At 48.8% G+C, this 57,671-nt stretch carries 55 protein-coding genes and 1 riboswitch (2 of these 56 cut by a window edge); of the genes, 41 read left to right on the forward strand and 14 right to left on the reverse strand.

Annotation, left to right across the window (positions count from 1 at the left end; all coding sequences use genetic code 11):
• Positions 1-3: the beginning of a hypothetical protein gene (locus CZ379_RS01325; protein WP_110929950.1), read on the reverse strand. 468 nt of this gene lie to the left of the window's left edge; 3 of the gene's 471 nt are visible here — the first part of the coding sequence; the start codon lies at positions 1-3; the stop codon falls past the left edge of the window.
• Between the two features lie 314 nt (positions 4-317).
• A riboswitch (cyclic di-AMP (ydaO/yuaA leader) is annotated at positions 318-503 on the forward strand.
• A gap of 204 nt (positions 504-707) precedes the next feature.
• Here CZ379_RS01325 and CZ379_RS01330 point away from each other — a divergent pair.
• The 9 genes from CZ379_RS01330 (at position 708) to CZ379_RS01370 (ending at position 9,544) form a co-directional block, all read left to right on the forward strand.
• Positions 708-2,528, forward strand: a complete 1,821-nt coding sequence (locus tag CZ379_RS01330; RefSeq protein ID WP_110929951.1) for an APC family permease — start codon at positions 708-710, stop codon at positions 2,526-2,528.
• A 184-nt stretch (positions 2,529-2,712) separates the two neighbouring features.
• A complete protein-coding gene (locus CZ379_RS01335; RefSeq protein WP_110929952.1) occupies positions 2,713-2,907 on the forward strand; it encodes a GntR family transcriptional regulator in 195 nt (64 codons plus the stop codon).
• A complete protein-coding gene (locus tag CZ379_RS01340; RefSeq protein ID WP_110929953.1) occupies positions 2,894-3,412 on the forward strand; it encodes a GntR family transcriptional regulator in 519 nt (172 codons plus the stop codon). Before CZ379_RS01335 ends, CZ379_RS01340 begins: the two co-directional genes overlap by 14 nt.
• 149 nt (positions 3,413-3,561) lie before the next feature.
• Entirely contained in the window at positions 3,562-4,413 is an 852-nt protein-coding gene (locus CZ379_RS01345) for an energy-coupling factor transporter transmembrane component T family protein (RefSeq protein WP_110929954.1), read from the forward strand.
• 19 nt (positions 4,414-4,432) lie between these two features.
• Positions 4,433-4,993, forward strand: coding sequence for an ECF transporter S component (locus CZ379_RS01350; protein ID WP_110929955.1), 561 nt, complete (start codon positions 4,433-4,435; stop codon positions 4,991-4,993).
• 260 nt (positions 4,994-5,253) lie between these two features.
• Entirely contained in the window at positions 5,254-7,026 is a 1,773-nt protein-coding gene (locus CZ379_RS01355; RefSeq protein WP_110929956.1) for an ABC transporter ATP-binding protein, read from the forward strand.
• 12 nt (positions 7,027-7,038) lie between these two features.
• Complete coding sequence (locus CZ379_RS01360) at positions 7,039-7,965, forward strand: carbohydrate kinase family protein (protein ID WP_110929957.1); 927 nt, start codon at positions 7,039-7,041, stop codon at positions 7,963-7,965.
• A 39-nt stretch (positions 7,966-8,004) separates the two neighbouring features.
• On the forward strand, positions 8,005-9,126 hold the full coding sequence (locus CZ379_RS01365) for an SIS domain-containing protein (protein ID WP_110929958.1): 1,122 nt from the start codon (positions 8,005-8,007) through the stop codon (positions 9,124-9,126).
• A gap of 16 nt (positions 9,127-9,142) precedes the next feature.
• The gene (locus CZ379_RS01370) at positions 9,143-9,544 is read left to right on the forward strand and encodes a secondary thiamine-phosphate synthase enzyme YjbQ (protein ID WP_110929959.1); all 402 of its coding nucleotides are present in this window, start codon (positions 9,143-9,145) and stop codon (positions 9,542-9,544) included.
• 168 nt (positions 9,545-9,712) lie between these two features.
• Here CZ379_RS01370 and CZ379_RS01375 read toward each other — a convergent pair whose 3' ends face one another.
• Positions 9,713-10,360, reverse strand: coding sequence for an SGNH/GDSL hydrolase family protein (locus tag CZ379_RS01375; protein WP_110929960.1), 648 nt, complete (start codon positions 10,358-10,360; stop codon positions 9,713-9,715).
• An 81-nt stretch (positions 10,361-10,441) separates the two neighbouring features.
• On the opposite strand from CZ379_RS01375, the gene CZ379_RS01380 reads away from it, so the two are divergent.
• The 7 genes from CZ379_RS01380 (at position 10,442) to CZ379_RS01410 (ending at position 15,599) form a co-directional block, all read left to right on the forward strand.
• Positions 10,442-10,669 carry a hypothetical protein gene (locus CZ379_RS01380; RefSeq protein WP_110929961.1) on the forward strand — a complete coding sequence of 76 codons (228 nt, stop codon included), beginning with the start codon at positions 10,442-10,444 and terminating at the stop codon, positions 10,667-10,669.
• A gap of 129 nt (positions 10,670-10,798) precedes the next feature.
• On the forward strand, positions 10,799-11,221 hold the full coding sequence (locus CZ379_RS01385) for a hypothetical protein (RefSeq protein WP_234404770.1): 423 nt from the start codon (positions 10,799-10,801) through the stop codon (positions 11,219-11,221).
• A complete protein-coding gene (locus CZ379_RS01390) occupies positions 11,214-11,435 on the forward strand; it encodes a type II toxin-antitoxin system HicA family toxin (protein WP_110929963.1) in 222 nt (73 codons plus the stop codon). Before CZ379_RS01385 ends, CZ379_RS01390 begins: the two co-directional genes overlap by 8 nt.
• Before the next feature lie 241 nt (positions 11,436-11,676).
• Positions 11,677-12,732 (forward strand): sulfonate ABC transporter substrate-binding protein, encoded by a 1,056-nt coding sequence (locus CZ379_RS01395; protein WP_234404771.1) that lies wholly within the window; start codon positions 11,677-11,679, stop codon positions 12,730-12,732.
• Positions 12,733-12,764: 32 nt separating this feature from the next.
• On the forward strand, positions 12,765-13,910 hold the full coding sequence (gene ssuD / locus CZ379_RS01400) for an FMNH2-dependent alkanesulfonate monooxygenase (RefSeq protein ID WP_110929964.1): 1,146 nt from the start codon (positions 12,765-12,767) through the stop codon (positions 13,908-13,910).
• Positions 13,911-13,926: 16 nt separating this feature from the next.
• A complete protein-coding gene (gene ssuC / locus CZ379_RS01405) occupies positions 13,927-14,721 on the forward strand; it encodes an aliphatic sulfonate ABC transporter permease SsuC (protein WP_110929965.1) in 795 nt (264 codons plus the stop codon).
• Positions 14,722-14,822: 101 nt separating this feature from the next.
• Complete coding sequence (locus tag CZ379_RS01410; RefSeq protein WP_110930454.1) at positions 14,823-15,599, forward strand: ATP-binding cassette domain-containing protein; 777 nt, start codon at positions 14,823-14,825, stop codon at positions 15,597-15,599.
• A gap of 167 nt (positions 15,600-15,766) precedes the next feature.
• Here the strand turns inward: CZ379_RS01410 and CZ379_RS01415 are convergent, their stop codons facing one another.
• Positions 15,767-17,257 (reverse strand): glycoside hydrolase family 43 protein, encoded by a 1,491-nt coding sequence (locus CZ379_RS01415; protein WP_110929966.1) that lies wholly within the window; start codon positions 17,255-17,257, stop codon positions 15,767-15,769.
• A gap of 173 nt (positions 17,258-17,430) precedes the next feature.
• On the opposite strand from CZ379_RS01415, the gene CZ379_RS01420 reads away from it, so the two are divergent.
• On the forward strand, positions 17,431-18,345 hold the full coding sequence (locus CZ379_RS01420; RefSeq protein ID WP_110930455.1) for an ArsR/SmtB family transcription factor: 915 nt from the start codon (positions 17,431-17,433) through the stop codon (positions 18,343-18,345).
• An 84-nt stretch (positions 18,346-18,429) separates the two neighbouring features.
• Here the strand turns inward: CZ379_RS01420 and CZ379_RS01425 are convergent, their stop codons facing one another.
• Together CZ379_RS01425 and CZ379_RS01430 are read right to left on the reverse strand one after the other, a co-directional pair.
• Positions 18,430-18,966, reverse strand: a complete 537-nt coding sequence (locus CZ379_RS01425; protein ID WP_110929967.1) for a chromate transporter — start codon at positions 18,964-18,966, stop codon at positions 18,430-18,432.
• Positions 18,967-19,028: 62 nt separating this feature from the next.
• A complete protein-coding gene (locus CZ379_RS01430) occupies positions 19,029-19,664 on the reverse strand; it encodes a chromate transporter (RefSeq protein WP_110929968.1) in 636 nt (211 codons plus the stop codon).
• Positions 19,665-19,984: 320 nt separating this feature from the next.
• On the opposite strand from CZ379_RS01430, the gene CZ379_RS01435 reads away from it, so the two are divergent.
• Positions 19,985-21,184, forward strand: coding sequence for an ROK family protein (locus tag CZ379_RS01435; protein ID WP_110929969.1), 1,200 nt, complete (start codon positions 19,985-19,987; stop codon positions 21,182-21,184).
• 137 nt (positions 21,185-21,321) lie between these two features.
• On the opposite strand, the gene CZ379_RS01440 is transcribed toward CZ379_RS01435, so the two are convergent.
• Positions 21,322-22,110, reverse strand: a complete 789-nt coding sequence (locus CZ379_RS01440; RefSeq protein WP_110929970.1) for a TdeIII family type II restriction endonuclease — start codon at positions 22,108-22,110, stop codon at positions 21,322-21,324.
• A gap of 59 nt (positions 22,111-22,169) precedes the next feature.
• Positions 22,170-23,321 (reverse strand): DNA cytosine methyltransferase, encoded by a 1,152-nt coding sequence (locus CZ379_RS01445; RefSeq protein WP_110929971.1) that lies wholly within the window; start codon positions 23,319-23,321, stop codon positions 22,170-22,172.
• A gap of 140 nt (positions 23,322-23,461) precedes the next feature.
• On the opposite strand from CZ379_RS01445, the gene CZ379_RS01450 reads away from it, so the two are divergent.
• Positions 23,462-24,445 (forward strand): aldo/keto reductase, encoded by a 984-nt coding sequence (locus CZ379_RS01450; RefSeq protein WP_110929972.1) that lies wholly within the window; start codon positions 23,462-23,464, stop codon positions 24,443-24,445.
• A 349-nt stretch (positions 24,446-24,794) separates the two neighbouring features.
• On the opposite strand, the gene CZ379_RS01455 is transcribed toward CZ379_RS01450, so the two are convergent.
• The 3 genes from CZ379_RS01455 to CZ379_RS01465 form a co-directional block, all read right to left on the reverse strand.
• The gene (locus CZ379_RS01455) at positions 24,795-26,474 is read right to left on the reverse strand and encodes a glucuronoarabinoxylan endo-1,4-beta-xylanase XynC (protein ID WP_110929973.1); all 1,680 of its coding nucleotides are present in this window, start codon (positions 26,472-26,474) and stop codon (positions 24,795-24,797) included.
• A gap of 383 nt (positions 26,475-26,857) precedes the next feature.
• Entirely contained in the window at positions 26,858-27,295 is a 438-nt protein-coding gene (locus CZ379_RS01460; RefSeq protein WP_110929974.1) for a MarR family winged helix-turn-helix transcriptional regulator, read from the reverse strand.
• Positions 27,296-27,362: 67 nt separating this feature from the next.
• Positions 27,363-27,839 carry a glutathione peroxidase gene (locus CZ379_RS01465; RefSeq protein WP_110929975.1) on the reverse strand — a complete coding sequence of 159 codons (477 nt, stop codon included), beginning with the start codon at positions 27,837-27,839 and terminating at the stop codon, positions 27,363-27,365.
• 345 nt (positions 27,840-28,184) lie between these two features.
• On the opposite strand from CZ379_RS01465, the gene CZ379_RS01470 reads away from it, so the two are divergent.
• From CZ379_RS01470 to CZ379_RS01535, 15 genes are all read left to right on the forward strand, one after another.
• The gene (locus tag CZ379_RS01470; protein WP_110929976.1) at positions 28,185-29,081 is read left to right on the forward strand and encodes a CPBP family intramembrane glutamic endopeptidase; all 897 of its coding nucleotides are present in this window, start codon (positions 28,185-28,187) and stop codon (positions 29,079-29,081) included.
• Between the two features lie 186 nt (positions 29,082-29,267).
• The gene (locus tag CZ379_RS26500; RefSeq protein WP_234404772.1) at positions 29,268-30,074 is read left to right on the forward strand and encodes a helix-turn-helix domain-containing protein; all 807 of its coding nucleotides are present in this window, start codon (positions 29,268-29,270) and stop codon (positions 30,072-30,074) included.
• Between the two features lie 18 nt (positions 30,075-30,092).
• Positions 30,093-30,893 carry an ABC transporter substrate-binding protein gene (locus CZ379_RS26505; RefSeq protein ID WP_234404773.1) on the forward strand — a complete coding sequence of 267 codons (801 nt, stop codon included), beginning with the start codon at positions 30,093-30,095 and terminating at the stop codon, positions 30,891-30,893.
• Positions 30,894-30,974: 81 nt separating this feature from the next.
• Positions 30,975-32,015 carry an ABC transporter substrate-binding protein gene (locus CZ379_RS01480; RefSeq protein WP_199925397.1) on the forward strand — a complete coding sequence of 347 codons (1,041 nt, stop codon included), beginning with the start codon at positions 30,975-30,977 and terminating at the stop codon, positions 32,013-32,015.
• A gap of 5 nt (positions 32,016-32,020) precedes the next feature.
• Positions 32,021-33,034, forward strand: coding sequence for a FecCD family ABC transporter permease (locus CZ379_RS01485; protein WP_110929977.1), 1,014 nt, complete (start codon positions 32,021-32,023; stop codon positions 33,032-33,034).
• Positions 33,031-34,068 (forward strand): FecCD family ABC transporter permease, encoded by a 1,038-nt coding sequence (locus CZ379_RS01490; RefSeq protein WP_110929978.1) that lies wholly within the window; start codon positions 33,031-33,033, stop codon positions 34,066-34,068. The genes CZ379_RS01485 and CZ379_RS01490 overlap by 4 nt, the downstream gene beginning before the upstream one ends.
• 36 nt (positions 34,069-34,104) lie before the next feature.
• The gene (locus CZ379_RS01495) at positions 34,105-34,887 is read left to right on the forward strand and encodes a (2Fe-2S)-binding protein (protein WP_234404774.1); all 783 of its coding nucleotides are present in this window, start codon (positions 34,105-34,107) and stop codon (positions 34,885-34,887) included.
• A 176-nt stretch (positions 34,888-35,063) separates the two neighbouring features.
• Positions 35,064-36,260: an MFS transporter gene (locus tag CZ379_RS01500; RefSeq protein ID WP_110929979.1), complete on the forward strand. Its 1,197-nt coding sequence runs from the start codon at positions 35,064-35,066 to the stop codon at positions 36,258-36,260.
• Between the two features lie 99 nt (positions 36,261-36,359).
• On the forward strand, positions 36,360-37,337 hold the full coding sequence (locus tag CZ379_RS01505; RefSeq protein ID WP_110930458.1) for a LacI family DNA-binding transcriptional regulator: 978 nt from the start codon (positions 36,360-36,362) through the stop codon (positions 37,335-37,337).
• A 226-nt stretch (positions 37,338-37,563) separates the two neighbouring features.
• Positions 37,564-38,910, forward strand: a complete 1,347-nt coding sequence (locus CZ379_RS01510; RefSeq protein ID WP_110929980.1) for an ABC transporter substrate-binding protein — start codon at positions 37,564-37,566, stop codon at positions 38,908-38,910.
• Positions 38,911-39,021: 111 nt separating this feature from the next.
• Positions 39,022-39,906 carry a carbohydrate ABC transporter permease gene (locus tag CZ379_RS01515; RefSeq protein WP_110929981.1) on the forward strand — a complete coding sequence of 295 codons (885 nt, stop codon included), beginning with the start codon at positions 39,022-39,024 and terminating at the stop codon, positions 39,904-39,906.
• Positions 39,906-40,739, forward strand: coding sequence for a carbohydrate ABC transporter permease (locus CZ379_RS01520; RefSeq protein WP_110929982.1), 834 nt, complete (start codon positions 39,906-39,908; stop codon positions 40,737-40,739). Before CZ379_RS01515 ends, CZ379_RS01520 begins: the two co-directional genes overlap by 1 nt.
• A gap of 20 nt (positions 40,740-40,759) precedes the next feature.
• Positions 40,760-42,241 (forward strand): glycoside hydrolase family 32 protein, encoded by a 1,482-nt coding sequence (locus CZ379_RS01525; protein ID WP_110929983.1) that lies wholly within the window; start codon positions 40,760-40,762, stop codon positions 42,239-42,241.
• A 105-nt stretch (positions 42,242-42,346) separates the two neighbouring features.
• Positions 42,347-43,327 (forward strand): carbohydrate kinase family protein, encoded by a 981-nt coding sequence (locus CZ379_RS01530; protein WP_110929984.1) that lies wholly within the window; start codon positions 42,347-42,349, stop codon positions 43,325-43,327.
• A gap of 271 nt (positions 43,328-43,598) precedes the next feature.
• On the forward strand, positions 43,599-44,828 hold the full coding sequence (locus CZ379_RS01535; protein ID WP_110929985.1) for a CynX/NimT family MFS transporter: 1,230 nt from the start codon (positions 43,599-43,601) through the stop codon (positions 44,826-44,828).
• Positions 44,829-44,924: 96 nt separating this feature from the next.
• Here the strand turns inward: CZ379_RS01535 and CZ379_RS01540 are convergent, their stop codons facing one another.
• The 3 genes from CZ379_RS01540 to CZ379_RS01550 are packed head-to-tail and all read right to left on the reverse strand — an operon-like array spanning position 44,925 to position 49,461.
• Complete coding sequence (locus tag CZ379_RS01540; protein WP_199925398.1) at positions 44,925-45,566, reverse strand: DUF1266 domain-containing protein; 642 nt, start codon at positions 45,564-45,566, stop codon at positions 44,925-44,927.
• Between the two features lie 20 nt (positions 45,567-45,586).
• A complete protein-coding gene (locus CZ379_RS01545) occupies positions 45,587-47,761 on the reverse strand; it encodes a J domain-containing protein (protein ID WP_110929987.1) in 2,175 nt (724 codons plus the stop codon).
• Complete coding sequence (locus CZ379_RS01550) at positions 47,758-49,461, reverse strand: molecular chaperone HscC (RefSeq protein WP_110929988.1); 1,704 nt, start codon at positions 49,459-49,461, stop codon at positions 47,758-47,760. The genes CZ379_RS01545 and CZ379_RS01550 overlap by 4 nt, the downstream gene beginning before the upstream one ends.
• Before the next feature lie 302 nt (positions 49,462-49,763).
• Between CZ379_RS01550 and CZ379_RS01555 the strand changes: the two genes are divergently transcribed.
• Positions 49,764-51,119, forward strand: coding sequence for a sodium-dependent transporter (locus CZ379_RS01555; protein WP_110929989.1), 1,356 nt, complete (start codon positions 49,764-49,766; stop codon positions 51,117-51,119).
• Positions 51,120-51,280: 161 nt separating this feature from the next.
• Here CZ379_RS01555 and CZ379_RS01560 read toward each other — a convergent pair whose 3' ends face one another.
• Positions 51,281-52,297 (reverse strand): DMT family transporter, encoded by a 1,017-nt coding sequence (locus tag CZ379_RS01560; protein ID WP_234404775.1) that lies wholly within the window; start codon positions 52,295-52,297, stop codon positions 51,281-51,283.
• Between the two features lie 160 nt (positions 52,298-52,457).
• On the opposite strand from CZ379_RS01560, the gene CZ379_RS01565 reads away from it, so the two are divergent.
• The 6 genes from CZ379_RS01565 to CZ379_RS01585 form a co-directional block, all read left to right on the forward strand.
• Positions 52,458-53,327 carry a LysR family transcriptional regulator gene (locus CZ379_RS01565; protein ID WP_110929990.1) on the forward strand — a complete coding sequence of 290 codons (870 nt, stop codon included), beginning with the start codon at positions 52,458-52,460 and terminating at the stop codon, positions 53,325-53,327.
• A gap of 168 nt (positions 53,328-53,495) precedes the next feature.
• Positions 53,496-54,614, forward strand: a complete 1,119-nt coding sequence (ald, locus tag CZ379_RS01570; protein WP_110929991.1) for an alanine dehydrogenase — start codon at positions 53,496-53,498, stop codon at positions 54,612-54,614.
• A 37-nt stretch (positions 54,615-54,651) separates the two neighbouring features.
• The gene (locus tag CZ379_RS01575) at positions 54,652-55,968 is read left to right on the forward strand and encodes an MFS transporter (protein WP_110929992.1); all 1,317 of its coding nucleotides are present in this window, start codon (positions 54,652-54,654) and stop codon (positions 55,966-55,968) included.
• Positions 55,969-55,993: 25 nt separating this feature from the next.
• The gene (locus CZ379_RS25845) at positions 55,994-56,170 is read left to right on the forward strand and encodes a hypothetical protein (RefSeq protein WP_199925399.1); all 177 of its coding nucleotides are present in this window, start codon (positions 55,994-55,996) and stop codon (positions 56,168-56,170) included.
• A gap of 136 nt (positions 56,171-56,306) precedes the next feature.
• Positions 56,307-56,540 (forward strand): DUF6953 family protein, encoded by a 234-nt coding sequence (locus CZ379_RS01580; RefSeq protein ID WP_110929993.1) that lies wholly within the window; start codon positions 56,307-56,309, stop codon positions 56,538-56,540.
• A 100-nt stretch (positions 56,541-56,640) separates the two neighbouring features.
• Positions 56,641-57,671, forward strand: partial view of an RDD family protein gene (locus CZ379_RS01585; protein WP_110929994.1) — the 5' portion only. It continues 13 nt past the right edge of the window; only the first 1,031 of its 1,044 coding nucleotides appear in the window; it begins with the start codon at positions 56,641-56,643; its stop codon lies beyond the right edge, outside the window.

Raw genomic sequence — 57,671 nt, forward strand, 5'->3', positions numbered from 1 at the left:
CATGATCCAGTCTCTCCTTCTCTACATTCCTCATATTTCCAAATATTATTTTATATTATTATGATTTTTAATTTTTTTCTACGGGTTGATAGGCCCATTTATGGCCGTTTCCATGGGGCGGAAAGTAGTCTTAGCTCTGATAAAGCTCACAACAAAGAACACAAAAAAACGAGTCCGTCAAAGAGAGAGGGTCATGTAAGCGCACTATTAAATCTGGAAGGGTTATTTTTGGCCTGATTTGGATTCCCTTATTTCTTTACACCACCTTTTTTTAGGAGTAATATTTCATCCATGACGAACTGGTTTATGAATTAAATAATCCTTGATCGCTGAATTCTACAGTTATTTTACAATCGGAAACGGGGGAACCAAAGGGATGAGCTTGCCTATCCCGGGGGGGTGAATCGCTTGATTTGAAGACGATGTATGGAGATTGTCAAGTGTAGGGCTACTTTCGGCCCGAATCCGTCAGCTAACCTCGTAAGCGTTACGAAAGAGGAATTTGTCGCGTGCCACATTTTTTGAGCAGCCGCGGGAAAGGCCAACTTTCCTGCGGCTTTTTTTTGACGCGGTTTGCCCAGACAAGTACGTTTCTTCTCTTATCCTGGAATGCAAGGCATAGAGATGCCGGCCAACACGGATAATGGTAAAACCGAGAGGGCACGATACAAAATGTCCCATATCTTAAATTGGTGGTGGAACAAGGGATGACCATAAAAAGGCTGTTAATTGGACGACCGTTAAAATCGACGGAATTAGGGGAACAGAAGCTGAATAAGAAAAAGGCACTGGCCATTCTTTCCTCCGATGCATTATCGTCTGTGGCTTACGGGCCGGAGCAAATTTTGCTCGTATTGGTGACCATCAGTACAGCGGCGTTCTGGTATTCGATACCGATCGGAATCGCCGTATTGGTATTATTGACCGCCCTTATTTTATCCTACCGTCAGATCATATTTGCTTACCCGCATGGCGGGGGAGCGTACGTGGTATCCAAGCAGAATCTGGGGATCTTCCCCGGGCTGGTTGCCGGCGGATCTTTGCTGGTCGATTATATTCTGACTGTTGCCGTCAGTGTGTCCGCGGGCACGGATGCGATAACATCGGCTTTTCCGGGCTTGCATACACATAAGGTGATCATCGCTGTGGTCTTCATCATTCTCCTTACCTTGTTGAATTTGCGGGGGGTTACCGAATCTGCAACGATTCTTGCTTATCCCGTTTATTTATTCGTGCTGGCCTTGTTTATCCTCATCGCCGTAGGGCTTTATAATATTGCCGCTGGTCATGTCTCGCCAAGTTTGCATGTACCGGTCGGCACCCCTGTAGCAGGGATGACGCTATTCTTGATCTTAAGAGCCTTTGCTTCGGGGAGCTCGGCTTTGACGGGAGTCGAAGCGATTTCCAATGCGATCCCGAATTTTAAAGATCCTGCGCCGAACAATGCGGCTAAGACACTGCTGGCGATGGGGGCCTTGCTTGCGATTCTTTTCTCAGGAATTGTGTTCCTGGCTTATTATTACGGGATTGTTCCTGCTGCAGAGAAGACGGTGGTTTCGCAAATCGCCGAGCATACCTTCGGAAGAAATGCGGTGTACTATTTCATCCAAGGAACAACTGCCTTGATCTTGATTTTGGCTGCCAACACAGGGTATTCCGCGTTTCCGCTGCTGGCCGTGAATTTGGCCAATGACAAGTTTATTCCGAGAATGTTCACGGCGCGGGGGGATCGGCTAGGCTACTCCAACGGCATCATCAGTCTGGGGCTGCTGTCCATCATCTTGATTATCGTGTTCCAGGGACAGACGGAGCAATTGATTCCGCTGTACGCGGTTGGTGTATTCATTCCGTTTACGCTGTCGCAAACGGGGATCCTGATGAAGTGGATTCGCAAGAAGCCGAAGGGCTGGGTCGTGAAGCTGACGATCAACTCTATCGGTGCTTTGATATCCTTAACCGTGTCGCTGGTGTTCTTTTTGACGAAATTTACGAGAGTATGGCCGGTTCTGATCTTCCTGCCGCTCATCGTCTGGTTATTCTATCGCATCAAGAAGCACTACGAAGCGGTTGGGGAGCAGCTGCGGCTGACGACCTGCGAGCCGGCGGTGCCGATTACGGGGAATGTCATTATTTTACCAGTCTCGGGAATTACGCATGTCGTTGACCATTCCTTGAACTACGGCAAGTCCTTGGCGGCTAATCAAATCATTGCTGTGTACATTCCATTCGAGAGAGAGGATATTGCCCGCTTTGAGGAGAAGTGGAACCGCTCCTGGCCGGATATTAGACTGGCAACCTTGTACTCACCTTATCGAAGCATCATTACTCCACTCGGCAAATTCATCGATTCGGTGCAACGGAAGGCAAGCGAGGCCGGTTACCAGGTGACGGTCATCATTCCCCAATTCATTCCGAAGAAGGGCTGGCATAACTTCCTGCATAACCAAACCAGCCTGATGCTCCGTACCTACCTGCTTTATCGCAAGGATGTCATTATTACGACCGTGCCATATCATTTGAAAAAATAATGCTGTTGCTTTAGCCTCCTTCTTGGGGGGGCTTTTCGTCATTCGCCCCGCTCCCTAAAAATTAGTTATTGACTTCAGGGGACTTTTGATTTACTCTCTAAACAAGACATAATGATGTCTCTAAAAAATAGAGATGTGATAATCTCAAAGTGAAATTAAAATCAGGTTGGAGAGTGTATTATGAATGGCGAAAAAGTCGCTGTATTTAAAGGTCAGGGACGATCTGGCTGAGAAGATCCAGAATAAAATGTACAAGAAAGGTGAATTCATTCCCAGCGAGAGCGAATTGGAAGAGGAATACAAGGTCAGCAGAACGACGATTCGCACAGGGCTATCTTACGATCGTCCGCGGAAAGGGAACCCGAGTGTCGTCCTCTAAGCTGGATTCGGCGGTACCTAACATTATGAGCTTTACGGACATTATCAAACGAAAAGGCATGAAGTCTTCGATCATCGAAATGACGGTAAAGAAAATGCATCCTACTTCTGAAATCGCCTCCAAGTTGGAGATTACAACAGATGAGGAGGTCATCGAGTTTTACCGGGTTCGCTCAGCCGATGATGAACCGATCACCATCCACTGCTCCTATGTTCCGGTTAGGTTCGTAGGCTCGTATGATCTTAGCGTATGGAAGAAGAAGCAGTCCTTCTATAAAGTTCTCAAAGAGGATCATGGCATCACGATTCAAACCGCGCTGGATAATATAACAGCGATCCCCGCCGGTGCGCAAATGGCGAAAATCCTGCACATCGAAGAGGGAGAGCCCATACTTCACGTCGAACGAATCGCCTATGACCAGAACAATGCGATCGTAGAATTTACGAAAGTATATTATCGCGGGGATCGGTACAAGCACACTGTGATTACTCGAGAGACTCCCTGACACATGCTATAACAACTTAGCCCGGCTGAAGGCAACGCCTCAGCTGTGGTTCCCGACTCTTTTGTAAGCGCTAACAACGGCCGGTGTTCAGCGTTTATATATCTAAGCAACCAGATTTGCCAGACTTGATAAGGAGTTGAGAAGCATCTATGGACAATCATCAAGGTTCTACCGCTATGGGGGCGACTCTACCGAAGGTGCCCTTCTTGAAAGGAATGAACCTCTACTCGAAATTTGCCATATTCATCGGTTTTGTAGCCGTAGCCATGGTCTTTAATAATCCGATTCACCTGCTGCCGGTGTTCTTTCTCGTATTGGTGATGTGCTTGAGCGCAGGGGTAAGCCTGAAATCGCTGGCCGGGACGGCCAAATCCGTGCTAGGGATATTTCTGATCCTCTTCGTGTTCTCGGCGTTTATCTATGATGTCTCCAGCGCGCATACCGAAATCGCCAGGAAGGTGTATTTCGTGCTATGGGAAACCAAGTATATGAACATTGGCCTAACGAGTGGGGGGATGCTGGCGGGTGCCAATTTCATTCTAAAAATGCTCATCATGATTCTTGCCTCGAACCTGTTCTCGCATACGACTCCGATTGAGGAAATGCTGTACGGCCTAAACCGGATGGGTCTCCCTTATCAGTTCGGTTTGATGCTCAGCATTGCCCTGCGGTTCATTCCAACACTGAAAAAAGAGGTCGAGCAAATTCAGCAGGCGCAGAAATCAAGGGGCGCTTCCAGCAAGAAGAACGCGAATGGAAAAAAGGGAGCCGCCGTTCAGGGAATCATTCCGTTGTTCGTGCCGATGATCGCATCATCCATGCGCAGATCCGACACGATGGCGATGTCCATGACCTCGCGGGGTTATGGGTTCAGCAACAAGCGAACTCAAATGCTCGATATTAAGTTTGGTTTTCTGCAAGCGGTATTCTGTCTGATCGTAATAGGAGTTATCGCGTTTTCTGTATATGCAAAATCCAAGTATGGCATAGGACTGTTATAACAAAAAGGGGGTTGTCAGCATGGCAACAGCACATGTGGTCGTTAGAAACAAGAAATCATTCTTTACTCCAAAACGGATGTCGCGCATGTCGATTCTGATTGCTTTATCCGCGGTTGGGGCATTCGTGAAGATTCCTACGCCAACGGGGGATATCGGAATCGATTCGGCCCCAGGTTATTTTGCCGGCATGGTAAAAAATTGGGATTGGAAGGAAGCGCAGATCATCGGCATATTCGCTAGGCTTCTAGGTGCGTGGGTCGTTGGATTTCCGCTTGGTATTCCAATTCAGATCTGCTGGGGTGTCTTCCTTGGAGGCTGCATGGGCGTCTATGCAAGACTGGCCCGGCTGAAGTTCGGTCATCTGGCCGCCATTATTGCCGCAACGTTGACGAACGGTGTCTTATTCTCGCTAGCTGTCGTCCCTGCATCCTTTATAATTGCCGGCGGCAGTACGGTTCCGGCTGCATTCGGTGCCGGAATTGCCGGACTCATCGGCGCCTGTGTCGCTTCGGCGATCGCCAGCTCCATCGGTGCCGCAGCTCATAAAATGCTTGCCAAAACAAGTATCGTGAACGGATAAGGAGGAATCGCCATGACATTCATCTGGGTGCTTATATTGCTTGTAGTATGCTTTGCGCCAACCATGATCTATCTGGCCGTGACGAAGAAGGTCGGAGGGGAGCCGCTGGTTCTGAAGGATCAGCATAAATAATGGGCATCATCTAAGACAAGTCATTTATAGCCAAAGTCATTATTCTATAGACGCAAAGATTGCTGTTCGGTTCGAAATGGTTGGAGATTAGGTCAATGAATTAGCGATCTTTGCGGAAAGGGGTTCTCATGCCGATAGTTGAAATGCACAAGATAAGCTGGAAATACGATCCTAAAGGCCCTAACGTGCTCGATGATATTTCATTAGAGATCGAACCCAAGGAGTTTATCGGGATCATGGGGCCAACAGGGGCAGGCAAAAGCTCGCTATCCTTGGTGCTTCGGGGAATCATCCCTGACTTTTTCGAGAATGGCGTGCTGGAAGGGAAAGCGATCGTCTCGGACGTGGAAGTCACGTCGAGCTCGCCCAATCTGTTCGTGGATATCGTAGGCAGCGTATTCCAGGATGCTTCAAGCCAAATTCTCGGTACCACGGTATTCGACGATATCGCCTTCGGGCCAATGAACCTAGGCCTGCCTAAGCAAGAGCTGATCGAGCGCGTGAACTCATATATTCAGAAGCTGAAATTAGCGCAAAAAATCAACCGCAAGCCGGATTCATTATCCGGCGGGGAGACACAGCGGCTCGTTTCTGCAGGCGTGCTGTGCATGGAGCCGAAGGTGTTGGTCATGGACGAGCCTGCCGCTGAACTGGATCCTAGAGGCCGGAAGGATTTATGCGATATTCTCGATGATTTGCGCCAGGATAAGGATATTACGGTGATCCTCATTGAACAGGATCCGGAGCTGATCGTGCAGTACTCCTCCCGGGTGGCTCTCATGAGCGAAGGGAAAGTGGTAGCCTACGCTCCGCCCCGCGAGGTGTTTAAGGATAGAGCCTTATGTGAACGCATCGGCGTATCTCCGCCGGAGATGGTTAGGCTGGCTTATGTGCTGCAAGAGAAAGCGGGAATCGAGTTCCCGAAGCTGCCGCTAACGACGGATGAAATGTATGAGAGCCTGGTGGAGACAATGGGCATTCCAGAGGCAAGCTCCACACCTTCCGAGGAGCCGGTATACCGGTACGCGCCTTTTGAGAAAGATGAGGTGCCGCTCTACCAGTTCGAGCAGGTCGTTCACACCTACAATACGCCGGGCGGGCCTTTCAATGCGCTGGATGGCGTGTCGCTGAACATTTACAAAGGAGATTACATCACCTTCATCGGCACGAACGGGGCCGGAAAGAGCACGTTTACGAAGCATATCAATAATATTCTGACCCCTACCCGGGGAACAGTCAGCTTGAAAGGGAAGGATATTCAGGGCAAGGACACCTCTGAATTCATCACAGAAGTGGGCTATTGCTTCCAAAATCCGGATCATCAGATTTTCTCGAATACCGTCAAGGAAGAGGTAGCCTACGGCTTAATCAACTTAGGTCTGGAGCAGGATGAAATCGACCGGAAGGTCGATGCCGTTCTGGAGCTGCTGGGTCTGAGCGAGCTGAAGGACGAGAATCCCTTTAATCTCGGTAAAGGGGAACGTCAAAAAATCGCCATTGCTTCGACAGTCGTACTGGAGCCGGAGTTTTTGGTCATCGACGAGCCGACCACGGGCTTGGACTGGGTTGAAAGTAAACAGATTCTGGAACTGATCGAGACGCTGCATCAGCGCGGAATGACCATCCTGGCCGTCACCCACGATATGCGCATCGTGCGCGAATATTCCTCGCGCGTGGTAGCCATGCATCAAGGGAAAATCGTTTACGATGGCGATGTGGGCGGCCTTCTGGAATACCAGAAGCTTTTTGAAACTGCGAATATAAGTCTTCCTCCTATTCTTGAGCTATATCACAAGCTAAAAGCGAGCGTTCCTTCGATTGAAGGGAAAGCTGCCCGAACGATTGAGGATATGGCCGAGATCATTATGGATATCAATAAGACAGCACAGTTGAATATATAGGAGGTGTTTACAGTGGAACAGAAATTCCAGGTTGTTGTTATAGGCGATATTTTTGCCGATATGGTGTCGCGCATCATCAGCTACCCGGCCAACGGCGACGGAACATACGGATCGCCGCTCGAAAGGAACGGCGGGGGAACGGGCGGCAACGTAGCTGCGGGTCTCGGCAGGCTGGGCGTGCCTTGTACGATGATCTCCCGCTTGGGGAATGATGAGACCGGAAATTTCCTTAAGGAGGATTTGAAATCCTACGGCGTGGATACCCGCGGTATCATTCTAGACCCGGTCATTCCTACGGGAACCGTCGTTATCACTGTTGATCCGCAAGGGGAGCGCACGATTTTCGTCTTTGCCCTAGACTCGGCCTACGGTAATCTCCAAATGGAGGACACGCGCATTCTAGAGGAAATCCAGCCTCAGGCGATTTTCCTGTCAGGCGTATTGCTGGGACTCCCGGTGACAGAGGCTACCATCTTTGAAGTGGCGAAGCGGTGGAAGGGCAAAGCGAAGCTGTATTTCGATCCGAACCTTCGCCATCCGACGGATGCGGTGCCGCCGCAGATCAAGGATGCCATGCAGCACATGGCCGAGCTTTGCGATGTGGTGCTGACGGGCAAATCGGAAATGGAGGCGCTCGGGCTTTCTCCGAGAGAGGGACAGACCTTTATCGTCAAGTGCGGCAAGGAAGGCTCGTATTTGCTGCAAACGGGCGGGGAAATCGCGTTTAGCGTAGCGCCGACTAATCATGTGGCGATCGACGCTACGGGGGCTGGGGATACATTCGCAGCGGCCTATATTTCAGCCGAACTTAAGGGTTTTGGCGTGAGGGAGGCTATGGAGTTTGCCGCTGTTGCCGCAGGGATTTCCGTGACACGAACGGGAGCTAGAAGCATGCCGCAGCCGGAGGAAATCGAACAGTATCAACTCATTAATTCATAAATCAAATATTCATAAACTCATGAGCGGAGGAAAAAAACTATGAGCAACTGGTATGAAACTTATCATTTTCCGAAGGAAGTACTGGAGCAGGCCGACTCGATTCAGAATTGCATTAACTCTTTGAAGGACGATATTGCGAAAATCCGCGATGCCGGCAAGGATGTCCAGGAAATTCACCTCCTCGGCTCCGGCGACTGCTATTTCATCAGCCTTGCGGCTGCCGAAGCTTTCAAGAAGCTGGCGGGTATTCAAGCCGTTGCGTTTGAAGCTTATGATTACTATCTGAACAAGCCTGCGGTTTCATCTAAAACGATGGTCATTTTGTTCAGCTCATCCGGCAAATCTCTTTACGTGTTGAAGTCGAAAGACTATGCTGCGGAAAAAGAGGCGATCACGATCGGCGTAACGAATCATGCCGACAGTCCTTTAGGCACTTCCTGCACGATTCCGCTGGTGACTACAGCGACCGGGGTATCAAAGACTTTTCCATCGAAAACGACGACCAGCGTGTTGGCGCTTTACTATCAATTAGCGGTGGAAATGGGCGTGCAAAGAGGCACGATTTCCGAGCATGAAGGACAGCGGCTGAGCGAAGAGCTGGCCGTGACCGTACCTGAAATGATTCATCGTATCTATAAGGAGGAGCATCAAAAATTGATGGAAGCGTCTCAGGCTTACCTTGAGGCGAGAAACTATGTGTTCGTCGGCAGCGGTCCTTCCAGATCGTCGGCGCTCGTCGGCGCGGCCAAAATCGTTGAAACCTCTCGCGGGCAAGTGACGTTCTGTAATGCAGAGGAGTATATGCACTTGTTCGGCTTTGCCGTGAAAAGCCCTGATGTCGTCGTCGTGATCGGAAATAATATTTCCAATCACCGCGAGAATCAGGTCGTGGAATACGCCCAAAACCAGCGTGCTCGCGTACTAGTGATCGGTGGCGTAGACACCTTGAATCCGAATATCGACACGATCCATGTCGCGCCTTATTTGCGCAGCCTGTCCCCATGGGGCGTAACTTTGGCCTCAATGGTCGTGCTGCATTTGTTCGCCTCCGAGCTCTCCCATAAATCCTACAAGAACCCGGATGCGCCGCATGACGTAGACCTGAAGCATGTCATCAACCTGCTTTACACCGGGCCCGTAGCAGGTTGGCAGGTCGACTAAAAGGAGACGGCAGCTTATGAACAGACATACCATCCGTACAGATCAGCATGGATTTTTGGATATTACCCAGAGCGTCAAAACGGATGTCAAAGCCGCGAATATTCAGAACGGCCTCTGCTGCGTATATCTCCCCCATACGACAGCGGCCATCACCGTGTATTCCGGGATAGATCCGCTAGGGCTGCTGGATTTGAATGAGGCGATCAAGACGCTAGTTCCTATCCGGGCGGACTTTCATCATCAATGCGACACACCGACAGATGCGGCTGGGCACATCAAATCGTCACTGGTCGGCCCTAGCATGACCTTCATCGTCGAGAACGGCGAGCTGGTGCTCGGCGGTTCCCAGAGCATTTATTTCTTTGAATTTGACGGCCCGCGGGATCGTGAATTTTATACGCAGATTGTGGGGCAGTAGGACAGGTAGATAGGTTTGTATTTAAGAGTAACCATGAACCCCAATTCATGAAGTACCGTCATTACTTAAAGGCTTGGCGGTACTTTTGCTTGTGCGCCATCTTTTTATGTTGGAAATATTGAAAATTTGCTGACAGATGCGGTGGGATAGAATTATATATTAGGCAAATCATTGGCCTGCCCCAAGATAAGAAACCAATCCCTTGGCGATCACGTGATGGCCCCGGTCATTGGGATGGATGGGCAGGAAGCCGTTCAGGGCATCCTCAATCTTCCCTTTGTGGTAGCCATAGATCAGCCTGTCTTGCTTGCCTTCGAACCATTTATGGACGGGAGCAACTTTCGCATTATAGCCTAAGGCGACCTCTTTCGTAGCTTGGTTCAAGGCCGCGATGGCTTCGGTGGAAAGAAGACTGTTCGGGAAAGGATTATACTGCGTGCAGCAGATGATTCGGGCAGGACTGCTATTTCGGATCTGCGTCAGAAGGGCATGGAAATTCTGTCGATAGCGGCTTAGGATTTGCTTGGAGTTCAATGGCTGCTTGCTGCTTAGCGAAGACAAGGCCGAGTTTGCTAAATCCACACCGCCAATCCAGACCGAGACGACGTCCGATCGACTGATGACGGAGGAACCTTGCCACACCGCGGCATCTAATAAATCATAGGTGTTCCAGCCGGGGCGTGCCAGAACATATCCAATCACTTTATGGGAGCCTGAAGCATTTACTAGGGATGCGGCGACTCGGGGATAGGCTTTGGCGAAGGAAGAGGCATTTTCCCCAAATGTAATGGAATCTCCAAGAGCTGTATAGATCATCGGAATATCCCTCACTTATTTGTAATCACATATCTCAAAGGTATAATATGGCACTCGCACAAAGGTGGTGCGGAAGGATGATTGACGGAAAGCGAACTGGCCCAATACTTAGGGATTACAACGCAAGATTTGACTGATTTAATCAGCTTAGATACAGCAAAAAGGAAGCAATTCAGCGGGGGGATTTATGATACATATTCATTTATGCCCTACATGAAGCTCCCCAACGGCAGTCATATCTTTGTTAAGAGCGAGATTGAAGAATGGGTCAGGTATCATTCCCTTTCTTATAAAGAGGGAGAATCTTAGAAGCAGTTTGGACAATAGGCACCGAGCCTCCGGTGTCTTTTTGTGGTGAGGAGAATATGTTTAGTAAGTTTGGATATACTACATAGTGTACATTATGTACATGTTTATGTACAATGGAGGTGAGGAGGAATGAATATGCAAACTGTTCTGAATGCAACCGATGTTAGAGCGAATTTTGGCGGGTTTATAGATACTATCGTGCGTGAGAAGCCTCAGGCGATTAAACGGAACAGAGATGTGATCATGGCATTCTCCAAACAACAAACGAAGGAATTGCTGTCTATATATGAATTGACCTTTGAGTACGAACAAGATGAAGATGGCAGGTATGCTGGTTCTATCGAACAGATCGAAGATATAGTTGCCGATGGCGAGACATTTGAAGAACTTAGAGGCGAATTGGCGCGACAGTTAATTGAATATGCTTTGGACTATGAGAATAATTATTCGCAATATTACAATACGCCGAACCGGCGTAAGCATGCGCCGTATGTATTGCGTGTACTGCTTGAAGACGATATTGAATCGGTTAAACAAATGTTCCATGCCTAGCTGGAGTGATTTAGAGAATTTTTTAAGACGTGATGGCTGGGTGATGATTCGGCAAACGGGGCGTGATAAAATTTATCAGAAAACATTGCCGGACGGTCAAATATTAAGATCTTCCGTGTCTAAAGGTACAGGCGAAATTGGTAAGGGGTTGTTTAATCGTATACTAAAGCAGCAATTAAGAGTGGATAAAGAGTATTTCAACTTGAAAAAGTAAGTACTCTGACATAATTATATTTTTTAATTTTAGTTGACACTATTCTGTCCCCAATGCTATTATACAAAACAAACCAAGTTAACTGATGTGAATTAACAGAACTTAAATCGACTTAACCGGACAGCCGGAGGGTCTCTCTAATCGAGTACAGGCATGCATGATGCCTATCGATCAGGGGGACCTTTGTGTTTTTCTAAGAGTCTTTTTTAGAGGATGAGGAAGAGAAGGGGGAGAGTGGGTTATGGAAAAGAGAAAATGGAGACGGATGGCTCAGGGGATTGTCGGGGCAGCATCGGCCTTATTATTAGCGGTGGCATTGTCTGCTTGCAATGCTGGCGGCAATGGCAGCTCGGGAGAGGGCCAGTTGGCATCAGGAGGAGCGGCAGCGAAGGATTCACCGAATGTATCGTCGCCGGATGAACCGTCTGAGACGAGGGACATCACGATTCGCATCGGTTACCAAAAGTATGGGACGATCAATATTCTGAAAGCGGATGGAGCGCTGGATCGGCGTTTAGAGGAGGAGCGTAATATCAAAATCGAGTGGACGGAGTTTCCGGGAGGCCCCCAATTGCTTGAGGCGTTAAATGTGGGAAGTATCGATCTTGGGCATACGGGGGAAGCGCCGCCGATATTTGCCCAGGCTGCCGGAGCCAAGCTTGTCTATCTTGCTCATGAGCCAGCCAGTCCAAAGAGTGAAGCGATTATCGTACCGATGGATTCCCCTGTGCAGTTTGTTGCCGAGTTAAAAGGAAAGACCGTTGTCCTCAACAAGGGCTCCAACGTTCACTATTTGCTAGTGAAGCAGTTGGAGAAGAACGGAGTGGCATATGAGGATGTGGATGTAAAATATTTGCCCCCTGCCGATGCGCGTGCTGCATTTGAGAAGGGGAGCGTAGATGCTTGGGTGATCTGGGATCCCTTCCTTGCCGCTGCGGAGACAGCTACCGGGGGCAGGGTGCTGGCAAATGGCGAAGATGCCGTCTCCAATCATGAGTTTTATCTCGCGACCCGAGAATTTGCTGAGAAGTATCCGGATCTCGTGGATATTCTATTGGAGGAGGCGGATAAAATCGATGCCTGGTCGGCAGATCATCCGCGGGAGCTCGCCGAGAAGCTGTCGCCCCAGCTCGGCATCGATGTTGAGTCGCTTGAGCTGGCTGCCGGGCGCAGAGGCTATGGCATCCAGCGAATTGACGAGGAAGTGATCGAGGCGCAGCAGTCGATTGCCGACACTTTCTATGAACTAGGGTTGATTCCAGCCAAGCTGGACATTCATGAAGCTATTTTAAAATAAAGTATTTCTAGGGATCGAGGAGGAGACGAGTGATGAAAGTATTCTGGTTCATACCGACTCATGGAGACGGACGTTATCTGGGCACGAGCCAAGGCGCGCGTGCGGTGGATCTTCATTATATGCAGCAAATTGCCGTGGCTGCGGATCGGCTGGGTTATGAGGGGGTATTGATTCCGACGGGAAGCTCCTGCGAAGACCCTTGGGTAGTCGCGTCTTCGTTGGTGCCTGTTACGCAGCGCCTGAAGTTCCTCGTTGCGCTCCGCCCGGGGCTAACCTCACCTACGCTTGCGGCACGGATGGCGGCCACGCTGGATCGTATTTCTAATGGAAGATTACTGCTGAATGTCGTAGCTGGGGGCGATCCCGTGGAATTGGCGGGCGACGGCTTGTTCCTGGATCACTCGACTCGTTATGAATTAACGAGTGAATTCCTTCATATATGGCGCCGAGAACTGTCTGGAGAGACCGTCGACTATGAAGGCAAGCATTTGCGGGTTGAAGGCGGGCATATTTTATATCCCGGCATTCAGCAGCCGTATCCGCCGCTCTGGTTTGGCGGCTCATCGGAGGCGGCTCTACAGGTCGCCGCGGATCATGTCGATGTCTATTTAACTTGGGGCGAGCCTCCAGCTGAGGTCGCGAAGAAAATTGCCGAGATGCGCAGGCTGGCCGAAGCCCGTGGCCGTACGATCCGTTTCGGAATCCGTCTGCATGTCATTGTGCGCGAAACGGAGGACGAGGCGTGGGCTGCAGCCAACGATCTCATTAAGCATCTGGATGAGGAGACGATTGCTGCGGCGCAGAATATTTTTGCCCGTTTTGACTCGGTCGGCCAGAAGCGGATGTCTACGCTGCATGGCGGCAGCAAGGAGCAATTAGAGATCAGCCCGAATCTATGGGCGGGGATCGGACTCGTTCGCGGCGGTGCAGGCACGGCTTTGGTCGGCAGTCCAGACATCGTTGCCGAGCGGATGCAGGAATATGCGGATTTGGGAATCGAGACATTCATTTTCTCGGGTTATCCTCATTTGGAGGAGGCCTATCGCGTGGCGGAGCTGTTGTTTCCGTTGCTGCCGCTGCAGAAAAGAAGCGAGGTGGCAGGCCCGTCCTCGATCAGCCCGTTTGGCGAAATTATTGCGAACAATATGCGGCCAACGCCGAAGGCAGCGGCGCATTAAAAGGGGGGCGATCTAAATGCAGAAGAAGAGATGGCATATACAGGCCTTGCCCTGGTATATGCCTCTGCTGATTCTCGTTGCTTGGCAGGTGGTGGGCAGTATGGGGCTTATGCCCGAACGTACGCTGCCTTCGCCGCTTGAGGTCTTTCAGGCCGGCTGGAAATTAACGACGAACGGGGAATTGGCGGAAGCGATCGGGATAAGTACATGGCGGGCTCTGATCGGGTTCATCATCGGCGGGGTGTTGGGCTTCATATTAGGACTGCTGAACGGGGTTCTCCCTTTGTCGGAGAAGCTGACCGATTCGACGATACAGATGATCAGGAACGTTCCGCATTTAGCGATGATTCCGCTCATAATCGCCTGGTTCGGGATAGGAGAAGAGGGCAGGATATTTCTAGTTGCAATGGGAGTGTTCTTTCCAATCTATATTAATACACTGCATGGGATTCGTTCGGTCGATCCAAGTCTGATCGAGATGGGGCAAGTATATGGCCTTCGCCATTACCAGCTGTACCGGAGAGTCATTCTTCCCGGTGCGCTGCCGTCGATTTTGGTCGGATTTCGCTTCGCGCTAGGCATTATGTGGTTGACGCTGATCGTCGCTGAGACGATCGCCGCCAATTCGGGCATTGGCTATATGGCGATGAATGCGCGGGAGTTTTTTCAAATGGATGTCGTAGTGCTGAGTATTTTATTGTATGCTTTGCTCGGAAAATTATCGGATTTAATGGCAAAAGGCTTGGAGAGGAGGTGGCTAAGATGGCATCCGCACTTCGCCGAAGAAGGCTCGAAATTCAAGAACGTCTAAGAAGGAATGCCGATCGGGCGACATATCCCGATGCGTCTCCAGTAGAGCCCTCCCTGCAGGTGGAAGCGGAGGATGGGGAGAATATTAAGCAGGACGATAGCATGCAGACAGGCGGCGTATCGATCGAACTGGAGGCGGTGTCCAAGCAGTTTGGCAGCAAGCTGGTGCTGCGGAATATTCAACTGTCGGTGAAGCCTGGCAGCTTCGTCGCCATCGTCGGCCAGAGCGGCTGCGGCAAAAGCACGCTGCTTCGCCTTTTATCAGGACTCGACCAAGCGAGCAGCGGTTCATTAAAGCTGCAGGGGCAGGAGGCTCGGGGTATTCACTCTGCTACGAGGTTCATGTTCCAGGATTCGCGTCTGCTTCCTTGGAATACGGTGCTGGACAACGTGAAGCTGGGACTGACCGGCTTGGGCTCGGGCGATTCTCAGCGCCGGGCTTATGAGGCTCTTAAGCTGGTCGGGCTGGAAGAGCGGACGGGGGAGTGGCCTTCCGTCTTGTCCGGCGGTCAGCGGCAGCGGGTTGCGCTAGCCCGAGCCTTGGTCGGAAATCCGCAGCTGCTGCTGTTCGATGAGCCGCTTGGTGCGCTTGATGCATTGACCCGTATTGAGATGCAGCGACTGATCGAGCATCTATGGAAGCGGCGGGGCTTCACCGCCGTCATGGTAACGCATGATGTGAGCGAAGCGGTAGCTTTGGCGGATCGGGTCATTCTGATCGAGGACGGGCAGATCGCTCTGGATCTTCAGGTAACGTTGGCTAGGCCGCGTAATCGCGATGCTGGCTTTGCCCACTTCGAGCAGATCATTCTTAATCGGGTGCTTGCACCTGACCACAGGGAGAAGCGCGGTTCTGATTTTCTTTTATATGATATATGAAGGGATTTTATCGGTTGTTCGGTTCTGGATCTTTCCTAATGAGGACGTAGAGTGGATCGTTATCGAGGGGGGGGGATAGGGGGGTTATATCCAATCAAAGCATCTTTTCGTGTTACAATGAAAGCCGGTTTTCAGGTGAATCCTGAATAACCGGCTTTATATACAATTTAAAGATATTCGCATTTAAATTTTGAAAACTCAGCTGCGGAGTCTTCTCCGTGGGCATATAAACCAATGAGTACACCTGTAAATCCTCCTGCAACTTCAGAGGAAAGGTATCTGGTTTGTGCCGTGCCTAAGAGGAGATCCTCGCCGTTAGCGTGAATGAAGAAGCTGTAGCGCTCATGATTTGCCCGAATCACCAGAGTAGTATGGTTGTCACTTCCTAGGTCAACTTCATGTTCAATGGATTTAATATCACCTATATTTAGGCGCTCGATCACTTTATACTCATTCGCCACTTTTTGTACAGCTAAATCATAATGATGATGTTCATCCATATAGAGCGTGATGCCAGCCTCTCCACTTGTAAGCTTTACATCACATGAGATTTCAGCGTTGAAGTCCCTTTGGCGAATACCTATAAATGTTGGAGATTTAGGAGTATCCAGAGACACTTCCGTCCCTTTAAGCTGTAACTTATCTATATCCAATTTATAATTCTCTTGGGCAGGATGACGGAGATAGCACCAGTCCAAATTCCAGTCCGTGTTCTCGAAAGTAAAAATCTTTTTCTCCTGCTGAGCGACATGATTTGAAATCCGATCCGTTTCAAAACTCGTAAGGGTAGTGCCGTTATATCCAGCTGTAAACCAACCATCCTCGCCAAAAGTAACTGGCGTCAGGAAAACTTCACGGCCAAGATGATGGTAGGTGAGCCATTGACCGATTTGACGGAAACCCAGATGGAGCATCCACCAATGTCCGTCATCATCTTGAACTAGATCGCCATGGCCAACCGCCTGCAGCTCGTACCCGCCTAGATTACGATTGGTCAGCACGGGATTGTCCGGATAAGCTTCGAAAGGGCCAGAAATTGAATCTCCCCGTGCATAAACGACCATATGACCGTACTCAGTTCCGCCTTCAGAAGCCATGAGGTAATATCGGCCATTTATTTTATACATATGAGGACTTTCTAAGTATCGTCCACCAGTTCCTTGCCATATCGAACGGCTTGGCGACAGCTTCGTACCCGTTTCAATGTCAATTTCACACTGAACAATACCACCAATACCGTTATCGTCTTTCCCGTTGCTCATAAAGTAGGTCTTCCCGTCTTCAAAATACAAATCGGGATCGATTCCTCCCTGATCCACATAGATCGGTTCTGACCATTCACCGTAAATGTCGTCTGTCCATACATAGAAATTTTGCCGCGTGGTATCGTTGGTCGTGGTCATGTAGAATCTCCCGTTGTTGTGGCGTATCGTGGGAGCGAACACCCCGCCGGAGCTGGTCACCTCGCCGAGCTGAACCTGACTCTCTCTCGTGAGACAATGACCGATTTGCTTCCAGTTGATCAGATCCCTGCTCTCAAAAATGGGTACGCCAGGGAAGTACTGAAAGGAGCTGCAAACTAAATAATAGGTATCCTTCACTTTACATACACTCGGGTCTGGATAGAATCCTTTGATAACCGGGTTATTGTATTTCATGTATACACCTCTTTCATAAATTCACATATATATAAATTCGGTTAATTGAGCTATTAAGAAAATTAAACAACATTGGTTTGGTTTTTGCAATGTATTAGGGTTGAGCGATTTTGTTAAATCTATTAAATTAATATATATATGATTTCAATAAAATAGATCGGGAGATTATGATGATTATTAAAGCGAATAGCGAACAGAAGTTTATGCCTTTATATGAAGCGCTGGCAAGTGAAGTCAGGTGGGGAATTATGAGTCTCATTGCCGATAAGGAGATGAATGTGAAGGATATTGCAGAGCGGCTGGAGCTGAGCTCCTCGATCATCACTATGCACATCCGCAAACTCGAACAAGCCGGACTGATCGGAAGTCGGAGAGCGCGCTTGAATGGGGGAACCCACAAAATGTGCTTCCTCAAACAAAAGAGGGTCGAGATCGAACTGCCGTCTGCAAGCCAAAGCTCAAGAATTAGAGAGCAGAGTATTTCAGTCGGTCATTACACGGCTTTTGAAGTCCATCCAACTTGCGGCCTGGGCACGCATGAGATGGAAATAGGAGTATGGGATGACCCGCGCTATTTTCTCGATCCCGAGCGGGTTAACGCTGCTATTCTGTGGTTTGGATGGGGATATGTGGAGTACAAAACACCGAACTATTTGCTTACCGATCAATCTGTTTCCGCCATCGAAATCTCTATGGAAATTGCCTCAGAAGCTCCCGGGTTAAGGGATAATTGGCCTTCAGATATTGAATTTACATTCAACGGCGTATCCCTTGGCACATGGACAAGCCCAGCCGACTTCGGAAGAGCTGCGCGGGGCAAGTACACACCGGATTGGTGGCATCGAAATGTGAATCAATATGGGTTGTTAAAAACGATCCGCATTGACGCATCGGGGACGTTTATAGACAAGGAGCGGATGTCCGGGGTAACCCTATCGGATATCAAGCTGTGGGACCCGTTTTGGACGCTTCGTTTTGCGGTTGATGAGCAGGCTGTTAACATAGGAGGATTGACTTTATACGGTGCCGGATTCGGCAATCACGATCAAGACATTGTCATCCGCGTGTACCTTGATGAGGATGATTAGTTCGGTAACCAAGAGGATATAAAAGATGTAAAATAAAGAGATCTGTCTGATTTGGACAGATCTCTGCGCTTACGGCAGTCTTGATCAAAACAATACAATGCCTGCACAGGCCGATAAACCGATTACCGCAAGCGGGTGGATTTTGTACTTCACAATCGAGATGAAGGCAGCCGCACCGATCAGCAGGGTCGCTAACGTTGTCCAATTGAACATACTGCTCGTTAGGTCAGGGAAGCCGAGATGAATTGCGGCATAGATGATAAGTCCGATAATAATCGGACGAAGGCCGTAGAGGGAATATTTCACCCAGGGTTTGGTATGGATCTTGTAAAAAAATCTTGCTGCCAGCACGATAATGATCAGAGATGGCAAAATGATCCCCACAATAGCGGCAATCGCTCCCGGCATTCCGGCCGTATCCAGGCCAATCAGCATGGCGGCATTTACGGCAATGGAGCCGGGGGACATGCCTGCTAAAGCGACAATATGCTGAAAGCGTTCCGGAGTAATCCACCCGTACTGGCTCACTTCATAATGGATCATGGAGATGACGGCATAGCCGCCCCCAAAGGAGGCAAAGCCTATTTTCATGAAAATAAGAAACAGTTTCCACAATAGCACGCAATTCACCCTTTATTCAAAGTCATTTTCAACCATCGGGTCTATTCGAAGCGAACGAGCGATTAAATATAATACTCTATAAATTCTGTCCCAGAGCTTGCCGCCTGGGATTCTTTTTCCGTATGAAGCGGCAATCCCAGCGCCTTCTTCACGCCCATAATGACATTTCCCGCAATTAGTCCGATCAAGATCAGGAAAATCGGATTCAATCCTGTAAATAGCAACAGCAGAAGCGACGCGATAGTTACTAGTTTGGTAGAAAGGTCGAATAATGAGGTTTTTCCCATTCTGTAGGCCGCTACAGCGATTAGCCCGATAACCGCGCCGTTGATGCCCTTGAAGGCGGAGATCATTTTCGGCTCATTTTGCAGCAGAGCATATCCGGCGCTTAAGCCGATTAATATTAGGAATGTAGGAAGTGTAATGCCAAGAACGGCGGCGATTGCTCCAGGAATTTTACCTAGGCGATAGCCGATAAAGGCTGAGGAGTTTACACCGACACCACCGGGTGCAGAACCGGCGATGGAGAAAATATCGCTAATCTCCCGTTCATCCATCCATTGCCGCTTCTCCACGACCTCATGCTCAATTGTCGAAATCATGGCATAGCCCCCTCCGAAGGTAGAAGGGCCTATTTTTAAAAAAGTCCAAAATAAATCTCGGAGCACAATCAATTTGCTTATAAATCCGGCTCGCATGCTTATTCTCTCCCTAATCTGCTTGATGTCACAGCATACTCGTGATTAATCCGTTGAAACCTAATTCAATTATAGCAACTTTTTATCAAATTGGAATTAAGTTTTCGAACTATTTATAATTTATTCAAAAAAATATTGCAATCCATGTAATATAATAGTAATAATCAAAAAAGCAACATTCTTATCGTAGTAATCCTATAGGGTATGGTATTCTTTTTGTCGAGTTGAATAAAAGTCTGCTGCTAGATAATTCGGAGACAAGCAGATATAATAAAACATATATCCGATGAGAATAATGTGAATAAACGAGGCGACTCTTTATGAATAAAATAAGCCAAGCGGCATTAAATGCGAAGAAGGCAGTATTTGAGCGAATAGCAGGACAAGGCCATGTCTCCAAAGCGGAGCTGCTGGACGAATTCGGCTTGACCAGCAGCAGCCTGACAAGACTATTGGATGAATTGACGAATGAAGGCTGGTTGGCAGAGGCGGGCTTTGGTGAGTCCACAGGCGGAAGGAAGCCGATTCTTTATCAGGTCAATTCTACGCATAAAGTGATTTTCGGCTTGGAAATCTCCCGGCTCTACTCGGCGCTGGGTTTGTTCGATTTGAATATGAGAACTCTTTCCTCTTGCCGATGGCCGATGGATGAAACGATGACCCCGCAGAAGCTGGTTCATGATGTCAGCGGGAAGATCGAGACTATGCTGCAAGAGCATGGCATAGCTAGAGATAAGGTGGCGGGAATAGGTGTAGGAGCTGTCGGGCCGCTGGATAGGCACCGGGGACTTATTTTAGAGCCGCGTTATTTCTCTGCTGCGGGCTGGGCTCATGTTCCGGTTTGTGAATGGCTGGAGAGGGAGACTGGGATTCCGGCAACTCTGGAAAATGGAGCGAATACGGCGCTAATTGGCGAGCATTGGGCGCTGCGAGGCGAGAACGTGCAGCATATGCTGTATATTCATGCCGGGTCTGGACTGCGATCCGCGATGATGTCCAACGGTTCTTTAGTATATGGGGCGATGGATATGGAGGGCTCCATTGGGCAAATGATCATTCAGCCGGACGGGCCAAGGCTGCATAATGAGGGGAATTACGGGGCGCTAGAGGCTTTCGCTTCGGTGCAGGCTTTGGAGAAACAAGTAAGAGAGCAGCGCAAAATGGGGAGGAATCAGCTTGCCGGTACCGAGGGTTTTCAGCCGGACGGCATTCATTTCGATATGCTGGTAGAGGCCCTGAACCAAGGAGACCTCTTTATCCGTGAGCTATTTACCCAATCCGCTGTCTATATGGGAATCGGCTTAGCCAATCTAATAAATATCCTTCACCCGGAAGCGGTCATACTGGGGGGAGCGTTAATCAATGCCCACAGCCTATATTACGATACCGCAATTTCCGTCGCGCAGAAGAATATTTATTACTACCCGGAATATCAGCCGATATTCTCTAAAGGAATTCTCCAGGAGAATGCTGTTTCTGCAGGCGCGGCCGTGATGATGCTTAAGCAGCTCTCGCTGTGAGAGAGATGGAGACCCCTTCGGGTCTCTTTTTTTACCAGTTAATCAGGAACACGGAAGCTCAATCAATACATTAGCCCGTTGCAGATTTCTTTCGTTTGAACGTCTTGCATCTCTGGCGTTAATGGTGGCGTTTCCTCCTATATTCCAAAGTAATCCTTCCTGATTTTTGGAGTCATGACATCCCCCACCTGCTCGAACAGTTGGAGTAACTCGGTATATGTATTCGGATCGTCACCGATTTTGTTCCACAGCTTCGAACCGATGAGCACGGATTCGTCTTGATCCAGATTCATGATTTTAAATGGGATGGTGAAGCCCGAGCTCCGGTAAGGATTTCCGTCTCCAGCCGGGTTGAACGGCAGCCCGAAATAAGGCTTTCTCGTAGGATCGCCGGCAATCAGTCTCAACATGTCGCGCTTGGCGCGTTCAGTCTGATCTAGATTAGGCTTCACCGTTTTGAAGGAGTAGAATTCCTCCGTGCCGCTCGGACGGCGGATATATAGATCGGAAAGCACGGTGACCTCCTCAAAACGCTCATTTTCCAGCGTCAATAATTCCTCGATTTCCTGCTGCCAATTCGGCGTAGTTTTGTTCTGCCGCAGCCTGCTAAGGATAGAATCTATCTTCTCCAGCCGCCAGGTGCATACTTTAAAGGTGATGGCATGCTGATTTATGGCCTCGGCGCCGCTGCCCAGCGCAATCAGCTTGCCGATCTGCTCGAAAATGCCTTGCCCCAACGTCGTTACGAAGGATCTTTCAAATTTAGCTCCCTTCCAAACCTCCAGCGGCACAAGCCGAAAACCAAAGGGGTTGGCGTTCTCTACGGCCTTCTCATCAAAGGGTTCCATGATGCAGCGCCTCTCGATAATACGTTCCATGACTTGGGTTAAGTGCTGAACAATCGCTTCCTGTGTATGGGCATTCATTTCATAACCTCCCTGCCAATAAATAAAAAGGCGTGGGACTATTGCCCCACACCTTTATTCTAATCTCGCTGCGCAGTCGTGGCAATCTTTCTTTCTGCAGGTAGGCTTGGCGATAGCTCCTGCTGATGGATCAAGTCATAGATGGATTCTCCGATCACTTGCGCTAGTCGGACGGGAACCGCATTGCCGATTTGTATATATTGCTGCGTTAAGGAACCGCACATCCTATAGTCTACTGGGAACTCCTGAATAGCCAGATACTCTTCAATACTCAGGGGCCGATCCTTGTAAGGGTGCCCGAGATTGGTACTCTTTTGCATCGGGGAGGTCAGCAGTGTCGGTGATGGCTTGTGGACATGCAATCTTCGGAAAAAGCCCATCTTACCGCCGCCGGATTCATAGGCTCCGCCCATGGCCTGCTTAATGACATCCTTTGGCAAGTCCTTCCAATATCCGCCGCCCTGCGGCACCATCTGCATATACTTTAACCGATCCAAGGAGTATTCCACGTAGTGATGCTGCTCGACGGATAAACGGTTCAGAACCTCGCCTAGGGTGACCCATTTGGAGGTGCCGTCCGCTCCGTTTGGCGTGTGGGTCTTAGCTGGAAAGCGATAGCGCGTATGAAGATCGGATCGCACACCAACGATAAATACCCGCTCCCTCGTTTGCGGAACGCCATAATCGGCGGCATTGACCAGCTCCAGCGTAATCTCGTAGTCGGGAATTTTACCGAGCAGGTAGCTTAGCGCGCTGCCAGGCATCTCATCCGGCTCAAGCGGCGGAAAGTCCTCGCCGCGCTGATTGATCGGCCGATGTTTGAGAGCTGCGGACAGCAGCCCGCGTACATTTTCAAGCAGGAATACTTTGGGGCGGGCTTCCGTGACCAGCTCGGCAAACTTGAGCATCGCTTGACCGCGCGCATCCGTGAAGGCTTGTCGCTTGCCCGCAGTGCTAAAGGATTGGCAGGGGCTTCCACCGAACATCAGGTCGATCTCTTGCCCTGGTTGAAGCCCAGCCTCTTCGTAAATTTTGTCCTTGCTATATGTCATGATATCCCCTTGCACAACGTTTAACTCGGGGTGGTTTGTCATTAACGTCTCACAGTAGATTTTCTCAATTTCAACAGTTAGTTTAATATCGAATCCAGCTTGCTGGATTCCCATATCCAGGCCGCCTGCTCCAGAGAAGAAGGATATCGCCACCGTCATCATGTCACCTCTTAAATCTTCAAGTAGAATAATTATATCATCGATTGGGTGAGCGGTCCAGATTTTCTGCGGCTCATGTTGCGGGAAAACGCTTTTTTAGCTATTCTCAAATGGAGAGGGTATTAAGGAGGATGGGATTAATGAATTATCGGCAATTGGGAGATACAGAATTACGGGTAAGTGAGCTGAGCTTCGGAACATGGGCGATCGGCGGCAGTTGGGGTCAATCTAATGACCAGGAAGCGCTGCGCGGTTTGGCCACAGCGATGGAGCAGGGTGTTAACTTTTTTGATACAGCGGATGTATACGGATCGGGGCATGCGGAGGAGCTGCTGGCAAAGGCAACCAAGGGCAAAGAGGACGAGGTTTATATCGCTACTAAATTTTGCCGGGCTGGCGACATCCATGATCTCAATACGTATTCCGAAGAGTCGGTTCGCGCCTATTGCGAGGGCAGTTTGAAGCGCTTGCAGCGCGAACGCATTGATCTATATCAGATTCACTGTCCGCCTCTAGCCGTGCTGAAGGATGGCAAAGTGTTCGAGGTACTGGACAAGCTTAAAGCGGAAGGCAAAATCCGCCACTACGGCGTATCCGTGGAGACGGTGGAAGAGGGATTGTTCTGCCTGAGCGTGCCTGGCATCAAAGCGCTGCAGGTTATCTTCAATATTTTTCGCCAGAAGCCAGCGGAGGAACTGTTCGCAGAAGCGAAGTCAGCGGGAGTGGGGATTTTGGCGAGATTGCCGCTGGCGAGCGGCCTTTTGACGGGCAAGTTTACGAAGGATACGACATTTAGCGAGGATGATCATCGGAATTTCAACGCGAACGGAGAGCAATTCAACGTGGGGGAGACCTTCGCAGGCTTGCCTTTCACGAAAGGCGTGGAGCTCGCTTCCCAGTTGTCCTGGATTGCCGAAGGACGCGAGGATATGGCGCGTGCCTCGATGCGCTGGATTCTCGATCATCCGGAGGTGACCTGCGTCATACCGGGCTTCAAGAATGTTCGGCAGGTGGAGGCCAATCTTGGTACATTGCACGTTCCGGCGTTTCGTCCAGAGGAGTTGGAGCGCCTTCAAGCGTTTTATCGAAGCGAGGTAGCAGAGCATATTCGCGGGGCGTATTAATAGCGCAGTTTCTTAGGATCTATTTTCGGGCAGTTTAACATGTGGAAAAAGGGCCCTGAAGCCGTAAAATCGATATCTTTTGGTTCATTGATACCAAGAGGTATCGATTTTTCTGTGAGGAGGAAGGCTTGGTCTTTGGGCTTCGATTAGTTAACCCGCATTCTTTCGTTGGCATAGACGTAATCTGCATATAGCTTTGACCGAAGAAATTCGGGTGATTTATGTACTCACTCAGGAAGAACATTTAATGACCGCTATTGGAGCATTTGTTGGAGAGCAGCCCCAATAGCAGTCCCCGTGATACTGTTGCTTTGATCGCAGGATACTTCTCAGTTACTTCTTAACGTGCCTATTGGGCCGAGACATGTATGCTATCGATGTTCGGGCCTTCCGTACCGGTAGTGACTACTTTTAAAGTGTTGGTTCCGGTATTCATAGGTACTTGGATCGTTTTCTCGCCCCAGGTTGCCCAACTTCCAGTCGCAGCAAAGGCAGTATTACTCACTACTTTCGTTCCGTTAACGTAGACATCTAGATTTCTTGTTCCACCCTCCAGTGCATACCGGAACTTCACGTTTTTAGTTCCTGCAACAGCACAGTAGATACTATTCCACTGAATGCTCGCATCGGTAGATGCATCAAAATTAACATATCCCGCACCGTTATAACCTGAATAGATGCTCTCTAGGGCTGCGTTGGCCAATGTTGTATTTGTTTCCGCTTCATAGGTGGTACCACCACCGTCACCGCTGCCGCTGCCGAGTTCAGCAACAAAGGTGGTAATGCTCTGGGCAGGAAGATGGGCAAAAAAGGAGCCGCTTGATGCATCGAGTGGTGTTCCGGCTGTCAGATTGTTGCTGCTGTCGGTAATCCATCTCGATACGCTCGATGCCGTCCCATTTTGCAAGACAAAGTTTTGGTTTACCGCTGTAGTACCTCTGTTCACTGCAACAATAACAAGCTTGTTGTCGCCTTTGTATGCAGAAGTGAAAACATGTGTATCAGGGTTCTTGGTTGCATCAACCCTTACATATCCGGGACGAACGAATTTCGAATAATGAGCCATCGCATATCCGCGCTTGCTGATATTACCGTCCTCTTTCATAGGACCGTATTGCCTGCGAATGTACCACCAGATATAGGCCTGGAATTCTGCGTCAACCATATTGTAGTGTATATGATGCGCCACGTCCAATGCCTCCGGCCAGCGATCTGCCGAATTATTGTCACTATTCGGGTAATAAACTTCCGTCATCCAAAGCTCTTTTCCCGCTCCTTTTTGCTTGAAAAGAGGATAAGTGAAATTGTTGAACGGAGTGCCATAAGTGTGAGCACCAAGAATATCCATATTAGCAAGTGCCTGTGGGTCGTTCAAAATCGGGTCTGACATGTTCTTAAGGTAAGAAAAAGACTCCGGTGCGATAATTCGGGCATTGATGGATCCGGCATTTTCCTTCATAAAGCGAAGCATTTCTTGTGGAGTCCACCACGTCCAATCATGCGCGTAATCCGGCTCATTTTGAACAGAAATAGCATATAGATCGACGCCATTATTCTTCATGTATGAAACGAAATCATTAAGGTGCTGCGCATACGCCGCGTACTTATCGTGTTTAAGTCGTTTTGCATTCGTATCCCCATTGCGATTGAAGGTCTCAACCATGTCACTTGGAGGATTCCATGGCGAAGCAATGACTAATGCGCCATGTTCAATCGCTTTTTTTGCAGTCGCCACCTCTCTGTTCCAATTATTTCTGTTGTCATCCACATAGATCCTTACTATCGAAAAACCTAATTGATTCGGATCATTACCGAAAGCGGTTTCTCTTTGCGCCGCTGTCAAATCTCCAATCCATGCCGGGTGATTCATGCCCCCAAAACCGCGAATCGTTTGTTTTTCTGCCGATAAATTAATGACAGCATCACTTGCTGCCGAAACTTCAGTCATTGTCGGCATGGCTAACATCAGCGGCAGCGTAATTATGAACGCCAATAATACATGAATTGATTTTTTTACACGTGAAAACATGACTTTCCTCTCCTTTTAAAATAATATTGTTCATAAAATCTGCAACTCTTTGGACGAGTCATTTCCGGTTTTCGGCTGTTTTAGCGTTCTGACGACCTCCTTCCGATTGGCAAAAACAATATAAGTGCCTGATTACTGTATTAGCGACTTATTTGCAATTTCCTTCCATAAATGTGCAAATTTAATAAAATAATTCCTAAAATAGTCATTTGTACTTTTTGTCATGGGGGGATTTTTTAATTGATGGGACAATAGGCTAACGGAGTAATAACTTTTTCATAATCTGTAGAATAGGACTATGCGATAGTGTTGATCTTCTCACGACATAGTTAAAGACGCGAACCGTGCAAGGTTCGCGTCTCAGTCATTTCCTTCTCCAAGCTTTATAAGCTTCTATCCTTCAATTTCTTGTGCAGGTTGTTGAGCTGCTTCATCAACTGCTCGTACTCCTCAAGTTCAATCTGGCAGGAACGTATTTCTTCACTGATTTTAAGCGTAATGGCTTGCTTCTCTTCAAGGGCCTTCTGCTGAAGATGGATAAATACTTTCCTTTCATCCACCTGGGAGCGCTTTTTCTGCACCCAACCGCTGGCTTCCATCCGAGCAAGCATAGGAGTTAATGTGCCGGTTCCCAGATCAAGCTTCTCCCCTAGCTCCTTGACGGTGATCCCGTCCCTCTCCCATAGCGCGAGCAGCACTAAATACTGAGGGTAAGTTAACCCGAAGGGTTGAAGGATGCTGGCATATAGCTTGTTAAATTCACTGGCTGTCTCATAGACGGCAAAGCAGAGCTGCTTTTTTAGCGTCAAAAAATCTTCCACAATGTTCACCTTGCTTATGCTTAAGATTAGGTCGAGTTGAAATGAGTTTTAAAAGTGCTGAAACGTCTTACAGCAAAGGGATGAGATCTTTCTCGATTTTACTAGGCGCGACTCTTGGGCTGTATCTCTTGACGACTTTACCGTCCCGATCAACCAGGAATTTGGTGAAATTCCATTTGATTTTACTGGATAGCATGCCCTTCTGCTGCTGTTTCAAATATGTGAATAAGGCGTCCTCATGCTCCCCGTTGACGTCAATTTTGGCAAAAATGGGGAAGGTTACGCCGTAATTAATTTGGCAGAACTGCGTCGTCTCATCCATATTATCATACTCCTGATTGTTGAACTGAGCGCTGGGGAACCCCAGGATGACTAATCCCTGATCCTGGTACTTGCTGTATAGCTCCTGAAGCCCGCCAAATTGTGGAGCAAATCCGCATTTGCTGGCGGTGTTCACAATAATTAAAGGACGACCATTGTAGTCTTGAAGCAACTTTTGCTCCCCATTCGTCATTTTAACCTGGAAATCATATATGCTATTCATTGATAAACCTCCCTAATTTATGCTCTTCTTTAGAGAACGGCCATAACTTTAAATAGATCTCTTACGATTTAATCGTACACGATCTAAATGTATTTGGCAAGGCGCCTGCTTCGATAGACAAAAATTACGGACATTCACCGATGCACGCTCAACCCAATTAATACATCATGTTTCTTAAAAACAACTATATTGGTGTGTTGGCACCCGGACTACTGCCTTTGAATATACGTCACATTTGGAAATCCCGTAAATTGGATTGACAGCATAAAGAATCCAAGGATATATTGGTATCGGAAATAATTACTGCAATCCTGGGGGATTGCATGATGCGAAGGAAGGTGGCTTATGAAAACTCATGCCTCAGTGTTGGGCAAGATTGTATTAAGCTTCGTGATGGTCATTGTGGGTATGGCGATCATTTCATTTATCTTTGCGGTTGTAGGCGTTGTTTTGGGAAAGGATCTGGCCGAGTTGGAGAACTCGATCGGGGAGAATCTGCTGATCCAATATTTGCAAGTGTTTTTATTTATAGCGAGCTCTTATGCGATGTACGCGTTCTTTGAACGGAAGAAGGGATGGTCATTCGGTTTAAAGCAGCAGCGGAGTGCGGCATTTGCTCTACACGGTGCTGTGGCGGGCATCATTCTAATCTCGGTCTCGGCAGTTCTAATTTGGGTCTTTGGCGGAATCGCTTGGCAGGCGGCGGTGTGGGAACAGGATATGCTGATTCCTATGCTGAAGGGGGCTGTTCTGTTTGTCGGCGTGGCCGTGTCGGAGGAAATCTACTCACGCGGGTATATCCAGGGTCTGCTGCGCTATCATTACGGAAAAACAGCTGCTATCATCGTGAGCTCTATACTGTTTGCACTTCTACATAGCCTTAATCCAGGCGTATTCAGCTCCCCGCTTCCCATCGCCAATCTGATCATGGCTGGGGTCATTATGGCGGTAGCGCGTGAGGTTACCGGTGGATTATGGTGGCCAATCGGCTTGCATTTAACCTGGAATTACTTCCAAGGCTACATATATGGCTTTAATGTCTCGGGAACAGTGCCCGACCACTCTTTGCTAAGTACCACGGATCAAGGGCCAGCCTGGTTATCTGGAGGCATCTTTGGTATAGAGGGGAGCGCGTTAACGGTAGCGGTATTGATCTTAGGCACCATTGCTGTATATGCGTTGTACAGGAATAGAAATAAGCAGCTTGATGCGTCTTCCGCTTCTTCGCTGCCCAAATTATAAAGAGATCGCATCCGAATGCCGACCGCGTCAGGCCTGATTTCAGGGATTGATAGGGTCGGTATTTTTTATGCGGATCTATTATGCAAACTAGGTGTGATTCATTGATTGCAAATGATTATCAATATCATTTATAATCTTCATTAAACTAGGAAATTGCCCTTAGGCGCATGAAAGGCAGAGTGCGAAGTGAATAAATCGGAGCAACTTGCGATGTGTCTGTATAAATTAGAAGACGTTAAGCGTTTGGGATCAAGCATGAGCTTTCCGGCGCAGGATCATGCTTTACATACACTGCTGCTTGTGCTGGAGGCAAGCGGAAGCATTGAAATCGGAACCCGGCAAATTATGTCCTTGCAGGATCGGCAGTTTTTTGTGATCGAGCCGAAAACTTCGGTGAGGCTCAAGCTTGCCTCGGAGCAGGAGCACCGGGCGGAATACTACTACATACGGTTCAAGGTTATTCAGGAAAGCGAGCAGGGACACTTCACCCCGGCGGTTATTGAGGACCCAGGGGAGCAGTTTATGGCCAATGATCCATTTCTAATAGATCGTCTCCGCGAAATGGAGAGCCATGTTAGAAGCCATAATCGTTGGAGTAGGATGAAGGCGAATATTATTTTTCAAGAAGCACTGTTGCTTCTATTTCAAGGTGCCAGCAGCAAGAGACAGCTAGACATAAGTCAGGCCATCGCCAAGACGCTCGATTATATGGAGCAGTATTACGCCGATTCGATCAATCGTGAGAAGCTTGCCGCATTGGCAGGCGTGAGTTCGGACTACTATACGAGAGCCTTTAAGAAAATAGTAGGCAAGAGTCCTATGGAATATTTAAGTGAAATTCGCATCAATCGGGCCAAGCAGCTCATACCTTCGGGCGATTCTATGCGCTCCATAGCTCAAAGCGTCGGTTTCAGCGACGAGTTCTACTTTAGCCGCAAATTCAAAGCGATGACGGGCCGTTCGCCGGTTACCTATTTAAAAACACTAAGGTGAAGCCCTAGAATCGCTTCGTTGAAGCCGTTGCTGACCGGTCATTTGCTGGCGCTTGGCATTGAGCCTCACGCTTCAGTTGTGAATCGAGCATGCCCGGTCGCGATGAGAGCTGGCGGCACGATGAATATCGGCGAGCTGATGCCTGATTTAGAGAAGCTTATGGCGGCTCGGCCGGATTTGATTCTGACCCGGGAACAGCGGGATTGCGGCAAGTCGCAGAAGGAGAAGATGTATGATCATATTGCGCCGACGATAACGCTGCCTTTTTACGATAGCTGGCGCAATCATTTGAAGACGGTTGCCAAAGTGGTCGATCGGGAACAGGAGGCTTATGACTGGCTGCAGCGTTATGATCGGCAAAGTACCATCATTCGCGATCGGCTGAGAAATAAACTGGGGGACGAGAGCGTTCTCGTGATTGGTATAAACAGAGGGAGAATTTGCGTGTACGGGCAACGCAATCTCGGTGCTGTTCTATACGAGGATCTCCAGCTTGCCGTCCCGAAAGGGGTGGCGGAAATTGCCCACTGTAAGGAGGTTACATTGGAACAGCTGGAGCAGTATGAAGCGGATCACATCGTATTGACGAGTTATAAACATGATGGCTCGGCTGCAATGGATTTGGCTATCCGCGAGCAGATTGACAGCTTATCTGCTAGAACGGCATGGCAGAATCTGAAGGCTGTACGAGACGGTTCTATACACTCCATGTACGATAGCCGTCATCTCTATACAAGCTATAATTCATGGTCGCATAAGCTATTATTGGAACAAATGGAGAGACTCCTGTTGTCGGATTCGTCCAAAGGCTGGTCGTAATTGTCCATGTTCATTCACCTCATATTTTGTATAATCGACAATGAGAATCAGTATCAGTTAAAAAGGGGAGAATGATAAACCATGTTCAAAGCAAGAAAAGAGATGCTACTGCTCATCTTTATTTTATCGATAATTCTCGTTATTTCAGGCTGCGGTGCTAAGCAAGCGACCACCGAGCCTTCATCCTCGGAGTCGTCGGCTTCGTCATCAACAACAGCCCCGGCGGAATCGTCGGCAGCAAACGCGGCTAATGAGGTTCGTTCGATCGAGCATGCGATGGGTACGACGGAAATTAAAGGTTCACCCCAGCGTATAGTCACGTTATACCAGGGAGCAACCGACGTTGCTGTTGCGATGGGCATTAAACCGGTGGGAATGGTGGAATCCTGGGTTGAGCAGCCGGTCTATAACTATTTGAAGCCAGATCTAGACGGAGTGCCGATTGTAGGGCTGGAGACGCAGCCGAACCTGGAGGAAATTTCGAAGCTGAAGCCGGATCTGATCATTGCCTCCAAAACAAGACACGAAGCGGTATATGATCAACTATCCCAGATTGCCCCCACGGTTACATCAGAGGCTCTATATGCCTTTAAAGATACAGCAGAAATGATGGGGAAAGCATTAAATGAGGAAGAGAAGGCACAGCAGCTTCTGAATGATTGGGATCAACGCGTGCAAGACTTTAAGGACAAGATCAGTCAAAAGACAGATATAGACTGGCCGAAGGAAGTAGCCGTCCTCAACTTTAGAGCCGATCATTCCCGCATTTATGTCAATGGCTTTGCGCCTGCTATTTTGTCGGAGCTGGGTTTTGTATTCTCTGAATACCAGCAGCAGGAGCGGGAGAAGGGTGAAGTCGTAATCAGGCTGATGAACAAAGAAGGAATACCGAGCATGAACGCAGGCGTGTTCTATATTTTCAAATTCGATGATGCCGGTGAGGAAGAGGTTCAGAGATCATATGAGGAATGGACGAGTCATCCGCTGTGGAGGAATCTGGACGCCGTCAAGAATGATCAAGTATTTATGGTCGATGAAGTGTACTGGAACCTTGGCGGAGGCATCATTGCTGCCAACCATATGCTAGACGAAATCTATGACTATTACGCCTTGGCCAAATAAATGATATGACAGCACTTATTTCACGAAATTCATCGAAATTCATCGGCTTCGTGATCGCATTTTGTCTGTTTGCCCTTTTCTTTATGTCGAGTATTGCGTTTGGGCAGACGTCGATGACTTTGGGGACGGTGTTGGATGCTTTTATCCATTACGATCCTGCTTCGTCGGATCATATCATTATCCGTACGACCAGAGTCGATCGGGCTGTGATTGCAGCCGTTATCGGAGCAAGCTTAGCCATCGCGGGAACCTTAATGCAGGCGCTGACGCGAAATCCGCTGGCTTCACCTAGCATTTTTGGAATTAATGCCGGGGCTATCTTTTTTATTGTGATGGCAGCTACTTTTTTCTCTATATCTTCGTTACTGCAATATATGTGGCTTGCATTCCTGGGGGCAGCCGCTGCGGCGGCCCTCGTTTATTTTTTAGGCTCCTTGGGCGGTGAAGGGCTGTCCTCCCTTAAGATCGTCCTTGCCGGTGCAGCCGTCTCGGCATTATTCACCTCATTTACGAGCGGTATGCTTGTGATTAGTGAGAACAGTCTGCAGGGTGTATTGTTCTGGTTAGCTGGTTCGGTGTCAGGAAGGACGCTGGATATGCTGTTGCCGCTCTTGCCATTTATGGCTGTTGCCGGTCTTTTGGCGTTTGGCCTTGGAAACTCGATCAATATTTTGACGTCAGGGGATGAAGTTGCGAAGGGGCTTGGCCAACGAACTACTCTCGTGAAGCTGCTTATGGCTGTTGTCGTTGTTGTGCTGGCCGGGGGGGCGGTTGCGATCGGCGGCTCCATCGGCTTTATCGGCCTGATCGTGCCTCATATCGTACGCGGGCTTATCGGGATTGACCATCGCTGGGTTATTCCATACAGCGCATTGCTGGGAGCCAGCACACTTTTGCTGGCGGATATCGGCTCTAGGTTTGTTATTATGCCGCAGGAGATGCCCATTGGCGTGATGACGGCATTCCTCGGGGCGCCATTTTTTATCTATTTGGCACGCAGGGGGTTCCGAGAGAAATGAAGCAGCATATTACGTTAGGGAATCGGCCCAGCACGGTATCCTCCCAGCTAAAGAGGAAATGGGTCGTCAGTTTGCTGTCATTAATAGCTATAACCTTGATTATATTTATTACCGGATTATCGATTGGCAGTTCGATGATTCATCCGCTGGCTGTGGTGCAGCATCTGTTGGGATTCGGTACGGGCGAATACGATTTTATTATTGATACCCATCGATTGCCTCGAATGCTTCTTTCTTTGCTAGTGGGAGCTTCCCTTGGTTTGTCAGGTTTAATTCTGCAAGGAATTGTGCGCAATCCGTTGGCTTCTCCGGATATTATTGGGATAACCGGCGGGGCCTCGGTCGGGGCGATAATCTTTATTACGTATGGCTTAGGGACGATGAGCATTAAGCTGCTGCCACTTGCGGCGATCATTGGAGCGGCCGTAGTTTCCTTTGTGATCTATGCGCTGTCCTGGAACAAAGGGGTTACTCCATTTCGGCTGGTGCTGATCGGAATCGGAGTGGCCGCGGTGACGAGCGGTTTGACGACGATGATGATCGTTCTGAGCCCGGCTGAAACGGCCAGTAAAGCCTATTCCTGGATGACGGGGAGCGTCTATGGAGCGACATGGGGGCACGTTCACTCGATGCTGCTATGGTTTATTGGGTTTGCACCGTTGGTTTTGTTCTTTGCTAGGGCGGTGAATGTTCATGAGCTTGGGGACATTGTCGCGGTTGGACTCGGAGCAAGGGTGGAGCTGCAGCGCTTGGGGCTTCTGGTTATAAGCGTGGCACTGGCCGGAGCTGCGGTTGCTTATGCCGGAGGCATAGGATTTGTCGGATTAATCGCCCCTCATGTAGCAAGAAGGCTGGTGGGGCGATCATTCGCCGGGCTTGTACCGATTACGATGCTTATCGGGGGGCTTATTGTTTGCGTATCGGATGTCATTGCGAGAACGGCTTTTCTACCTCTTGACATACCTGCGGGTGTGTTTACAGCGGGAATTGGCGCGCCTTTTTTTCTCTATTTGCTGTATAGAAAGCAGAAATAGGTTCTAAAGAAATAGGTACGATGGAAAGGGGGCTGCATGAACGAAATGAACGTGAAAATGTCCTTGCTGGAACAGACAGAATGGGATTATTTGACCCATCATTTACGGCTTACAAGTACCGTGTCCTCCGATAAGGAGCGCTCGATTTCCGCTGCGGATTTGCTGGATGAGGTGAAAAGCGGGCCATACCTCGATCGGTTGGCTAGCGTATTTGAATCACCCAACAGAATGGTAACGGCATCGTTATTCGCCAAAAGATACGCAGCCATGCTAGTGTCCTCCGGGCTCTATGCGATGACGATGTACGATAAGGGGCTCAAGCTGTCGATTGCCAATTGTCATTTGGAATCTACGATCATTGACGAGAGATGGATGCCGAATGTGCGATTATCCGATGTTCGGGTCACAGAGCCAACAGGCAGTGATCGGGAGGCGTGGAGAGAGCAGGTGACCCGGTCGATATTCGGTGATCATCTGGGCGTCGTGTGGCGTTCAATTTCCAAAGCGGCTAAAATTCCGCGCACGATTCTGTGGGAGAATACAGCCATTTACGTATATGTCTTATACGAGTCCAGAATGGCCGAAGAAGCGGATGAGGGCAGACGAGTGCGAGTGCAAGAGGATTTAGCCTATTTGACAGCTGGCGCTCCGGCAGAGTTATTTGGCGAGAACTATAATCCGCTCGCTAAATACTATAGTCCCAAATGTATGGTGGAAGGAGTAGCCAAGCCGATCCGCCCGCGAAAAACCTGCTGCTTTTTTTATCAAGTGGATGAAGATGAAGACTATTGCAACAGCTGTCCAAAGAGAAGAGCGTGATTTGTCCTGTAACTCATATTGACATCGTTTCCGATGTGGATATGAGTTTTTTGTATTGGGGATGAATATAACTGTGAAATTGTTGTAAAAGTCATATTTGAATTCTATTTTTATCCATATAATAAACCCCAATCCATGATGGAAGATAGATTTTGAGAAGGAAGGAAGAGTTGCGGTTGCGGGTTCAAACTCATAAATTATTTTATACGATTGGATTTCTCCAGTTTTTCATGAGTGAGATTACGGGCACCACGTTAATTTTATTTCTTCTCGCCAAGGGCTTATCGCTCCAAACCGCGAACTTTTTGCTTGTTATTTTCTTTGTTAGCATTTTTCTGTTTGAAATTCCGACAGGCGCAATAGCCGATAAATATGGTAGGAAGATTTCTGTCATTCTCGGGCTGGTCTGCTTTCTCGTATACAGTATTTTATTCATGCAATCGGAACGGATTGAAGTGCTGGTTGTTGCCCAAGTTTTTGGCGGCTTGGCTATTTGTCTGCAGTCGGGTGCGTTGGAATCATGGGCCGTGGAGAATAGTCATCAGCCGATGGAGGTTCTATTTACGACGGCGAATAGTATCCAGTATATCTCTGGATTTATCTGCGGACTATTGGGGGCGTTTCTCGCCGTGTACAGTTACTTTCTCCCTTGGCTTGCCAGCATTCTATCTACTCTGTTAGCGATATTGCTATGCGTCTTCTATATGCATGAGAATAAAAGGGGGTTTGCTCGAATCAAGAGTAGAAATGTAGTCGCCATCATTCGGGAAAGTGTCGGAACTAGTCTGCAGAACAAGTCGATATGGATCATTTTTATAATAGGATTGTTTATCAGTTTCTCCAATTCTGCAGGCAACACTTTCCAACAGCCTCGTCTTGTAGGCCTTTCTGAACAAGGAGTCTGGATAATGGGTATCATCAAAGCAGCTTATTCCCTTTGTATGACATTGGGCAGTTACCTCGTGCGGAGGTTGAGCAAGAACAACAGCGATATTAGAGTGCTTATGTATGCTTGCGGGATGATCGGCGTTTGGCTTATTTTTGCGGGTTCTCTGAATACTTTTTATCCGGTGCTCATGACTTTCTTAATTTATGAGGTGGGTCGGGGAATGTACCCGGCGGCGAAGCAAATTTACTTGAACAAAAGAATTTCCGATGAGTATCGTTCCACCCTATTATCTTTTGACTCAGCAGTTTCTCAGCTTGGAGTGTGCATTGGCCTGATTGTCACCGGGATCATCAGCCGGAATTTTACGGATTTGACCTCGGATCAGACGCCGATTCAAATATCCTGGATACTATGCGGCGCGGTTGCCTTAGTTCCGGTCGTACTGCTTGGTATCGCAACCAGAAAGCGCAGACAGCAAGAATGAATACGCACAGGCGAGTTCCACGTCCCTTGTTCCTTGTCCCCCAATAACCCTTCGGTTATAGTTGAATTATAGAAGAATACGGTTATGAAAGGGACGAGCATGGCAACGATTCATGATGTAGCATTAAAAGCGGGGGTATCGGTTACGACGGTATCTCGCGTGATGAATAATCGGGGATATATTAGCGAAGCTACGCGCACCAAGGTGTTTGCAGCTATGGACGAGCTGGGGTACCAGCCGAATGAGATTGCCCGCTCCTTGCTCCGCAAGCAGTCGAATATTCTAGGGCTTATTGTACCTAGCGTGTCGCATCCGTTCTTTAGCGAGCTGGCGGATCGCGTGGAATATTACGCTTATCAGAAGGGGTATAAGGTGCTGCTCTGCAATTCGCAGCTTGATCCCGTCAAGGAGCGGGATTATATCGAGATGCTGAAACGCAATCGCGTCGATGGGATTATTATGGGAAGTCACACCCTGGAGGTGGATGAATACATGAGCCTTCGCTCGCCGATCATTACGTTTGACCGGCAGATCGGGAAGGACATCCCTTACATCAGTTCGGACAACTATGAGGGAGGCAGGCTGGCGACGGAAAGGCTCATTAGCCAAGGCTGCCGTAAAATTGCCCATATTTGCGGTAATTTGCAGCTCGATCTGCTGGCGAATCGCAGAACAGATGCATTTCGCGATGTCATTCAGCAGCGTGGAATCGAACATCTCATTATTCAGACAAATATGAACGTATTTGACCAGGCGCGTTATGAGCAACTGCTGCGTGAGCTGCTGCTAGCGCATCCGGACATTGATGGCATATTTGCGACAAGTGATATTATCGGAGCATTTGCTCTAAAGGAGTGCGAGCTGGCAGGCAAGCGGGTGCCAGAGGACATTAAAATCATCGGCTATGATGATGTGAACGCGGCTCGTTGGCTATCGCCGGAGCTGACCACCGTTCGCCAGCCAATCGACGACTTTGGCAGGCTTGCCGTCGAACTGCTCAGTAAGCAGGTGGAAGGTGAAACCGTTGAAATCGAAAACGCTTTGCCTGTGGAGTTAGTTGTGCGGGGCACGGCTTAATCAAATCGTATAGGAACGCATCCATCTGATATTCAAGATGGGTGCGTTTTTTTTGGCTGAGCAAAGATTTTTTAAAAATTGTATGTCAAACGATTGACATATGTTAAAGGTTTGACATACAATTTGAATTACAACACAGCTGCAAGCGATTACATTTTCTTGGGATATTAAGCGCTCGCAGCACCAAAAGTAAACTATTATCAACTCTAGCAACGGGGGGAAAAGAATGAAGCGATTAAATGGGTTAAGCATGACGGTGGTAGTTGTACTTATGGCACTAATTGTGTCGGCATGTGGCGGAGATGGTAGTACAAGCAGTGGTACAAACAGTGGAACGACAAATGCCGCAAACGGAACAAACACTTCAGGCAAAGCGGTCAAAATTTCTATATTAAATTCGAAAGGCGAAATTCAGGCGCAGCTTGAAGAGGCGGCGAAGACGTTCCATGAGGATAACCCGGATATTACCCTGGAAATCATGGCTGCTCCGGCAGGCACCTCTCCATTCGAGCGGGCTTCCACTTTATATGCCTCAGGAAATCCGCCGACGATGATGATGCTCGATACGGGAGATGTAGAGAAGTTTAAGGATCGGATTCTTGATTTGAGCGAGGAGAAGTGGAATGCGGATGCCGTCGAGAATGCGACGAACCTGACGACATTCGACGGCAAGAACTATGGCTTTCCGCTAGCGATCGAAGGCTACGGCTTCATTTACAACAAAGCGATCCTTGATGAAGCGGTGGGCGGGAGCTTTGATCCAGCGACGATAAAGACCAGAGACGATCTGGAGAATTTGTTCAAGCAAATTGAAGCATCCGGCAAAAAGGCGCTGATCATCTCTCCGATGGATTGGTCGCTCGGAGCGCACTTCCAGCCGTTGGCTTATGCGGGACAGAACAAGGACATGGCTGAAGTGAACAAATTCATGGATTCACTGAAGGCAGGCACAGAGGATTTATCGAGTAATGCCGTGCTGAATGGCCTGCTGGATACGTTTGATATGATGAAAAATTACAATATCGACAAGAAGTCTCCATTAGCGGGAGTATATGAGCGCGGCCCTGAAGTTCTCGGTAAAGGCGAAGTAGGCATTTGGTTCCAAGGCAACTGGGCATGGCCGCAAATTCAAGATTTCGACACCGCGGACGGAGCCTATGGCTTCCTGCCGGTACCGATTAGCAACAACCCGGACGATTACGGCAACCAGGAAATTTCATCGGCTGTTTCCAAGCGAATTATTGTAGACAAAGAGAAGAGTTCGCCAGAACAGCAGGAAGCCGCTAAGAAGTTCCTAAATTGGATCGTATACGAAGAAAAGGGTCAGGATTTCCTGGTGAACCAAGCGAGCATCATTCCGGCGTTCAAGAATATTACACTTCCAGCCGCTGATCCACTCGGTCAGTCCATTCAGGACTACATTGCCAGAGGCAAATCCCAGGAATCGATGAGTACTCTTCCAGCGGATCACTGGGCAAAGGTCGGAGCTTCGATGCAGAAATATTTAGGCGACGCTGGCGATCGGGCTACACTGATTAAAGAAATCGAAGAGTACTGGACAAGCGTGAAGTAACCTATCTAATTTAACATCAGCTGAAAAGACGATAGTGATGGGTAAGAACACATATATCGTGTATCTTATCCATCGCTTTCTTCACAATGACAGAGGAAAAGAGGAATCGTTATGATCAAAGAAAAGGAATGGTGGCCACGGCTTAAGACGAGATTACTGTTTACCGGTCCGACCTTATTCGCTTTTCTTACCGTAATGATCGTTCCATTTATATATGGTATTTATCTGACCTTCACGAATTGGGACGGCATCGCGACGACGCATACGCTGGTAGGGTTTGAGAACTATGGAAAAGTGTTTCAAGACAAGGTCTTCTGGAAGTCCTTTGGTTTGACGCTGAAATATGTACTGTTTACTGTCATCCTGGTCAATACCGTTGCCTTCCTATTAGCCTTCGGACTAACGAGAGGATTGAAAGGCCAGAATATATTCCGGGCCGGGTTCTTCATACCGAATCTGGTCGGCGGCATCGTGCTCGGTCTGATCTGGCAGTTTATTTTCTCGAATGTTCTGGTATACGTGGGAGAGAAGGCGGGAATTCAGCTATTCAGCACATCCTGGCTGGCTGATCCGCAGAAGGCCTTCTGGGCTCTCATTATTGTGACCATCTGGCAGTACGCCGGGTATATGATGGTGATTTATATCGCTGGACTCATGAGCGTACCCAACGATATATTGGAGGCAGCGAGCATCGATGGCGCAAATGGCTGGACGAAGCTGCGGACGATGACTTTGCCGCTGATGGTTCCTTCGTTTATCGTTTGTATATTTTTAACGCTGCAGCGGGGCTTTATGGTCTATGACGTCAACCTGTCTCTGACGAAGGGCGGGCCCTTCAAGAGTACGGAAATGGTCTCGATGCATGTCTATGAAAAAGCGTTCCTCTCCCGTGATTACGGTCTAGGACAAGCGGAAGCGCTAGTACTCTTCCTTCTTGTCGCAGTAATTACGCTGCTTCAGGTGTATTTTGGGAAGAAGATGGAGGTGGAGGCCTAATGGACACGGCTCGTAAAGGATTCGCTGGGGTATGGTTGAAAACGATTGGATTAACCCTAGTGCTCGTACTATTTATTTTTCCATTTATTTTTCTGCTGATTAACTCGTTCAAGGCCAATACGGCGATTACTTCAAACCCGTTATCCCTGCCGCAAAGCCTGGATTGGACGAACTATCACAACGCGTTTGAGAAGATGAACTATACAGCTTCATTTATGAACTCACTTACCGTAACCATTTTAGGAGTAGCGTTAATATCGCTTTTTGCCGCCATGACGGCGCATTATTTCGTACGCAATCAGACGAAATTTAATCAATATACCTTCATGATGATGGTTGCTGCGATGATCATTCCTTTCCAGGCGATTATGATTCCGCTAGTCAAAATTTATGGAACGCTGGGCATGCTGGATAGCAAATGGGCTCTCATCTACATGTATTTAGGCTTTGGCAGCCCGCTGGCGGTGTTCATCTATCACGGCTTTGTGAAGGGGGTGCCCGCGGAGCTGGAGGAAGCGGCTCTGATCGATGGCTGTACCCGAACGCAAACGTTCTTTCGGATCGTATTTCCCGTACTGGCTCCGACCACTGCGACCATATCAATATTGAACGTGCTGTGGATTTGGAATGATTTCCTTCTACCATCTCTCATTTTGGTTTCTCCGCACAATCGGACGCTGCCGCTCTCAACATTCAGCTTCTATGGGACGTATTCCGTGGACTACGGGCCGCTGATGGCCGGGCTAGTACTTACCATTTTGCCGGTGATGCTGGTCTATTTATTCGCTCAGAGATATATCATTCAGGGAGTTATGCAGGGCTCTATCAAATAAGCAATTGTACAGGAGGAATTATGACTATCCTAAGGACTTACACGTTGGAACAGGCAAATGAGTTCATCAGGGATTCGAAGCATTTGCTGAAGAACGATTACAGGCTTAATTATCATCTGATGGCTGAATTCGGTTGGATGAATGATCCTAATGGCTTTATCCATTATAATGGGGAGTATCATTTATTTTATCAGCACTACCCTTACAAGCCGGTGTGGGGACCGATGCATTGGGGCCATGCCGTTAGCCGGGATCTAGTGAATTGGAAATACCATCCGGTAGCCCTTGCGCCGGACGAAGCATACGACAAGGGGGGCTGTTTCTCCGGCAGCGCCGTCGCCAAGGATGGTAAGCTTGTGCTTCTGTATACAGGGCATGTGGTGACCGGGCCGAACTCGGATCAAGATTATGAGCAGGTTCAGGCATTGGCAATCTCAGAGGATGGGGTGAACTTCCATAAACACGAGGGCAACCCGATCATCGGCCGCAATCAAATCCCAGAAGGGGTTAGCCGGAAGGACTTCCGCGACCCGAAGGTGTTCGAATACAACAATCAGTATTATATGGTGTTGGGCTCAAATGATGCACAGGGCAACGGGCTCGTATTGCTGTACCGCTCGGAGGATTTGCTTAGCTGGTCGTTTGTTAACATATTAGCCAAAAGCGACGGTACCTTCGGCGATAACTGGGAATGCCCGGACTTGTTCCTGCTTGGGGACAAGGCGATTCTGATGATGTCGCCGCAGCGAATGCCAGCGCAAGGAGAGCAGTACAACAATCTTCATTCCAACATGTATATGGTGGGCGAATTCGACGCCGAGGCCGGGACATTCACGTCCGAGCGCTACGCTCAAGTTGACCATGGCTTCGACTTCTATGCGCCGCAGTCTACACTGGATGCTCAGGGAAGACGAATCGTTATCGGCTGGATGGATATGTGGGAAGAGGATATGCCGACCCAGCAAGGGCATCATTGGGCTGGTGCCATGAGCTTGCCGCGCGTGGCGGTGCTGGATGGCGACCGGATCTTGTTCAGCCCGGTGGAAGAGATCGAGTCGAGTCGCAGTAATGCTTATGAACAGGCAAATATCGAGCTAAGCGGGGAGCGGCAATTAGCGATCTCTGGCGACAGCTACGAGCTGCAAGTCGAGTTTGAAGCGGGGGATGCGCAGCAATTCGGCCTTAAGCTCCGAACGGATGAGGCGGGGAAAGAAGAGACGGTCATCGCCTATCATCAGGAAGAAGGAATGCTGCTGCTCGATCGGGAGCGGGCAGGCATCGGCCCCGGCGGCCAGCGCAAAGCGGCTGTACCCCTTGAGGACGGCAAGCTCTCGCTGCGGATTTTCGTAGATAAATCCTCGGTAGAGGTGTTCGCTGGCGACGGCGAAGTAGTTATGACGGCACGGATTTACCCCGGTGTGGATTCTCGGGGCATCAAGCTATTCTCGACAGGCGAGAGCCAAGTAACGATGCTGCGGAAATGGGATATTTCCCAAGCATAACGACAGCGATCGAATATTCGTATTCGCTGCTTATATTGATAGGAAATCAAGCTCAAAAACTTGCTTTGCAAGTTTAGAGCATGACATATGAGGGGGCGCATGCAAATGACGACAGTGTATACGATTGGCGAGGCATTGATTGACTTCATTCCTGCAAGCAAGGGTGTGGAGCTGAAGAACGTGGAGAGCTTCACCAAAGCGGCAGGCGGTGCGCCGGCGAATGTCGCTTGTGCGGTCGCTAAGCTTGGCGGTCATGCTGCGTTCATCGGCAAGCTCGGGGCAGATGCGTTTGGTGAATTTCTGGTGGACAAGATGGCCGCTAGCAGTGTAGATGTATCGCGCGTGCTGCGCACAAACGAAGCGAACACGGCGCTAGCGTTCGTCAGTCTGAGGGAAGACGGCGATCGGGACTTCTCCTTCTATCGTAATCCGAGCGCGGATATGCTGCTGCACGAAGATGAAATTAGCGACGATTGGTTCGAGAAAGGGGATCTCCTGCACTTTTGCTCCGTGGATCTGATCGAAGCTCCGGTGAAATACGCCCACCGGAAAGCGATTGAGCTAGCGCGGGAAGCGGGAGCGGTCATCAGCTTCGACCCGAACGTCAGGCTTCCCTTATGGCCGGACAAGGAGTCATGCCGTCGCGCGATTCATGAGTTTCTCCCGCTGAGCCATATTGTAAAGATCAGCGATGAGGAGCTGGCGTTCATTACGGGGATCGCTGATGAGAAGACGGCAATCTCGTCGCTATTCGTCGGAGATGTGCAGCATGTGATTTACACGCGCGGCGCGGCGGGAGCGACCTGGTTCTCGCGGGGCGGCCTGGAGGTGTCCGTACCCGGAAATCGGGTGGACGTTGCGGACACGACGGGGGCTGGCGATTCGTTTATCGGGGCGCTGCTGTATCAAGCGCAGATGATGCCGCAATGGCTGGAGCAATTAGAGCAGGTGGATCGCAAGCAAGTGGAGGAGCTGCTGAAGTTTGCTAACGCCGCCGCAGCTATTACCGCGAGCCGCCCAGGGGCGATCGATGCGCTGCCGTCCTTGCATGATGTCGAGACCTTCCTTGAAAGAGAAGAGAATTAATATAGCAATGAAGACCCTGCCAAATTGCTAGGGTCTTCAGTGCTATATCTTTCTTCTCCAGGCCTTCCTTGATTTAGCGCATGATAAGCGGGTCAGACGGCTATTTTACTAAGACAACGGCCAGCAAGTATAGTATAATGATCCGTTGAATGTGTATTATTGCATGCGCATATTACGACGAACCATTTTTGCGCACAATACAGAAAAGCACCTAGTCGCGCAGCAGCTCATCAAAGAATAACTGATGTGCCAAGATGGAGGAATTTGTATCATGAAAAAACATCCAGAGACTCATTCCCACACGGAGCTGGAATCGGCCTCTCGGGTTTGGCTGTTGATTCTAGGCATTGTTTTCCTAGCCACGAACCTGCGAGCCCCGATTACCTCCGTAGGCCCTTTGGTTGAAATTATCCGTGCCGATCTAGGCATATCCAATACGTTAGCCGGGCTGATCACTACACTTCCGCTAATCGCTTTTGCCTTATTATCTCCCGTTGCTCCGAAGCTGGCTCGCCGTTACGGCATGCCGCTCGTTCTTTTCGTATCTGTGCTGATGCTTGGGGTTGGCGTACTGATTAGATCCGCTTGGGGGATCGGGGCGCTGCTTATCGGTACGGTCGTCTTGGGGCTGGCTATTTCGGTCTGCAACGTTCTTATGCCGAGTTTAATCAAAGAGAAATTCCCGCTGCGCATAGGGCTTATGATCGGCGTATATTCGGTAGCCATGAACTTGACCGGAGCCATCGCTTCCGGGATCAGCGTGCCCGTTGCCGAGGGGGCGGGTCTCGGGTGGAAAGGGGCGCTGGCGATCTGGGCGGTGCTCGCTTTGATCGCTGCCTTGTTATGGGCTCCTCAGCTGCGACGCCAGCGCCAGCAAGCGAATATATCCAGTAAGCTGGACAAGCCTGTGAACGTATGGAAGTCCGCTCTGGCCTGGTACGTGACCCTGTACATGGGTCTGCAATCGCTGCTGTTCTATGTCGTTGTAACCTGGCTTCCCGATATATTAAAGAGCCAGGGCATGACGGCGGATTCGGCAGGCTGGACCCTTTCGTTCATGCAGTTGTCCGTACTGCCAATTACTTTTCTTATGCCTATCATTGCAGGCCGCGTAAAGAATCAAGTCGGTTTGATGATTATCACGGTATCCTTCTTCTTTGTGGGAATCGGCGGGATTCTGTACGGTAGCGACAAGCTGACGATGCTGTGGGCAATCATGATCGGTATCAGCTTAGGCAGCTCCTTTAGTCTGGCGATGATGCTGTTCGGACTAAGGACAAGCAACGCTTACGATGCAGCTGAATTATCGGGAATGGCTCAATCGGTGGGCTACTTGCTGGCTGCGGTCGGACCGACGTTTGTCGGTTACCTGCATGATGCGACGGGCGGCTGGCGGATGCCGATGTATTTCTTGGTTGGTGTAGCCTTGCTCGTGCTTATTTTCGGCATAGCATCTGGACGGAACCGACTCATTGGACAATCGGCCACTGGACAATCCTAAATTCAAGAATGTGAACAAGATACCATGCATACGAAAGAAGGAGCCTTCTCCGTCTAGGAGAGGCTCCTTTCTTAGTAATTGAAGGCTCTGGGATAACTAGGGTTTAAACTGCAGCATCGGGCTTTGCCGGAAGCTCATCATTTGCATGATGTATTGCCGATTCTTGCTGACAAAGCTGGAGGGGGACTCTTGCAGCAGATAGCTTTGACCTACGGCATAGCTGGCGATGTAGGTTTCCCACTCGGAGAAATTTTCCTTAATCATGGGAATGATCCGGCCGATATAACTCCACATTTCATCCTCCGATAGATAGCCTACCTGCTTGCCGGCAAAGCATTTCAACATAATCCAGGAAAAATCATAAGCAGCGATGCCCCCAGGGGGCAGACTCCATAGGTAACGGCTGACAACCGTGAGCTGGCGTCTTCTTTGTTCATTCGTCAGAAGCTGAATATATCGGCTCCGCTCTGCGGCGGAAAGCATAGAGAGAAGGCAGGAGTCTCGGAAGAATTCATCCCGGCGGCCTGTCTCCAAGTACCATTCTATATCCGCTATCAGTTGTTCTTTATCATGGAGCTCGTGTTGTTTAAGAAAGCTGCGCATGCGATTCCACATTTCGTACTGCATCTTCGGATTCATCATGAAGTAGCCTACCTCCTGGCCGATGGAGCATAAGGAAAGCACAGCATGGACGTAAGGCATCCAGGCCTTGCGTTCTTCCTGCGTATTAATATTCATTGGCTTGTATCCCCCCAACGCTAATTGTAGCGAATATATCTCCATTGTCTGCGCAGCTCCTGCAGAAACGGAATGTAGAACAGGATAAGGAGGAGCGTCAAGTACAGGCTGTTTGCCGGCAGTTCGGCGATCGGATTGCTCTTGCTGACTCCGTCTTTGACGATGACATAATAATCGGTTAGCGGATAGCCGTCCAAGTAATTGGAGGAACCCGACAGATTCTGCTGCCAATTATCAATTTCACGCTGGAGCTGCTGGGGTAGAGCAGGCTGCGCACTTCCTGCAATTTCCAACGTCTCCCCTTGGTAAGCTGCCATCGCTTGGTCGTAATTTGCAATAATGATTACAGAGGCGTCTCCGGCATAACCAATACAGACATACCCGCTAATTTGATTCATCAGCCCGAGCTTCTTGGCTTCGTCCATATGGATATATTGATATGGCGAAGCCTTGTCATCTTCGTCACTGATTTCCAGAATGCCGAGATACTTGATGTTGGTCAGCTTCAATTGAACGGCATGATTTCCGGTCGGCAATGCTTCAAGTTCAGTGGCATTGTGAATGGCAATTGCTTCGGGCTGTAGAAATAGATGTTTCGCAAAGACCCAAGGGGTTGTGCCAGTATGCTTGACTACGGACTGACCAATGATGAGATGAAGAACAATAATGATGGCCAGGATATGCCATCTTCGTGAAAGGAGCAGCATTGCCGCCCTCTGAAGCCGGCTTCGCAGAGGAAGCCGACCTAGCTGCTCGTTGATTTTTCGCTTCGCATTTTTGCGCTCCTGTCCCTTCAACTGCTGTAATTGCTCTTCGAGACAGCGCTGAATTTGTGCCAGATAGAGCACGGCTTCGATTTCTTCACGATCTATCGCCAACACTTGATTGAAGGCATTCTGAGCCTGTTCCAGCTGTCCCAGCTTGAGATGACATTGTCCTGCTAGGGAGAGAGCTTCCGCGTGACGCGGGATTTGGGCCAGAACTTGGTGCACATCCCGAAGCGCCTCATCAGCTTTATTCATCCTGAGCAAGAAGCGTACACGCAATATTACGGCATCATGGCTATTGGGGTTTAGTCGGATATACTCATTACAGGAGTCTAGAGCATTATCCCAATCGCTAGTTCGGCGGTAGAACTCGGTTTGCAGCCGGAGTAGATCCTTGTCCTCTTTAAAAATGCTGCGTGCTTTAATTAAATGTACATGAGCTGACCGGATATCGTTCTCTAGAAGCGCCAAGGCGACGGCTTCCCGATAGCGCAGAAAGTCATCATAGCGGACAAGGGTATCTTGCGCCTGCAAGAGGGCGCCGTAATCCATCTGGAGTCCGGGGAATTCCATAACGGCATAGGCGTATATTTTTGGATATTGTTCGGCAAAATCTGTATCTTCTATGCTGCGTGCCCGCCAGCGGAAGGAGTCCTCAAGTAGATGCCAGACTTCACTCGGCAGGAAATAATGCTGCTCGAAATAGTCGAGCAGGATAGCGGATAGCACTCGCTGGTAGTCAATGTTCCAAAGCGTATCGGAGCTTAATAGCTCCAGCCAGGAGCGGGTATCCATCCGAGCCGGGAAATTCGAATATAATGCCTTCACCTGCTCCATAAATATACTTACGGGATGCTCAGGATCATCGTAATCCTCGTCAAGCTCTTCATCTATATCAAACGGATCATCTGCTTCGCCATCATGGCCGAGATCATATTCATCATCCTCAACGTCTTCAGCTGAATCGTCGTAATCCCCATCGCTCTCTACATTGAACGGTATTTCCTTATTCTCTTCACTTCGCTGATCCAACTTTTCTTCTGCATCGAAAGTGCTCCACTTGGGGAGACGAGGAATTCGAGGCATGTCTTGTTCCGTCGATTCCTCTTGTTCGGTTTCGAGCTCAGCCTCCTGATAAGGATTCCATCTGTCTTCTGAGTCGCTATCCCCGTCCTCATCCTGCCTAGGGTCAAGGAAAGGAGAGGAGGATGTCTCCTCCTCTTCTTCCTCTTCCGTGAATGAATGATGAGCCTGTGATTGCTGGTACTGCTTCGCCAGCTTCATGGCTAGATCATAAGCTTCCCTGAGTTGCTGGTACCCTTGTGGATCATCCTCGGGATGATGGATTCGCAGCTTCTTGGCATAGGCTCTTCGGATCGTCGGTATATCATAAGTTTGTTCTATGCCGAGCGTCGCCCATATCCTCAATAGTAGTCACTCCACTTCTCCAGATGCTCAAGCTGTTTGCTGAGCTTCGCAGCAGCCTTTTTCACCTCTTGTTCATTCTGGGAAGCCAGCACTTTCTCGAACTCTAGCAGGAGAAAGGCGATTTCTTCCCGCTTCTCACCAAGCGCTTCTTCGTACAGCCGTTCGCCCCTAGCGAGGAGCAGCCGGTTTTCGCTCCGCTCGCGCGGATGAATTTTAATATCCTTCAATTCATTCAATCGTCTTTGGATGTCTTCTTGCGTCAGGAGCCCAGGGTTTTTCTCGATAATAATCGTTTTCTTCGCCCCTGTGCTCTGTGTCGTTACCTCGACCTCCAAAATTCCATTAATGTCGTAGGTAAATCGTACATCAATGGATTGCGCTCCCGCTTTATCGGGCGGAACGTCAATCTCTAGCTCCCCAAGCTTGATGTTATTGGCAACCAAACGGCTTTCTCCTTGATAGACATCGACGGCAATTTGCTTTTGTTGGTCATGAAGGGTGCAGTAGGATTCCACTTTACTTACAGGGATTGGCGTATTACGCTCAATTATCGGCGAGAAATGACCATCCTCGAACTGATTGCTGCCCATGCGTTTGGTGGTTTCAATCCCCAGCGTATAAGGACAAACATCCGTCAACACAACTTCTTTGAGGCTTTCGTTTCTCTCTTTGAGCGCAACCTGGATAGCCGCGCCAAGCGCGACGGTTTCGTCTGGATTGACTCCAGCAAATGGAAGGCGGCCGAACATCTTGGTGACAATTGATTTGATGATCGGCATACGTGTTGCGCCCCCGATAAGAATGACCGCGTCCATGTCACGGGGAGATAGCGCGGCATCTCTCAGAGCCCTTTCAATAGGGTGACGAAGACGGAGCATGAGCTGAGCGGAAATTTTCTCGAATTCGTCACGATTCAGGCTCATCTCATAAGTGGCATCATCGATGATGAAGGTCATGGAGCCGGAAGATTCCTGTCCCAAAGCCCGTTTGCATATTTCGGCCTGCTTGAACAAGGCGGAACGTGCTTTGAGATCGAGGGCGGAATAATCTAGCCCATGCTTCTGCACAAAATAAGAGACGAGCAGTTCGGTGAAATCCTCGCCGCCCAAATAGTTGTCTCCCGCAATCGACTTGACTTCCATCACGCCTTCGAAAAATTCAAGGATCGACACGTCAAAGGTGCCGCCCCCAAGATCAAAGACTAGAAACTTGGTCTCCGATTCCTCCTGATGCAGCCCATAGGTGATCGCTGCTGCCGTCGGCTCGCTAATCAGCCGCTCTACCTTCAACCCGGCAAACTCTGCCGCGCGCTTTGTTGCTTTACGCTGGGTGTCATTGAAATAAGCGGGCACGCTAATGACTGCCTCGATCACTTCCTGGCCAAGAAAAGCTTCCGCATCAGCCTTTAGCGACTTTACGACAAATGAAGAGAGCTCCTCGGGTGTAAAAGTATACTTGCCCATGCGATAAAGCTTCTCTGTGCCCATGTAGCGTTTAAAGGTAGAGGCGGTAAGATCGGGATGTGTCATCAACCGCTCCTTTGCGATTTGCCCGACTAAAATTTCACCAGTATCATCTACGCCGACCACCGATGGCGTCAGATGTTCCCCATATACGTTCGGTATTATTTTTGGACCTTCTTCCGTCCAGTAGGCCACAAGACTATGGGTCGTCCCCAAATCAATCCCAATCATCGTCATTTAGGCAACCTCTTTCTCTATTATGTATTGGTTTACTAGGTATATATCGACATATTTTATCATAAATTTCATAAATTCCTCCAGATGCAATCTATGTCCTAATCGTTGATTATTCATAGGATAGGGGAATTGCGCCATTTGAATCATATCACCCCATAAGCAAATGTGATACTATTCAAATTCAGTAGGTGAATTATATCACTCCTTATTAGAATGGCCTGTAATGGATAAAATTTAATATGACCGAAGCGTCATAATGATATATAATGGTTGGAAAAATTAAGATAGATGGAGTCGATATAATGAGTGCGCAGAGGAATAATAGTATAAGTAATAGTGAAAGGAAGAAGGATCGCTTCTCTTCTACTGGATTTATATTGGCTGCGATCGGCAGTTCCGTCGGCCTGGGGAACATGTGGAAATTCCCCTATATTACCGGTGAAAACGGAGGGGCCGCTTTCTTCCTGCTCTTTATAGTTTGCTTGGTCATCATTGGTTTGCCGGTGCTTCTGGCAGAGCTTGCGATAGGACGCAGTGGGCGGGGCAGCGCCGCGACGGCATTCGTAAGAGTCGGCGGAAAACGGGGATGGAAGAGCCTCGGCATTCTGCAAGTGCTTGCTCCTTTTTTGATTTTATCTTTCTATATTATTGTTGCAGGCTGGACGCTGCACTATGCCGTATCGGCGTTTAGCGGCAATTTGTTCAGCAATCCGGATTTTGAGGGGCAGTTCGCTCATTTTGTCTCAGGCTATATGCCGCTCTTCTGGCAGTTCGTTGCCTTGCTCATTACCGGCGGCGTGGTTATTCTCGGAATTTCCGGCGGTATTGAGAAATTCAATAAAATATTAATTCCGAGTCTTGTCGTTCTGTTGATCGTCTTGATGATTCGGGCGGTGACGCTTCCAGGGGCTGAGGCGGGGGTATCCTTCTTCCTCCAGCCGGATTTCTCGCAGCTGACGGCAGAATCGGCATTGGTTGCTTTGGGACATGCCTTCTTCTCCCTGTCGCTAGGGATGGGGATTCTATTAACATATGGCTCCTACGTACGGAAGGAACAATCGTTAGGTTCGGCTACACTGGCTATCGGTGCGGGTGACCTGATTTATGCATTCATAGCGGGGCTCATCATTTTCCCGACAACCTTCTCGTTTGGCATCGCTCCGGATCAGGGGCCATCGCTAGTCTTTATCGCTTTGCCGGCTGCCTTCTCGGCGATGCCTCTAGGTTCGTTCTTCGGCGGCTTGTTCTTCATTCTGCTGGCGATTGCTGCGCTGACATCTGCGGTGTCCCTGCTGGAGGTTCCTGTGTCTTATACGATGGAGCGCTTCGGCTGGAGCCGTTCGCGTTCCGTATGGATTCTGATAGGGCTGATATTTCTGATCGGTGCGCCCTCTGCGTTGTCGCTTGGCATGGTTCCCGAGCTTTCGTTTGGCGGTAAGGCCTTCTTCGACTGGGTAGATTTTATCACGTCCAACATCATGCTGCCTGTCGGAGGTCTTGCGATAACGATATTTGCAGGATACTTCTGGAAAGGGGCGGCGGAATCGACCGGCTTGCGTGCCGGCTGGTTCCGGGTGTGGCTGTTCATGCTGCGGTATATTGCGCCGATTCTCGTATTCCTAGTACTGCTGCATACGTCGGGCATCATTAAATTTTAATGCATTTTAGGTAATAGATAATCATTGGAAAGAGACGGCAGATCGAAATACAATATATAAATTAACAAGACCGATCGAATTAAGAATTCGATCGGTCTTTATGTTATTATCAGGAGAATCATGTTGTGGGAAAGCGCTTTTTGAATCATGGCTGTAGCAGGTTAGAGGACGGAACGGTTAGTTTGAGCCTTTCCAGTCGCTGGTGAGCTAGCAGCACCGTGAATTCTAGCCTTCCGCTCAGCGGGCTCTTGTCGCTCCTTATGCCTTTTGCGCTGAACTAAATTGTTGCGAACGATCGCAAAGATGACGAGCAGCGTACCGTAAATTTCAAACATGGAGACATGATAGCCCTGAAAGGCCATAATGATCAAGGTAGTGATTGGTACAAAGTTGATATATAAAATCCCGTTGAGTGGCGTTAACATTTTTAATCCGGCATTCCAGCTTAGAAGAGCCACGATCCCCGGCAAGGTGATCATAAAGGCCATCTCCCACTTCACGGAGCTAAGCGTCTCTATGGAAGGAGCAGGCAGAAGGCCAAGCAGTGTAGCAAATGAGACAATGGCGAGCGACACCAGGCTTCCCAGCAGGCAAGTGAGTGTTGAATAGCGTAGAACCGACCAGTCTTTAAATCGGCTTCCGCCCATGGAATACAGTACCCAGCCCGTAACTCCAATGAAAATAAGCAATAGCGGGAACAAAGACTTGCCTGCCATCGCAAAGAAGGCCAGTTTGCCATTGGTAATAACAAGCAATGCCCCGGCCAGACATAGAATCATGCTGACAATCGTATATCTGGGCGGTTTGGCCTTGGCGGTAATCCATACGTAAAGTATTGAGATCATTGGCATAAGAACCTCAATTAAAGAAGCGGTAATTGTACCGGTATCGCCCATAAGGTACTGTCCCGAGAATATGAACATGTTATACACGGTAAAGGCCATAGTTCCATAGAATACGAGAGCTTTTCCTTTCCCCTCCAGGCGAAAAGCCGCTAATCCTTCCTTCACCCATAGTATCGCTGATAGAATGACGGCCACAACGGCATACCGGATGAATGAGAAATAGAAGGGATCTATTTTTTGCAGAGCGACTTGCGCAACCGGGAACATTGCTCCCCAGGACATACTTGCGATGAGGCATAAGACTGAGCCGATGATGATTTGTTTTTTATTCATTAAATTCGTTCTCCTTAACAATATCCGTACCATTATTCAATACAAATGATAGATTAATCACAGACAACAGTAAAATGATTGTAAATTAACTTCTTCATCATTTATAATGATACCTGAAACAGAAAGCATGACGAGTACATGGGGCAGGAGGAGATGGAGATTGGATTTGAATGATTTGCGAATATTTCAAATGGTTGCACTTCACGGCAGCGTCAGCAAGGCAGCGCTGGAACTAAACTATGTTCAGTCCAATGTCACGGCCAGAATTAAGCTGCTGGAGCGTGAACTGCATACCCCGTTATTTTATCGCCATAAGCGCGGCATGATTCTTAACACGGAAGGAAAGAGGCTGCTGGAATACGCTAACGATATTTTGGCTAAATTCGATGAGTTGAAGAAGGTGTTTCAGGACTCGTCCACTCCGTCAGGGCTTCTGGAGATCGGTATTGTGGAAACGGTGATTGCACTGCCGAATTTGTTGTCCTCCTACCTGCAGACTTATCCTAATGTTGACCTGTCCCTGAAGGCGGGGGTTACGGAGCAATTGCTTCAGGAAGTGATTGACTTCAAGCTGGACGGTGCGTTTGTGACGGGCCCGATCCAGCATCCGATGATTGAGCAATACGAGGTATTCCAGGAGGAACTGGTTATTGTCTCTAAGGGGGAGTGCTTCTCGCTTGACGATATTACGGTCAAACCTCTCCTGTTATACAATAAAGGCTGCAGTTACCGCGAAAGACTGGAGAGCTGGTTAAGGGAAGAGGGCATCGTTCCTAAGAAAATCATGGAGTTCGGCACGTTCGACACGATTATTGGCAGTGTGGCGGCAGGCATCGGGCTGACGATTGTTCCTGAATCCACGGTCGGTTACATGGCGATGCAAGGCACAATACATTGCCATCGGGTGCCTGATCCTTATCGGGAGGTAACTACGGTATTCATCCGTCGTAAAGACTCCCATATGACGAGTTCAGTCGAGGCTTTTATCGAGGAAATCAAAAAGGTAACCAGCCCGCTGATGATGGCTTAAATGGGGAATGTCTTTGGGACGGCTTTTTTTGATGAGTATAGCCGAATGAATTTTAATAGCCTTTGAAACATTTTTCAACTTTAATGAGGTAAAGTCGGTAATTATGCATTATAATTTAGTAATTATACATTCGGCTCTTGCTGAGAGAAACTAAAGGATGGTGTATACATGATTGTAGGGGTGCCTAAAGAGGTCAAGAACAACGAGCACCGCGTCGGGATGACGCCTGCTTCGGTGCTGTCTTATGTCCAGGCCGGTCATGAAGTGTGGATCGAGAGCGGGGCAGGGGTCAGTGTTGGATTCAATGATGAGGACTATAGCGCAGCAGGGGCGAAGATCGTGCCTACGGCCGCAGAAGCATGGTCTGCTGAGATGGTCGTCAAGGTCAAGGAGCCCGTGGCCGAGGAGTTTTCATTTTTGCGGGAGGGCTTGATTTTGTTCGCTTACCTGCATCTGGCTCCCGAGCCTTCCTTGACGAAGGAACTGACCGATCGCGGTGTGGTTGCTATCGCTTATGAGACGATCCAACTGGATACGGGCGCACTGCCGCTGCTGTCGCCGATGAGTGAGGTTGCGGGCCGGATGGCGATACAGATTGGCTCTCATTTCCTGGAGAAATCCAATGGCGGCAAAGGTGTGCTGCTCAGCGGAGTGCCTGGCGTAGAGCCTGGCAAGGTAACGATCATCGGCGGAGGCATGGTCGGCGTAAATGCAGCCAAAGTAGCCCTCGGTCTAGGGGCCGACGTACGGATCATTGATTTGAATCTGGATCGGCTGCGGCAACTGGATGATTTGTTCCAAGGACGGGTCAAGACATTGATCTCGAACCCATTTTGTATTGCAGACAGCGTCAAACAGGCCGATCTTCTGATCGGAGCCGTTCTGATTCCGGGAGCGCGTACGCCAAGGCTCGTCAGTGAAGAAATGGTAAAGACGATGTCTCCCGGCTCTGTCATTGTCGATGTAGCTGTAGATCAGGGCGGTTCAATTGAGACGATCGACCGGATTACGACGCATGACCAGCCGACTTATGTGAAGCACGGAGTGATCCATTATGCCGTAGCGAATATGCCTGGGGCAGTAGCCCGTACTTCAACGTTGGCATTGACGAATGTCACAACGCCGTATGGCTTGCAAATTGCTACTAAGGGATATGTGCAGGCGGCTTTGGATAACCGGGCTTTGGCCAAGGGCATTAACGTCATGGACGGGCATGTAGTCTATCAGGCTGTAGCCGATGCGCAGAACCTCCCTTATAAAGATATTTACGCTCTGCTGAATGCATAGGGCTGTAACAACTTACAACTTAAGATTTATGTAAGAAATGAGTAAGAAAAATGATAACACCCCTCTTTATGATGAAGTCATGAGAGGGGTGTTTACTATTCAGCAGTCGAGTGATTCGGTCAAAGGTTCGTTGATTCGCAATCGAACGTTCATGTTCTTCATAGCCTCCATGATATTTACTAGTCTGACGACGCCGATGTATATGTTGATTGAGAGCTGGTACGTTGTTGATTATCTCCATATGCCGACCATGCTTGGAATCGTTCTGATGGTGACGGCCATCCCGCGGGTAATACTCATGACCGTGGGGGGTGTTTTATCGGATCGATTCTCTAAGACAAAAATTATGTTTCTTTCAGACTTTATACGCTTCCTTCTGCTGATCAGCATGGCGGTTCTATTTGCGCAGGGCCTGCTCACCTTTGGCGTGCTGCTTGTTTTTGCGGCGCTTTTTGGCATTCTGGAGGCATTCTATTGGCCTGCTTCATCTTCGATTATTCCTACTCTGGTTGCTCCGGAACAGCTTGGGACAGCGAATAGCTTGAATGTCATTATTCAGCAGCTGGGGATGTTTGCTGGGCCGGCGGTCGCTGGACTTATTCTCACGTTTGGCTCATTTCAGCTATCATTTATCGTGCTTGGCCTCTTACTGCTGATCGGTGCAATATGTCTGTTCCTAGTTCGCGAATCAAGACAAAGGCCTGCGGATCGTCGGGAATCGATGTTATTTGAAATGGGCGAAGGGTTTCGTTATATAAGCCGTGATCCCTTTAAATTGTCCATTATAGTTACCGTTGGCATTGCCAGCTTCTTCATTTCCGGGCCGGTGAGCGTAGCGTTTCCCACTCTGGTAAAAGAGGTCTTTCAGGGGACGGCCATGGACTTGACCTATTTGCAGGTATCCTTTGCAGCCGGGAGTATACTTGGCGGCTTAATGCTCGTCGTTCTTCGCCAGAAGGGAAATATGACGCTCCGGGCTTATGCTGCATTTGTTTTGTTGTGCCTAGGTATTGTTGGCATGGGCTCGGTGGATCAATTATTATATGCGATCATCATTAGCGGATGCGCGGGAATGATCTCGGCTTACGCGAACATGCTGCTGCTAACAGTATTTCAGCTCAGTCTGGATCAAGATAAACTGGGCCGAGGCATGAGTGTATTTACAATCGCCTCGACGGGGCTGTATCCTCTGTCTACAGGGCTTGTGCCGGTGCTGCTGGGCAGTGGCTGGAGTATTTCGGAAATATTAAGAATTTCGGGCATGGTGGCCGGGGGATTTTTGCTTATCGTTATTTTAAGTGTAAGGGCACTGCATTCGCCCTCTGCGGGGGCCTCGTTAAATACAGAAGACTAAGCGAGAGAGAGGAGGAGCATTGAACGTGCGGAAGCATCAAATTATGAAATGGATCTTGTATCTTTGCCTAGTCTCATTGCTCATTAATGGAACGATCTATATGGCGACTAAATCCAATGATTCGTTGATCAGTCTGCTCAGCGCTGCAGGATTAGGCCTGATCATGGGCATCGGTGCCCTGATGACGCGTAAGTCTCGATAGAAAGATCCTTGATTCATATGATGATTAAGGCGAAATAACGTTTGTGTGATGTTGATAGGAAACAGGGCGTCCCATGAGGGGCGCCTTGTTAGGTTTGTGTTAAACTATATTCAAAACTATGGTTAGGGGCAAAGCGATGTATTCAGCAGATGATGTTGCTAAGTGGATGGTACAGGAGATTAAGTTCAGAGGAATGCTTCGACAAGAGGAGGCTATTGCTCATGTCAAGGAGCACTTTGGGGAGGAGTATGTTTTTATCAATGATAAAGGAAATCCGTCCCTTTCTAAGGAGGTAAAGAAGGCTTTTCGAAAGCTGCATGGCGGGAGAGTCGCCTGGGATCGCGACGGTTTCTTTTGGGCTTGGACTTGACTGTGCTGTGATCAGTTTGCAGAAAGATTCTGGATATCATATACTTTGAATGTTCTCAATTGGGAATATACGGAAAAGGCAGTGAGGAGTGTTGATATCCTTGAAGCAGAATCATGATGATTTACACAAGCCGTCATATCGTCCTGTATCCATGCTGTTCAGACGTATAGGGGCAACTGTGATTGATTATTTATTGTTCGCAGCACTAATTCGATCGGCGATTGATATAGATAAGATATTTATGGTTCGGAATGAATTTCACGCTCAACTATGTGTTATTGCTCTTATATTATTTTACTATGTGCTGCTCGAAGGCTTAACGGGAAGTACGATTGGGAAATGGATGATGCGCATTCGAGTGGTCGATCGGGATGGAGCTGCACCGGGACTGCTCAAAGCGTTCATCCGTACAGTATTTCGGGCTATAGACAGCAATCCATTGCTGTTTGCCGGTCTGCCCGCTGCCCTGGGAATTGTTATGACGGAGCGGAGACAGCGGCTTGGAGATTGGGTAGCCCGTACTTATGTGATCGAGGTGGGGCGGTTGCCCTCGCATAAATTGAACCGCGGCAGGGAGGCCGTGGTTTTAACCTTGGCAGCTACGCCTATTTTGCTGGCGATGATTCTTCCTATGGTTGTCCGATTGAATCCTCTATCTGAGGGGGAGCGTTCCAAGGAAACAAGCTATAGCGATGAGAAGATACATATCAGTCATAACGGAAAGTTTAAAATTACGACGAGCCCAGATTGGCTCTTTGACCCTAATCTGGACAATCAGGCGGAGATTTCGATATCCAATCGGTTTTCAAATAAATATTTAGCGGTATTCTCGGAACCCAAGAAGCGCTTCAAGAGAGGGAGCACACTTGAACAGTATCAGAAATACGCCGAACAAAGCTTTGCTGCTGCCCTTGCCCACTCGCCGATTTATAAACCACGGCCTCTCATAATCAATGGATACCATGCGTATCAGTTTGCCGTCGAACAAGAAGTGAACGGGGTAAAGGTGGCTTACATCGTCACTACGATCGAGACCAAATTATACTATCATTGGATTACTGTATGGACGGATGCGGCTAAATATAAGGAATACCAGCAGGAGCTGCACTCGGTAATCAGCACTTTTAATAA

The sequence above is a fragment of the Paenibacillus bouchesdurhonensis genome, from assembly GCF_900155685.1.
GTDB lineage: Bacteria > Bacillota > Bacilli > Paenibacillales > Paenibacillaceae > Fontibacillus > Fontibacillus bouchesdurhonensis.

Coding starts and splice junctions, on each gene's coding strand:
- CZ379_RS01365 (WP_110929958.1), top strand. CDS start 8,005: ATGAGCAACTGGTATGAAACTTATCATTTTCCGAAGGAAGTACTGGAG.
- CZ379_RS01490 (WP_110929978.1), top strand. CDS start 33,031: ATGAAGCAGCATATTACGTTAGGGAATCGGCCCAGCACGGTATCCTCC.
- CZ379_RS01520 (WP_110929982.1), top strand. CDS start 39,906: ATGGACACGGCTCGTAAAGGATTCGCTGGGGTATGGTTGAAAACGATT.
- CZ379_RS01430 (WP_110929968.1), bottom strand. CDS start 19,664: ATGCGAGCCGGATTTATAAGCAAATTGATTGTGCTCCGAGATTTATTT.
- CZ379_RS01510 (WP_110929980.1), top strand. CDS start 37,564: ATGAAGCGATTAAATGGGTTAAGCATGACGGTGGTAGTTGTACTTATG.
- CZ379_RS01440 (WP_110929970.1), bottom strand. CDS start 22,110: ATGAATGCCCATACACAGGAAGCGATTGTTCAGCACTTAACCCAAGTC.
- CZ379_RS01370 (WP_110929959.1), top strand. CDS start 9,143: ATGAACAGACATACCATCCGTACAGATCAGCATGGATTTTTGGATATT.
- CZ379_RS01480 (WP_199925397.1), top strand. CDS start 30,975: ATGTTCAAAGCAAGAAAAGAGATGCTACTGCTCATCTTTATTTTATCG.
- CZ379_RS01535 (WP_110929985.1), top strand. CDS start 43,599: ATGAAAAAACATCCAGAGACTCATTCCCACACGGAGCTGGAATCGGCC.
- CZ379_RS01455 (WP_110929973.1), bottom strand. CDS start 26,474: ATGTTTTCACGTGTAAAAAAATCAATTCATGTATTATTGGCGTTCATA.
- CZ379_RS01555 (WP_110929989.1), top strand. CDS start 49,764: ATGAGTGCGCAGAGGAATAATAGTATAAGTAATAGTGAAAGGAAGAAG.
- CZ379_RS01395 (WP_234404771.1), top strand. CDS start 11,677: ATGGAAAAGAGAAAATGGAGACGGATGGCTCAGGGGATTGTCGGGGCA.
- CZ379_RS01550 (WP_110929988.1), bottom strand. CDS start 49,461: ATGACGATGATTGGGATTGATTTGGGGACGACCCATAGTCTTGTGGCC.
- CZ379_RS01355 (WP_110929956.1), top strand. CDS start 5,254: ATGCCGATAGTTGAAATGCACAAGATAAGCTGGAAATACGATCCTAAA.
- CZ379_RS01470 (WP_110929976.1), top strand. CDS start 28,185: ATGAAAACTCATGCCTCAGTGTTGGGCAAGATTGTATTAAGCTTCGTG.
- CZ379_RS01530 (WP_110929984.1), top strand. CDS start 42,347: ATGACGACAGTGTATACGATTGGCGAGGCATTGATTGACTTCATTCCT.
- CZ379_RS01450 (WP_110929972.1), top strand. CDS start 23,462: ATGAATTATCGGCAATTGGGAGATACAGAATTACGGGTAAGTGAGCTG.
- CZ379_RS01495 (WP_234404774.1), top strand. CDS start 34,105: ATGAACGAAATGAACGTGAAAATGTCCTTGCTGGAACAGACAGAATGG.
- CZ379_RS01505 (WP_110930458.1), top strand. CDS start 36,360: ATGGCAACGATTCATGATGTAGCATTAAAAGCGGGGGTATCGGTTACG.
- CZ379_RS01580 (WP_110929993.1), top strand. CDS start 56,307: ATGTATTCAGCAGATGATGTTGCTAAGTGGATGGTACAGGAGATTAAG.
- CZ379_RS01390 (WP_110929963.1), top strand. CDS start 11,214: ATGCCTAGCTGGAGTGATTTAGAGAATTTTTTAAGACGTGATGGCTGG.
- CZ379_RS01525 (WP_110929983.1), top strand. CDS start 40,760: ATGACTATCCTAAGGACTTACACGTTGGAACAGGCAAATGAGTTCATC.
- ald (WP_110929991.1), top strand. CDS start 53,496: ATGATTGTAGGGGTGCCTAAAGAGGTCAAGAACAACGAGCACCGCGTC.
- CZ379_RS01335 (WP_110929952.1), top strand. CDS start 2,713: ATGGCGAAAAAGTCGCTGTATTTAAAGGTCAGGGACGATCTGGCTGAG.
- CZ379_RS01435 (WP_110929969.1), top strand. CDS start 19,985: ATGAATAAAATAAGCCAAGCGGCATTAAATGCGAAGAAGGCAGTATTT.
- CZ379_RS01375 (WP_110929960.1), bottom strand. CDS start 10,360: ATGATCTATACAGCTCTTGGAGATTCCATTACATTTGGGGAAAATGCC.
- ssuC (WP_110929965.1), top strand. CDS start 13,927: ATGCAGAAGAAGAGATGGCATATACAGGCCTTGCCCTGGTATATGCCT.
- CZ379_RS01330 (WP_110929951.1), top strand. CDS start 708: ATGACCATAAAAAGGCTGTTAATTGGACGACCGTTAAAATCGACGGAA.
- CZ379_RS01415 (WP_110929966.1), bottom strand. CDS start 17,257: ATGAAATACAATAACCCGGTTATCAAAGGATTCTATCCAGACCCGAGT.
- CZ379_RS01445 (WP_110929971.1), bottom strand. CDS start 23,321: ATGACGGTGGCGATATCCTTCTTCTCTGGAGCAGGCGGCCTGGATATG.
- CZ379_RS01560 (WP_234404775.1), bottom strand. CDS start 52,297: ATGAATAAAAAACAAATCATCATCGGCTCAGTCTTATGCCTCATCGCA.
- CZ379_RS01540 (WP_199925398.1), bottom strand. CDS start 45,566: ATGAATATTAATACGCAGGAAGAACGCAAGGCCTGGATGCCTTACGTC.
- CZ379_RS01575 (WP_110929992.1), top strand. CDS start 54,652: ATGAGTAAGAAAAATGATAACACCCCTCTTTATGATGAAGTCATGAGA.
- CZ379_RS01385 (WP_234404770.1), top strand. CDS start 10,799: ATGAATATGCAAACTGTTCTGAATGCAACCGATGTTAGAGCGAATTTT.
- CZ379_RS01465 (WP_110929975.1), bottom strand. CDS start 27,839: ATGAATAGCATATATGATTTCCAGGTTAAAATGACGAATGGGGAGCAA.
- CZ379_RS01515 (WP_110929981.1), top strand. CDS start 39,022: ATGATCAAAGAAAAGGAATGGTGGCCACGGCTTAAGACGAGATTACTG.
- CZ379_RS01350 (WP_110929955.1), top strand. CDS start 4,433: ATGGCAACAGCACATGTGGTCGTTAGAAACAAGAAATCATTCTTTACT.
- CZ379_RS01345 (WP_110929954.1), top strand. CDS start 3,562: ATGGACAATCATCAAGGTTCTACCGCTATGGGGGCGACTCTACCGAAG.
- CZ379_RS01485 (WP_110929977.1), top strand. CDS start 32,021: ATGACAGCACTTATTTCACGAAATTCATCGAAATTCATCGGCTTCGTG.
- ssuD (WP_110929964.1), top strand. CDS start 12,765: ATGAAAGTATTCTGGTTCATACCGACTCATGGAGACGGACGTTATCTG.
- CZ379_RS01410 (WP_110930454.1), top strand. CDS start 14,823: ATGCAGACAGGCGGCGTATCGATCGAACTGGAGGCGGTGTCCAAGCAG.